This is a genomic window from Aminiphilus circumscriptus DSM 16581 (genome assembly GCF_000526375.1).
Classification (GTDB): Bacteria; Synergistota; Synergistia; order Synergistales; family Aminiphilaceae; genus Aminiphilus; species Aminiphilus circumscriptus.
In genome coordinates this window covers 862,317-919,987 of sequence record NZ_JAFY01000007.1, presented here as the reverse complement: position 1 = coordinate 919,987, position 57,671 = coordinate 862,317, and the positions used below count along the sequence as shown (strand labels likewise).

General features: G+C 60.5%; 47 protein-coding genes, 1 tRNA gene and 3 pseudogenes (2 of these 51 cut by a window edge). 45 read left to right on the top strand and 6 right to left on the bottom strand.

Going from position 1 to position 57,671, the window contains the following annotated elements; all coding sequences use genetic code 11:
• The 9 genes from xseA to mutL form a co-directional block, all read left to right on the top strand.
• On the top strand, positions 1-1,094 hold the 3' portion of the coding sequence (gene xseA / locus K349_RS0115240) for an exodeoxyribonuclease VII large subunit (RefSeq protein ID WP_034265817.1). The gene continues 145 nt to the left of window position 1, outside the view; only the last 1,094 of its 1,239 coding nucleotides appear in the window; its start codon lies off the left edge, out of view; the stop codon is at positions 1,092-1,094.
• 4 nt (positions 1,095-1,098) lie between these two features.
• Positions 1,099-2,115: an S-methyl-5-thioribose-1-phosphate isomerase gene (gene mtnA, locus K349_RS0115235; RefSeq protein WP_029166609.1), complete on the top strand. Its 1,017-nt coding sequence runs from the start codon at positions 1,099-1,101 to the stop codon at positions 2,113-2,115.
• Positions 2,116-2,620: 505 nt separating this feature from the next.
• Positions 2,621-3,436 carry a fibronectin type III domain-containing protein gene (locus tag K349_RS0115225; protein WP_029166608.1) on the top strand — a complete coding sequence of 272 codons (816 nt, stop codon included), beginning with the start codon at positions 2,621-2,623 and terminating at the stop codon, positions 3,434-3,436.
• 215 nt (positions 3,437-3,651) lie between these two features.
• Positions 3,652-4,899, top strand: coding sequence for an adenosylhomocysteinase (locus tag K349_RS0115215; RefSeq protein ID WP_029166607.1), 1,248 nt, complete (start codon positions 3,652-3,654; stop codon positions 4,897-4,899).
• 302 nt (positions 4,900-5,201) lie between these two features.
• Positions 5,202-6,491, top strand: coding sequence for an amidohydrolase (locus K349_RS0115205; protein WP_029166605.1), 1,290 nt, complete (start codon positions 5,202-5,204; stop codon positions 6,489-6,491).
• Between the two features lie 113 nt (positions 6,492-6,604).
• Positions 6,605-9,250 (top strand): alanine--tRNA ligase, encoded by a 2,646-nt coding sequence (gene alaS / locus K349_RS0115200; RefSeq protein ID WP_029166604.1) that lies wholly within the window; start codon positions 6,605-6,607, stop codon positions 9,248-9,250.
• Positions 9,247-9,675: a Holliday junction resolvase RuvX gene (gene ruvX, locus K349_RS0115195; RefSeq protein WP_029166603.1), complete on the top strand. Its 429-nt coding sequence runs from the start codon at positions 9,247-9,249 to the stop codon at positions 9,673-9,675. The genes alaS and ruvX overlap by 4 nt, the downstream gene beginning before the upstream one ends.
• Positions 9,672-12,479: a DNA mismatch repair protein MutS gene (gene mutS, locus K349_RS0115190; protein ID WP_029166602.1), complete on the top strand. Its 2,808-nt coding sequence runs from the start codon at positions 9,672-9,674 to the stop codon at positions 12,477-12,479. The genes ruvX and mutS overlap by 4 nt, the downstream gene beginning before the upstream one ends.
• Positions 12,476-14,383, top strand: coding sequence for a DNA mismatch repair endonuclease MutL (mutL, locus tag K349_RS0115185; RefSeq protein ID WP_029166601.1), 1,908 nt, complete (start codon positions 12,476-12,478; stop codon positions 14,381-14,383). Before mutS ends, mutL begins: the two co-directional genes overlap by 4 nt.
• 299 nt (positions 14,384-14,682) lie before the next feature.
• Here mutL and K349_RS0115175 read toward each other — a convergent pair whose 3' ends face one another.
• From K349_RS0115175 to K349_RS18280, 3 genes are read right to left on the bottom strand one after another with little or no spacing between them, the layout of a single operon-like run.
• Positions 14,683-15,168 carry a chemotaxis protein CheD gene (locus K349_RS0115175; RefSeq protein WP_034265814.1) on the bottom strand — a complete coding sequence of 162 codons (486 nt, stop codon included), beginning with the start codon at positions 15,166-15,168 and terminating at the stop codon, positions 14,683-14,685.
• The gene (locus K349_RS0115170) at positions 15,155-15,796 is read right to left on the bottom strand and encodes a chemotaxis protein CheC (protein ID WP_029166599.1); all 642 of its coding nucleotides are present in this window, start codon (positions 15,794-15,796) and stop codon (positions 15,155-15,157) included. The genes K349_RS0115175 and K349_RS0115170 overlap by 14 nt, the downstream gene beginning before the upstream one ends.
• A gap of 17 nt (positions 15,797-15,813) precedes the next feature.
• Positions 15,814-16,206, bottom strand: coding sequence for a bacteriohemerythrin (locus K349_RS18280; RefSeq protein ID WP_029166598.1), 393 nt, complete (start codon positions 16,204-16,206; stop codon positions 15,814-15,816).
• A 537-nt stretch (positions 16,207-16,743) separates the two neighbouring features.
• On the opposite strand from K349_RS18280, the gene miaA reads away from it, so the two are divergent.
• From miaA to K349_RS0115045, 26 genes and pseudogenes are all read left to right on the top strand, one after another.
• Positions 16,744-17,778, top strand: a complete 1,035-nt coding sequence (gene miaA, locus K349_RS0115160; RefSeq protein WP_051464411.1) for a tRNA (adenosine(37)-N6)-dimethylallyltransferase MiaA — start codon at positions 16,744-16,746, stop codon at positions 17,776-17,778.
• Positions 17,775-18,656, top strand: a complete 882-nt coding sequence (gene ispH, locus K349_RS0115155) for a 4-hydroxy-3-methylbut-2-enyl diphosphate reductase (RefSeq protein WP_029166596.1) — start codon at positions 17,775-17,777, stop codon at positions 18,654-18,656. The genes miaA and ispH overlap by 4 nt, the downstream gene beginning before the upstream one ends.
• Entirely contained in the window at positions 18,631-20,187 is a 1,557-nt protein-coding gene (locus K349_RS0115150) for a S1 RNA-binding domain-containing protein (RefSeq protein ID WP_029166595.1), read from the top strand. Before ispH ends, K349_RS0115150 begins: the two co-directional genes overlap by 26 nt.
• Positions 20,188-20,272: 85 nt before the next feature.
• Entirely contained in the window at positions 20,273-20,758 is a 486-nt protein-coding gene (gene def / locus K349_RS0115145; RefSeq protein ID WP_029166594.1) for a peptide deformylase, read from the top strand.
• Between the two features lie 2 nt (positions 20,759-20,760).
• Positions 20,761-21,699 (top strand): methionyl-tRNA formyltransferase, encoded by a 939-nt coding sequence (gene fmt, locus K349_RS0115140; protein WP_029166593.1) that lies wholly within the window; start codon positions 20,761-20,763, stop codon positions 21,697-21,699.
• Positions 21,696-22,466 carry a hypothetical protein gene (locus tag K349_RS0115135; protein ID WP_029166592.1) on the top strand — a complete coding sequence of 257 codons (771 nt, stop codon included), beginning with the start codon at positions 21,696-21,698 and terminating at the stop codon, positions 22,464-22,466. Before fmt ends, K349_RS0115135 begins: the two co-directional genes overlap by 4 nt.
• Positions 22,459-22,683 (top strand): 4Fe-4S dicluster domain-containing protein, encoded by a 225-nt coding sequence (locus K349_RS0115130; protein ID WP_029166591.1) that lies wholly within the window; start codon positions 22,459-22,461, stop codon positions 22,681-22,683. Before K349_RS0115135 ends, K349_RS0115130 begins: the two co-directional genes overlap by 8 nt.
• An 8-nt stretch (positions 22,684-22,691) precedes the next feature.
• Positions 22,692-23,753, top strand: a complete 1,062-nt coding sequence (locus K349_RS0115125) for a 3-methyl-2-oxobutanoate dehydrogenase subunit VorB (protein ID WP_029166590.1) — start codon at positions 22,692-22,694, stop codon at positions 23,751-23,753.
• Positions 23,754-23,769: 16 nt separating this feature from the next.
• Complete coding sequence (locus tag K349_RS0115120) at positions 23,770-24,513, top strand: thiamine pyrophosphate-dependent enzyme (protein WP_029166589.1); 744 nt, start codon at positions 23,770-23,772, stop codon at positions 24,511-24,513.
• Between the two features lie 16 nt (positions 24,514-24,529).
• Complete coding sequence (locus tag K349_RS0115115; protein WP_029166588.1) at positions 24,530-25,090, top strand: 2-oxoacid:acceptor oxidoreductase family protein; 561 nt, start codon at positions 24,530-24,532, stop codon at positions 25,088-25,090.
• A gap of 32 nt (positions 25,091-25,122) precedes the next feature.
• Positions 25,123-25,806, top strand: a complete 684-nt coding sequence (locus K349_RS17435) for an NUDIX hydrolase (RefSeq protein WP_029166587.1) — start codon at positions 25,123-25,125, stop codon at positions 25,804-25,806.
• Positions 25,807-25,924: 118 nt separating this feature from the next.
• Positions 25,925-27,091 carry a tyrosine-type recombinase/integrase gene (locus K349_RS17430; protein ID WP_029166586.1) on the top strand — a complete coding sequence of 389 codons (1,167 nt, stop codon included), beginning with the start codon at positions 25,925-25,927 and terminating at the stop codon, positions 27,089-27,091.
• Between the two features lie 164 nt (positions 27,092-27,255).
• Entirely contained in the window at positions 27,256-28,107 is an 852-nt protein-coding gene (locus tag K349_RS0115100; RefSeq protein WP_029166585.1) for a purine-nucleoside phosphorylase, read from the top strand.
• Positions 28,108-28,116: 9 nt separating this feature from the next.
• Positions 28,117-29,421, top strand: coding sequence for a thymidine phosphorylase (locus K349_RS0115095; protein ID WP_029166584.1), 1,305 nt, complete (start codon positions 28,117-28,119; stop codon positions 29,419-29,421).
• A gap of 60 nt (positions 29,422-29,481) precedes the next feature.
• A complete protein-coding gene (locus K349_RS0115090) occupies positions 29,482-30,024 on the top strand; it encodes a sigma-70 family RNA polymerase sigma factor (protein ID WP_169731365.1) in 543 nt (180 codons plus the stop codon).
• Between the two features lie 73 nt (positions 30,025-30,097).
• A tRNA-Sec gene (locus K349_RS0115085) sits at positions 30,098-30,195 on the top strand.
• A gap of 352 nt (positions 30,196-30,547) precedes the next feature.
• Positions 30,548-32,227, top strand: a complete 1,680-nt coding sequence (locus K349_RS0115080; RefSeq protein WP_029166582.1) for a GspE/PulE family protein — start codon at positions 30,548-30,550, stop codon at positions 32,225-32,227.
• A 39-nt stretch (positions 32,228-32,266) separates the two neighbouring features.
• A pseudogene (locus tag K349_RS0115075) lies at positions 32,267-33,346 on the top strand (type IV pilus twitching motility protein PilT); the annotation flags it as partial.
• A gap of 145 nt (positions 33,347-33,491) precedes the next feature.
• On the top strand, positions 33,492-34,709 hold the full coding sequence (locus K349_RS0115070) for a type II secretion system F family protein (protein WP_245588075.1): 1,218 nt from the start codon (positions 33,492-33,494) through the stop codon (positions 34,707-34,709).
• A 142-nt stretch (positions 34,710-34,851) separates the two neighbouring features.
• The gene (locus K349_RS0115065; protein WP_029166579.1) at positions 34,852-35,322 is read left to right on the top strand and encodes a type II secretion system protein; all 471 of its coding nucleotides are present in this window, start codon (positions 34,852-34,854) and stop codon (positions 35,320-35,322) included.
• Between the two features lie 79 nt (positions 35,323-35,401).
• Positions 35,402-35,503: pseudogene (locus K349_RS20190) on the top strand (prepilin-type N-terminal cleavage/methylation domain-containing protein); the annotation flags it as partial.
• Between the two features lie 6 nt (positions 35,504-35,509).
• Complete coding sequence (locus K349_RS0115060; RefSeq protein ID WP_245588074.1) at positions 35,510-35,821, top strand: hypothetical protein; 312 nt, start codon at positions 35,510-35,512, stop codon at positions 35,819-35,821.
• A pseudogene (locus K349_RS20185) lies at positions 35,818-35,952 on the top strand (prepilin-type N-terminal cleavage/methylation domain-containing protein); the annotation flags it as partial. The gene K349_RS0115060 and the pseudogene K349_RS20185, both read left to right, overlap by 4 nt.
• Positions 35,953-36,201: 249 nt before the next feature.
• The gene (locus K349_RS19800) at positions 36,202-36,747 is read left to right on the top strand and encodes a hypothetical protein (RefSeq protein ID WP_245588073.1); all 546 of its coding nucleotides are present in this window, start codon (positions 36,202-36,204) and stop codon (positions 36,745-36,747) included.
• Between the two features lie 41 nt (positions 36,748-36,788).
• Positions 36,789-37,412, top strand: coding sequence for a hypothetical protein (locus K349_RS0115050; RefSeq protein WP_157367414.1), 624 nt, complete (start codon positions 36,789-36,791; stop codon positions 37,410-37,412).
• Between the two features lie 290 nt (positions 37,413-37,702).
• Entirely contained in the window at positions 37,703-40,993 is a 3,291-nt protein-coding gene (locus tag K349_RS0115045) for a pilus assembly protein (protein WP_034265809.1), read from the top strand.
• Positions 40,994-41,114: 121 nt separating this feature from the next.
• Here K349_RS0115045 and K349_RS0115040 read toward each other — a convergent pair whose 3' ends face one another.
• Positions 41,115-43,079, bottom strand: coding sequence for an ABC-F family ATP-binding cassette domain-containing protein (locus tag K349_RS0115040; RefSeq protein ID WP_029166574.1), 1,965 nt, complete (start codon positions 43,077-43,079; stop codon positions 41,115-41,117).
• A gap of 351 nt (positions 43,080-43,430) precedes the next feature.
• On the opposite strand from K349_RS0115040, the gene K349_RS0115030 reads away from it, so the two are divergent.
• On the top strand, positions 43,431-44,804 hold the full coding sequence (locus tag K349_RS0115030; protein WP_029166573.1) for a uracil-xanthine permease family protein: 1,374 nt from the start codon (positions 43,431-43,433) through the stop codon (positions 44,802-44,804).
• Positions 44,805-44,984: 180 nt separating this feature from the next.
• Here K349_RS0115030 and K349_RS0115025 read toward each other — a convergent pair whose 3' ends face one another.
• Entirely contained in the window at positions 44,985-46,643 is a 1,659-nt protein-coding gene (locus K349_RS0115025) for a DUF342 domain-containing protein (protein ID WP_029166572.1), read from the bottom strand.
• A gap of 282 nt (positions 46,644-46,925) precedes the next feature.
• Between K349_RS0115025 and hflK the strand changes: the two genes are divergently transcribed.
• Positions 46,926-47,951, top strand: a complete 1,026-nt coding sequence (hflK, locus tag K349_RS0115020) for an FtsH protease activity modulator HflK (RefSeq protein WP_029166571.1) — start codon at positions 46,926-46,928, stop codon at positions 47,949-47,951.
• On the top strand, positions 47,948-48,823 hold the full coding sequence (gene hflC, locus K349_RS0115015; protein ID WP_051464408.1) for a protease modulator HflC: 876 nt from the start codon (positions 47,948-47,950) through the stop codon (positions 48,821-48,823). Before hflK ends, hflC begins: the two co-directional genes overlap by 4 nt.
• Before the next feature lie 163 nt (positions 48,824-48,986).
• Here hflC and cysS read toward each other — a convergent pair whose 3' ends face one another.
• Positions 48,987-50,402, bottom strand: coding sequence for a cysteine--tRNA ligase (cysS, locus tag K349_RS0115010; protein WP_029166569.1), 1,416 nt, complete (start codon positions 50,400-50,402; stop codon positions 48,987-48,989).
• A 146-nt stretch (positions 50,403-50,548) separates the two neighbouring features.
• On the opposite strand from cysS, the gene K349_RS0115005 reads away from it, so the two are divergent.
• The 7 genes from K349_RS0115005 to K349_RS0114975 form a co-directional block, all read left to right on the top strand.
• The gene (locus K349_RS0115005) at positions 50,549-52,033 is read left to right on the top strand and encodes an excinuclease ABC subunit UvrC (protein WP_029166568.1); all 1,485 of its coding nucleotides are present in this window, start codon (positions 50,549-50,551) and stop codon (positions 52,031-52,033) included.
• On the top strand, positions 52,002-53,114 hold the full coding sequence (ribD, locus tag K349_RS0115000) for a bifunctional diaminohydroxyphosphoribosylaminopyrimidine deaminase/5-amino-6-(5-phosphoribosylamino)uracil reductase RibD (RefSeq protein WP_051464406.1): 1,113 nt from the start codon (positions 52,002-52,004) through the stop codon (positions 53,112-53,114). Before K349_RS0115005 ends, ribD begins: the two co-directional genes overlap by 32 nt.
• Positions 53,096-53,764, top strand: a complete 669-nt coding sequence (locus K349_RS0114995) for a riboflavin synthase (RefSeq protein ID WP_029166566.1) — start codon at positions 53,096-53,098, stop codon at positions 53,762-53,764. Before ribD ends, K349_RS0114995 begins: the two co-directional genes overlap by 19 nt.
• A 53-nt stretch (positions 53,765-53,817) precedes the next feature.
• Positions 53,818-55,050 carry a bifunctional 3,4-dihydroxy-2-butanone-4-phosphate synthase/GTP cyclohydrolase II gene (locus K349_RS0114990; protein ID WP_034266348.1) on the top strand — a complete coding sequence of 411 codons (1,233 nt, stop codon included), beginning with the start codon at positions 53,818-53,820 and terminating at the stop codon, positions 55,048-55,050.
• A gap of 41 nt (positions 55,051-55,091) precedes the next feature.
• Positions 55,092-55,571, top strand: coding sequence for a 6,7-dimethyl-8-ribityllumazine synthase (gene ribH / locus K349_RS0114985; protein ID WP_029166564.1), 480 nt, complete (start codon positions 55,092-55,094; stop codon positions 55,569-55,571).
• A gap of 3 nt (positions 55,572-55,574) precedes the next feature.
• A complete protein-coding gene (gene serS / locus K349_RS0114980) occupies positions 55,575-56,849 on the top strand; it encodes a serine--tRNA ligase (protein WP_029166563.1) in 1,275 nt (424 codons plus the stop codon).
• Between the two features lie 274 nt (positions 56,850-57,123).
• Positions 57,124-57,671: the start of a WecB/TagA/CpsF family glycosyltransferase gene (locus K349_RS0114975; RefSeq protein ID WP_029166562.1), read on the top strand. 1,192 nt of this gene lie beyond the right edge of the window; only the first 548 of its 1,740 coding nucleotides appear in the window; its start codon is at positions 57,124-57,126; its stop codon lies off the right edge, out of view.

Below are 57,671 nucleotides of genomic sequence, written 5' to 3'. Positions count from 1 at the left end.
ATTTCACCGTGGGCGACGCGGGAAGCCGCCTCGCTGCGGTGCTCTTCCGGGGCGACGCCGTGCATGTGCCCCAGTGGCCTCAGGTGGGGGACGACGTCCTCGTGGAGGGGCGCATCGGCGTTTACGCCGCACGCGGCACCTATCAGCTCTATGCCCGCCGCCTCGTCCCCGCGGGCTCGGGCGCCCAGGCCCGGGCCAAGGCGGAGCTGCAGGAACGCCTTGCTCGGGAAGGCCTCTTCGATCCGCGCCATAAACGTCCTCTGCCGCCCTGGCCGATGCGGGTGGCCCTGGTGACATCCCCCACGGGGGCGGCGGTCCGGGACGTTCTCAAGGTCTCTCGGAAGCGTTTTCCCGCCTGCGCCATTCTGGTTGTTCCCGCGGTCGTCCAGGGGTTCGAGGCTCCGGAGAGCGTCGCTCGTGCCCTCGGCATCGCCGGAAGCTCCTTCGGCGTGGAGGCGGTACTCCTCGTCCGTGGAGGCGGCTCGCGGGACGATCTCGCCGCCTTCGACGACGAGCGGATCATCCGGGCCCTCCGTTCCTGTCCCGTTCCCGTGGTGACCGGCGTGGGACACGAGGTGGACCAATCCCTGGCGGATCTTGCGGCGGATGCGGCTTGCCCGACCCCCTCGGCGGCGGCGGAGCGGGTGTTTCCCGACAGACACGCCCTGCTCGCTCAGCTCGCGCTCCAGCGGCGCCACCTGTACCGCAGCGCGGAACGCCGGATCGGGAGCCGGGAGCAGCATCTGGCCCAGCTCCGGCACCGCATGACCGTGGCGATTTTCCGAGGGCCTCTCGCGGAGGCGGAGACTCGGATCGCCCGGACCTTCCAGGAGCTTTATGGGCGGATATCCCAGGGAATCATGCGTGCCGAGGCCCGCCTTGGCGGGCTTGCTGCCGCGCTGGATGTCCTTTCCCCCCTGAGCGTGCTGTCCCGGGGCTTCATCTCCTGCGAGGACGAAGGCGGGCATCCCGTCGTCTCCGGCGCAGCGCTGCGCCGGGGGGATGGAGTGCGCCTCTGTTTCGCCGACGGAAAAATCGGCGCGGAGGTCACGGAGGAAATGACACTCCACGCGCCCGAACCGGGGAAGGAGTGAGGACATGTTACCCGAGACGCTGCAATGGAGAGACGATGCCCTGGTCCTCCTCGACCAACGGGTGCTTCCTGGAGACGTGCGCTATCTCGTCTGCCGCGACGTGGAGACCGTGGCTGTCGCCATCGAGACGCTCGCCGTGCGGGGCGCGCCCGCCATCGGCATCGCCGCGGCCTACGGTATGGTTCTCGCCGCCCGTGTGGGAGGACGGAATGCCCTCGCCAGCGCGGAGGAACGCCTTGCCAGGACTCGCCCCACCGCAGTGAACCTCTTCTGGGCGCTGGAGCGCATGCTCGCAAAGAGCCGCTCCGTGGGCGACGCGACTCTCGCGGAAGGCCTGCTCGACGAGGCAGTGCGGATCCACGAGGAGGACGTCGCCATGAATCGCGCCATGGGGGCGAACGGAGCGACCCTGCTTCCGCAGCGGTGCGCCGTTCTCACCCATTGCAACGCCGGTGCTCTGGCGACGGGAGGATACGGCACGGCCCTAGGGGTTGTCCGCGCTGCCATCCGGATGGGAAAGGACGTGCGGGTCTACGCGGATGAAACCCGCCCGGTGCTCCAGGGTGCGCGCCTCACCGCCTGGGAACTCCGGGAGGAGGCCATCCCCGTGACGCTCATCTGTGACGGCATGGCGGGAGCGCTTATGGCCTCGGGGCGGGTGGACGCAGTGATCGTGGGAGCGGACCGCATCGCTGCCAACGGCGATGTGGCGAACAAGATCGGAACCTACGGCGTGGCTGTCCTGGCCCGTCACCACGGCATTCCCTTTTACGTTGCGGCTCCGACGAGCACCTTCGACCCATCTCTGCCGCACGGTGCGGCCATCCCCATCGAGGAGCGAAACGGCGAGGAAGTTCGTTCCTTCGGTGGCGTGCGCACAGCCCCCGAGGGCATTCCCGTGTGGAACCCAGCCTTCGACGTCACCCCAGGGGCGCTTATCACGGCCATCATCAGCGAGGAGTCCGTGACGTTTCCTCCCTATCGTTTCGGGGCGGCGGAAAAGGACGTAGGAAAGCTCTGATTAAGAAGGAATCGCCCTCTTTCGATCGCAGCATCGAGTTTTTCCGAGGCGGGCGCGGCATTGTTCAGAGGTTACGTAGAGCGGAGAATATCTTCTCCATGCCCTCTCCCAAGGAGCCCGATGGTGTAATGCGCCAAGGCGGAACCGACGCACGGGTTTGCTCTTGAGGAATATGTCGTTTTTTCTGCATCCATCGACGTGTTCTCTGTGGAAGGCGCGGCGAGTTGGAGGAAGTGCGTGTCCTTTGCAGACGTTGCCGGAGACGGAGGAGCGGCGTTGTTTTCGAGTTCTTCGGGGATGGAAGGGGGTTGCTTTTTCCGCGGTGAGACATGGAGAATGCGTGTCGTTTTTGGTTTCTCCCGGAGGCGGAGGAGAGATGCCACTCCGTTTCCGAAGCGCCCGCACGCGGTAGCGGAGCTGCAACGGAAGAGATGCGTCGTCCAGTCCCTCGAGAACACCGCACAGGCTGAGCACGTCACAGTACACAGATAAGGAGATGGAACCGGTGAGAACAGCACGGAATGTCCTTTGCGTTTTTTTCTTCGCACTCCTTTGTACTTTCGGCGTCTGGGCCGTTGCCACGGCGGCGGAGATCACCTTCACGCCGGTGAGCCCCACGAACAACCAGACGGATTTTCCCGTCACGGGAAGTCTTCGTTGGTCCATCGCCGTCACAAGCGGCGATGAGGAGATCCCCTCGGATGCATTCACCTACGAAGTCTTCCTGGGGGCCACGAGTCAGACGATGACGCGCCGGGCGGGTCCCGGATATACGGCCACGCTCTACACTCCAGGGGATCTTCAGGTGGGGAGAACCTACTACTGGTATGTCCGGGCGACAAACGGCGAGGTGACGGCCACCTCCGACGTGTGGGCCTTTACGACCGTCGCCGAGGGCTATCCCAGCGCACCCCATTCTCCCGACCCCGCCGACGGCGCCACGGAGGTGGCGGGGGACATCTCGCTCCGCTGGAGCCCTAGCGAGGGAGCGGGGAGCGAGGGCGTCACCTACACGGTGTACTTCGGAACCACCTCGCAGAACATGACCGTTCCCTCGGACGGAGCGGAGATCACCGTTCCGCATCTCACGCCGCCCCAGCCGCTGAAGGGGAAAACTCTCTACTTCTGGCGGGTGGAGGCGACGAACGAGCGGGGGAACACCACTTCTTCGGTGGTTTGGTCCTTCCGGACGATGGAGATCGACGAGTCCCTGAGCAGCGGAGGATGCGTTCTGGGCGGCGCGTCTCCCTGGACGATCCTGCCGCTTCTGGCGGGACTTTCTCTGGCCGCCCGTTTCCGGAGGCGCCGTGGCGGGAACTGACGAATTTCGTCGGAAGGCGCCCGCCGGAGCGGAAACGCATGTTGCGTCTCCGTCTCGCTTTTCCTTTTTTGAAGAGACCTCCGCTGCTGGAGTCATCTGTGGAATCTACGACGTCCGAAAGCGGTGGCGGAACGCTTGAAGGACCTGCTGAAGCTCTTGTAACACTTTTGTGAAGCCGTTGCGAAAGCCATGAACGCATTCAAGGAGGAAACGCCATGACGACAAGCCGTATCGCCGATCCTTCCCTCGCTCCCTCCGGGGCGAACAAGATCCGCTGGGCCTGGCAATACATGCCGGTCCTTTCGCTGCTAGCGAAGAAATACCGGGACGAGAAACCCCTTGTGGGATGTCGCCTCGTTGCCTGTCTCCACCTGGAGGCCAAGACGGCCTGCCTGCTCCGGACCCTGAAGGAGCTGGGTGCGGAGGTGGTCGCTGCGGGAAGCAATCCTCTCTCCACCCAGGACGACGTGTGCGCTGCCCTGGTGGAGGAGGGTGTGCACGTGTTCAGCAGGCGGGGCATGACTTCCGAGGAGTATTTCGATTCCCTTCGGGATGCGTTGCGCGGCGGCGCGGACGTGCTCATCGACGACGGGTGCGACCTGGTCGCCATGGTTCACGAGGAGTTTCCCGAGCTGATCCCCCGTATCCGGGGCGGCTGCGAGGAGACCACCACGGGGGTGAAGCGCCTGCGCGCTCTGGATCGGGAGGGACGTCTCCAGTTTCCCATGATCGCCGTGAACGACGCCTACAGCAAATATCTTTTCGACAACCGGTACGGAACGGGGCAGTCCGTTCTCGACGCGCTGCTGCGTACCACGAATCTGCTCATTGCGGGCCGTACCGTGGTTGTTGCGGGGTACGGTTGGTGCGGCAAGGGTGTCGCCACGAGAGCCCGGGGGATGGGCGCCACGGTGGTGGTGGTGGAAGTGGATCCCCACCGTGCTCTGGAGGCCCTCATGGATGGACATCACGTTGCTCCCATGATGGAGGCGGCTCGCCTGGGGGATGTCTTCGTCACCGTCACGGGGAACACCCGGGTGATTCGGGGTGAGCACATGGCGGTCATGAAGGACGGCGCGATTCTGGCCAACGCGGGGCACTTCGATGTGGAGATCTCCATTCCCGATCTGGAGGGACTGTCGGAGAGGTGGGAGAGCTTTCGCCCCAACGTGCGGACCTATGTGCTCAAGGATGGACGGCACCTCCACCTGCTCGGCGAGGGACGGCTGGTGAATCTCGCCGCCGGCGATGGCCACCCCGTGGAGATCATGGATCTCAGCTTCGCCGTGCAGCTCCTGTCTGCGCTCTATATCTGGACCACCCGACTCGCCCCGGGGGTGAGCAATGTGCCGGAGGAGCTGGATCTGCAGGTGGGCCGGCTCAAGCTGGAGAGCCTTGGCATTGCTCTGGACGAGCTGACGGAGGAGCAGCGACTCTACCTCGACAGCTGGAAGGAAGACTAGGCGGCGCGCGTTCGGGCTTTCTGCGCCCGAACGCGCGCCCGCACCGCGACCGGAAGGAGCGGTTCCGAGGGAAGGTCACCTTGCGTCGGAAGCGATGCCAGAGGCGGGAACTCCCGGAGCGCTTCGGGAATGAGTCGTGTGCATTCTCTTTCGAGAAGAGGCGGGAGAGCGTTTGCGAAGGGTGTTGCCGGTGCCGTGCCGCAAGAGGCCGCGATGCTCTCGAAGAAAGCGGGCATTCCCTGGGAAATTTCCCCAGGGCCTGAGGAGGCCCGGAAGCCGGAGAGGAAAGGTGGTCGTTCGTCATGGGTCTGTTGCTGCGTCACGTGGTTGTTCTCGATGGTGAAAGCGAGAGAGCCCGTTTCGCCGACGTGGCCGTCGAGGGCGGCCGTATCGCGGCGGTCCTTCCTGCGGGGAAGGGGACAGGAGAGAACGTGGTGGAATGCTACGGAAAGACCGCGATCATCCCCGGCCTGGTGAATGCCCATACCCACGCGGTGATGGTGCTCCTGCGCGGCCTTGGCGAGGAAAAGCCCCTTATGGACTGGCTGCAGAAATCCATCTGGCCCGTGGAGGCCAGGCTCCGTCGGGAGCACTTTGCCTGGGGGACGAAACAGGCGCTTCTCGAAATGGTTTCCGGAGGTGTCACTTGCTTCGGAGACATGTACTTCGAGATGGAACAGACCGCCCAGGCGGCCCTCGATGCGGGAGTCCGAGCGGGGCTCTGCCGGGGCATCATCTCCGCCGGGGAGGAAGGCATCGGAGATCGCCTGGAGAACGCCTGTGATCTCGTCCGGAACTGGCACGGCAGGGAAGGGCTCATCTCCGTTCAGCTCGGCCCCCACGCGCCTTACACGCTCTCTCCGGAACAGCTCCGGGTCGTCACCGACGCCGCCCGGGAACTCGGGGTGGGCGTGCACATCCACTGGCTTGAAACGGAATGGGAAAAGGGATACATTCTTGAGCAACTGAAACGGGATCCCGTGGACTTGCTGGAGGAGACGGGCATCCTCGACGCTCCCTTCGCGGTCCTCGCCCACGGCGTGTGGTTCGACCCCGAGGCGCTTCCCCGCATCGCCCGGAACAATCTCACGGTGGTGCACAACCCTTCGAGCAACCTCAAGTTGGGCAGCGGCATCGCCCCCGTTCCGGAGATGCTCCGGGCGGGCGTCCACGTGGCCCTCGGGACGGACGGCGCGGCGAGCAACAACCGTCTCGACGTGTGGGGAGAGATGCGCATGACGGCGCTCCTCCACAAGGGATGTCGGCGAGACTGCACGGCCATTCCCGCCCGGGACGTGCTCCGCATGGCCACCCTTGAAGGAGCCCGGGCCCTCGGCTTCAGCGACGTGGGACTCATCCGGGAGGGGTGGCAGGCGGATCTGGTGCTGGTGGATCTGGACGCACCCCACTACGTGGGATGGAACGAGGGCAACCTCGTCCAGTATCTCGTCTACGCGGGAAGCGCCATGGATGTGACGGGCACCATGGTGGCGGGGAAATGGGTCTACCAGAACGGCTGTTTCCCCACCCTGGACGCGGAGGAAATCCTCGCGGCCTCGCGGAGCGCCCGGCGGGAACTGCTTGAGATTTAAGGCGGCAAGGGGCTCTTCGCGGAAGAAGGGGTCGTGGAGGACACCGCGACAAAACGGCGAGGAGAGGTAACGGAAGACACAACGACAGAACTTTCGGAAGAGGTGACAAAACCATGCAGTGGAGAAAGGGACGAGACTTGCGCGAACTGTTCCTCGCCTATTTCGAGGAGAAGAATTCCGTGCGCTACCCGAGCTTTTCCCTCATTCCCGAGGATCCGACGATCCTCTTCACCATCGCGGGAATGGTTCCGTTCAAGCCCTTTTTCCTGGGCATACGACGACCGGAGGTGCTCCGGGCCACCACGAGCCAGAAATGCATCCGTACCAACGACATCGACAATGTGGGGCGCACGGCGCGGCACCACACCTTCTTCGAGATGCTCGGCAACTTCAGCTTTGGAGACTACTTCAAGAAGGAGATCATCCCCTGGTCGTGGGAGTTTCTCACCGAGCGGGTCGGGCTCGATCCGAACCGCCTTTACGCCACGATCTACCTGGACGATGACGAGGCCTTCCATTTCTGGCATACCTCGGTGGGACTCTCCAAGGACCGGATCGTCCGCCTCGGCGAGGATGACAACTTTTGGGCCGTGGGTCCCGTGGGTCCCTGTGGTCCCTGCTCGGAAATCATCTACGACCAGGGACCGGAGTTCTCCTGCGGTAGGCCGGATTGCGCCGTGGGATGCAGCTGTGACCGCTATCTGGAGATCTGGAACCTCGTCTTCATGCAGTTCAACCGGAACGAGGCGGGAGAGCTGATCCCCCTGCCGAAGCAGAACATTGACACGGGAATGGGGCTGGAGCGCCTCTCCTCGGTGGTGCAGCGGGTGAAGAGCGATTTCGAGACCGACCTGTTCAAACCCCTCATCGACAAGGCCTGCGCCATCTCGGGAACGTCCTACGGCGCCACTCCCCGGGGCGATCTTGCCGTGCGGGTCATCTCCGACCATGTGCGCGCCCTCGCCTTCATGATCGCCGACGGCATCCTTCCCGCCAACGAGGGACGGGGGTACGTGCTCCGGCGTCTTCTCCGGCGGGCGGTGCGCTTCGGACGTCTCCTCGGCGTAGATCGACCCTTCCTGCTTGATCTGCTGCCCACGGTGATGGAACTCATGGCCGATCCCTACGGGGAGCTTTTGGCGAACCGGGCCACCATCGAGTCGGTGATCTCCCTGGAGGAACAGAAGTTCGGTCGCACCCTGGAACAGGGAAGTATTCTCCTCGAGACGGAGGTTCGCTCCAGGAAGGCCCGGGGCGAGACGGCCCTGCCGGGCGGAGTGGCCTTCGAGCTGTACGATACCTACGGCTTTCCCTTCGAACTCACCCAGGAGATTTGCTCCGAACAGGGCGTTTCCGTGGACGAGGGGGAGTTCCGGGAAGAAATGCGCAAGCAGAAGGAGCGCGCCCGGGCGGCGAGCAAGCAGCTCGCCTCCACCCTGTCGGGGACGCTCTACACGGAGCTGTCGGAAACGCTCGGCAGCACCGTCTTCGATGGCTATGACCGGACTGAGGCAACCTCGGAGGTGAAGGCTCTCGTCATCGAGGGCGCCGCCGTGACGAGCGTCGAGGAGGGAGACGTCGTTGAGGTGGTGCTCGCCCGGACACCCTTCTACGGCGAGCGGGGCGGTCAGGTGGGCGACCGGGGTGTGCTGGAAGGCCCCTCGGGGCGGATCGTCGTGGAGGACACGGTGATCGCCGCGGGAACGCTCACGGTCCACAGGGGTCGGGTTGTCTCCGGGACCGTCTCCGTAGGGGACTCCGTGACGGCGCGGATCGACGTGGAGCGCCGCACCGCGATCCGGCGTCATCACACGGCGACTCACCTGCTCCACGAGGCTCTGATTCGCGTGCTCGGTGAACATGTCCGCCAGGCGGGTTCTCTCGTCTCGCCGGAGCTGCTCCGCTTCGACTTCACCCACTTCGCTCCGGTAACTCTACGGGAACTCGAACGGGTGGAGCGGATCGTGAACGCCCAGATCCTGGAGAACGAGGATCTCCGGGTGGCTCACACCACCCTGGACGAGGCGAAAAAACAGGGCGCCAAGGCGCTCTTCGACGAGAAGTACGGCGAGGAGGTGCGGGTGATCTCTATTCCCGGCTTCTCCACGGAACTCTGCGGTGGTGTCCACGTGGATGCCACAGGGGATATCGGCTTCTTCAAGATTCTGCGCGAGGAGGGTATCGGTGCTGGAGTGCGCCGCATCACCGCCGTGGCGGGAATGCCCGCAGTGGAGCAGGCCCTCGACACGGCCCGCGTGGTGTCCGAGCTGGAGCTGCGTCTCGGCGGCGATCCGGACCAGTTCGTCGCGAAGGTGGAGGCTCTTCAGGACGAGGTGAAGCACCTCCAGAAAGCCCTGGCGGAGGAGCGTCTCCGAGTGCATCTCGCTCGGGTGGAGAGTCTGGTGGCCGCCAGAAGGGACGTGGCGGGGATCTCCGTCGTAACGGGACTCTTCCGGAATGTGGACGATCAGTTGCTCCGCTCCGTGGGTGACCGGATCAAGGCCGCGCTCTCCCCGGTGCTCGTGGTCTTCGCGGGCGTGACGGAGGAAAAGGTCCTTTTCGTGGCCATGGCGGATGACGCGGCGGTGCAGAAGGGCGTCCACGCGGGGAACGTGGTGCGGGACATCTCCCGGATCGCCGGCGGTGGTGGCGGCGGGCGCGCACAAACCGCCCAGGCGGGCGGCAAGGATCCCGCCAAGGCGGAAGAGGCGTTGGCGGCAGTCCAGGCTGTGGTGGAAAAGCTCGTCTCCGGAAAATGAAACGCATTCTCGCACTCGATGTCGGGACCGTCCGTATCGGAGTTGCCGTGAGCGACCCCCTGGGCAGCTTTGCCCAGGGGATCGCCGTCTTCGCCGCGGGGGGGGACTGGCTCACCGAACTCGACAAGACCGTGGCGGCCTATGGGGTGCAGGTCATCGTCCTGGGGCTTCCTGTGCGCACCACCGGCGAGGAAGGTCCCGAGGCGAAGCGGATTCACACTCTGGCAAAGAAGCTGCGCCGCCGCTATCCCGACTTGGAGATCGCCACCTGGGACGAGCGCTTCACCACTGTGACGGCCTCTCAGGTGCTGCTGGAGGCGGACGTCTCCCGGGAGAAGCGGAAGGGGCATGTGGACAAGATCGCCGCGACGGTGCTGCTGCAGGGGTATCTGGACCGGCTCCGGGAGCGCGGGGGTGCCCCATGAGGAACGGAAACGCCGAGGACTGCGACGGGGCGGGGCGTGATACGACACCTGCGGAAGAAGAGGGTTTCGTGACGGTGCGGAACGGAACGGAATGCGGAGAAGGTTCCTCTCTCCTGCGGGAGCTGTCTGCGTTGTCGGACGCTCCGAGCGGGGGGAAGATCCCCGTCCTTCCCCCGGACATCAAGCGCACTCCCATGCTGGAACAGTATCTCTTCTGGAAGGAGCGCTATCCCGGCTGCCTTCTCTTCTTCCGCATGGGGGACTTCTTCGAACTCTTCTTCGACGACGCGAGGACCGCCTCGGCGGTGCTGGACATCACTCTCACCGCCCGGGACCCGGAGAAGAAGATTCCCATGGCGGGCGTTCCCTTCCACGCCGTGGAGAGCTACCTGAGCAAGCTCGTCCGGGAGGGATTCTCCGTTGCGCTCTGTGACCAGGTGACGGAGCCGGATGGGCGTACCCTGGTGGAGCGGAGCGTCGTCCGGGTGGTGACTCCAGGAACTTACGTTCCCGAGGACCCCTCCGGAGAGGGGCGCCTCGCCGCGCTCGCTCCTGCGGGGGACGGGGGCATTGCCCTGGCGCTGCTTGCGCCGGGAACAGGCTCTCTCGAAGCGGGAACGGTGTCGGAGAATGAAGCAGCATCCCTTCTGGCAACCTTCGTTCCCCAGGAGATCCTGCTGCCGAGGGGAACACTGGAGCGTCTTCCCGGGCGCATTCGCGAGCAGATTGCCCGAGTACCCCAGCGCCTTCTGGCGCGGAACCACTTTGACCCCGCCGCGGGAGAGGAGCGCCTCGCCGCCCGTTTTGCCGTGGCGAGCCTCGCCGCCCACGGCGTTCTCCCCGGCGACGCCGCCGCGGGATGCGCCCGGGTAGTCCTGGACTACCTGGAAGAGACCCACTTCAGTGCCGCCCGGCACGTGTGGCGCCTCCGCCCCCTTCACTCGGGACTTTTTCTCCATTTGGACGTCACCACTGTGCGGAACCTCGATCTTGTGGAAGGGGACGGGCTCTCCCTCTTCGCCGTCCTGAATCGCTGCAGTACACCTATGGGAAAGCGCTGTCTCCGGGAGTGGATCCTGCGCCCTTTGCGCTCTGTGGAGGAAATCCGGAAACGGCAGGACGCCGTGGCCTCCTTGACGGAGGACCCGGCGCTCCTCCGGGCCGTCCGGGATGTCCTGGGAGCATGCCGCGACGTGGAGCGCGCCCTTGGGCGGCTGAGCCTCCGGGTGGGTACGCCCCGGGACCTGGCGGCCATCCGGGACACCCTGGCGGCCTTTCCCGGCCTGGTGGCCCTCTGCGCGGCCCGGGAGGTGGGAAAACTCCTGCGGGCCGTTCCGGACCTCGCACCGCTGGCGGAGACACTGAAAACTCTGGCGGACGATCCGCCCCGACTGGTGCACGCCGGAGGCGTCATCCGGGACGGGGCCGATCCGGAGCTGGACGAGTGGCGGTGTGTTGCCCGGGGCGGTGAGGAATGGCTCCGGGACTACGCCGCCCGGGAGCGGGAACTCCGGGGGATCAAGTCCCTGAAAGTGGGGTACAACAAGGTCTTCGGGTATTACATCGAGATCAGCCGGGCGAACCTGGAGAACATTCCCCCCGAGTACAGCCGGAAACAGACCCTCGTGGGGGGCGAGCGGTTCGTCACGGAGGAACTTGCCGTCTTCGAGGAGCGGATGCGCAGTTCCTCCGAGCGGATTGCCGCCCGGGAGAGCGCCCTCTATGAGGAACTGATCCGGGTCACCCTGGAGGCTGGATCGTGTGTGCAGGAGCTGGGGCGTGCTCTGGCGGCCCTGGACGCCACGGCTTCCCTTGCGGACGTGGCCTGGGAGCGGGGGTACGTGCGTCCCCTCGTGACGGAAGGAACGCGCCTTGCCCTGCACGGAGCGCGCCATCCCGTGGTGGAGGTGGCTCTGGGAAATCGCTCCTTCACCCCTAACGACGTGCTCCTCGACGGCGACGGCGTGCGCATTGCCGTGGTCACGGGACCGAACATGGCGGGCAAGTCAACCTACCTCCGCATGGCGGCACTGCTTATCCTCATGGCCCAGATGGGGAGCTTCGTTCCCGCGGAAAGGGCAGAGGTGGGGCTTACGGACCGGATTTTTACCCGCATTGGCGCTCGGGACGAGTTGGACCGGGGGCTCTCCACCTTCATGGTGGAGATGGTGGAGACCGCGGGCATTCTCCACAACGTGACGGACCGGAGCTTCGTCGTCCTGGACGAGATCGGTCGGGGGACCTCCACCTACGACGGCATGAGTATCGCCTGGGCCGTGCTGGAATATCTCCTCACCCCCTGCGGTGCAAGGCCAAAGGTGCTTTTCGCCACTCATTTCCACGAACTCACCGCGCTCGCGGAGCGGCACAGGGAGATCACGAACTGCAGCATGGCCGTGGAGGAGACGGCGGAGGGTGTGACCTTCCTCCATCGGGTAGTGCCCCGCCCGGCGGATCGTTCCTACGGCATCGAGGTGGCCCGTCTCGCGGGCATTCCCGAGACGGTGCTCCGTCGCTCCCGGGAGCTGCTCCGGGAGTTCGAGACCCGTCGGGTCGTTCCCGGCGGTGAGGGCTGGGCCGGAGCGTTTCCGGACGGAGCCGCCTGGCCGGAAGCGTCGCGGGCTGCCCTCGGACAGGGGCGCGGGCGGATGCGTCAGCTCTCGCTCCTGGACGCCGCAAAGGACGCCGTGCTCGAGGAGTTGGCCCTCCTCGATCCGGATTCCATGACGCCCCTCCAGGCCCTGGAGGTGCTCTACCGGCTCCGAGAGAAGAGCCGCTCTGCTCTGGAGGAGGGTGCTCCATGAGGGTCGCGATTCGCAGACTGGAGGCGCTGGTGGCCTCCAGGGTCGCCGCGGGAGAGGTCATCGAACGCCCCGCCTCGGCGGTGAAGGAGCTTCTCGAAAACGCTCTCGATGCAGCGGCGACGCGGATTGCCGTCTTTCTTGAGGAGGGAGGGCGGCGCTCCCTCGTGGTGGAGGACGATGGTCTGGGCATTCCCCGGGAGGAACTTCCTCTCGCGGTGGAGCGCTACGCCACGAGCAAGCTCACCACCGTGGACGACCTGGAGCGCATTGCCACCCTTGGCTACCGGGGAGAAGCTCTGGCCAGTCTGGCTGCGGTGGCGCGGCTGGAGATCCGGAGCCGCGAGCGCGGCCGATCCGGAGAGGGGGGTATTCTCCGTATCGCCGAGGGAAAGATCCTCTTCGAGGGAGAGGTATCCTGCCCCGAGGGAACACGGGTGCAGGTGGAGGATCTTTTCTTCAATCTCCCCGCCCGGCGCAAGTTTCTCAAGAGCGCTGCGGGAGAGGTCCGCCGGGTCGCCACGGTCCTTCGGGAGTACGCCCTCGCCTATCCCGGCGTGTCGTTCCTTCTCTTCTCCGACGGACGGCGCCTCTTCGCCTCCTCCGGAGACGGGCGGCGGGATCTTCTGCTCGGACAGATCTGGGGTCCCTCGCCGCCGCTGCGGATGCGCCGTCTCCGCATGGATTCCTCCGCGGCGGAGCTGTGGTTCCAGCCCCTGCCGGGAGCTTCCCGGGCGGAGGTGATTTCCTTCGTGAACGGGCGCCGCTTTGCCGACAGAGCCGTCCGGGCCGCCCTCGCCCAAGGGGGTGGCGGTAACTGGCTGGTTCTTCTGTCATTACCTCCGGAAGAGGTGGACGTGAACATCCATCCCGCGAAGACGGAGGTGCGCTTCCGCAATGCCGGGCAGGTATTCCGCCTGCTCCGGAGCGCTGCCGAGGGTTTCCGATTCGCTCCGGAGGTTCCCCTCGACGGTGGGGCGGAATGGGTTTCGGGGACGAACGCGGAAAGGGCTTTTCCCAAAAGCTCGACGGCGGATGTGTTCCGAAAGGGACTCCGAAACGAGGATGGTGCGACGCACTCCCCGTGGCGGTGGTACGACGACCCCTATTCCGGCTTTGGCCAGGGAGAAGGTGTGAGACGTTCCGACAGGGAGGTCCCGGAGCGGTTCCGGGTGGCTTCGCCCGTTGCGGGCCATCTCCTTTCCCTTCCGGTGGAGTCCGCCCCGGGTCTTTTCCCGGAGCGGAAGCCGGAGTTGGAAGAACCGGAAGGGCATTGGGCGGAGCAATCCGAATCGAAAAAGCCCAGTTCCCTTCCTCCGGCGGAGGCGGGGCGGTTTTCCCTTCTGGGGCGTATGCGGGCCGGGTACGTGCTGGTGGAGGACCAGGATGGGCTTTTGCTGGTGGACCCCCACGCCGCACAGGAGCGGGTTCACTACGAAAAGATCCGCCGTCTCGCCCGGGCGGGAACCCGGCGGCAGCCCCTGGCCCTGCCGCCCGCGCTGCCGCCGTCGCTGGCGCTGCGGGCTGAGGAGCACCGGGAAGCCCTGGAGGAGCTGGGGTTTGCCTTTCTGCACGACGAGGGAGTGCTACTGCTCGCGGAGGTGCCCTTCTGCCTCGGGGACGAGGGAGTGCCGCCGGTTCCACTGCTTCGGGGGACGCTGGAGGCCCTGGACGCGGCGGAGGAAGACGGAGGGGGGGGAGATCCGTGCTCGCCCCTGTGGCGCGTCTGGGCCACCATGGCCTGCAAACGCTCGGTCACGCTCGGTGATGTCCTGGACGAACGGGAACTCTTCGCCCTGCTCGATGCGCTTTTTGCCTGCGAAGAGCCCGAGACATGTCCCCACGGACGCCCCACCCTGCTGCGCCTCTCCCGTTTCGCTCTGGAGCGCTTTTTCGGAAGGGCGTGATGTTCTCCGGGATCCTGGGGCGGGAACGTTCCTTCCCGGTGATCCGGGAGGTGGGGGCGGAAGCCCCTTCGAGATCCGGAGAGAGGGCTCCCCGTGCGGTGTGTCGCGTGAAACGACACTGGTGTTCGTAGCCGCTGCGCGGCTTTCGAAATGCTTTGGAGTTCGGGAGCACGCCTGACGACGATGCCACTGCACGAAGGGGTTCTGCTGCCATGCTTGGGAGCCGGGAGAAGAGTCCAGCCCGGAGAAGGTGCTCTCCGGCTCCGGCGTGTTCGGGAGTGCGGGACGGATTTCCGGGTTCAGATGATCTTTTTGTTCCTACCGACGGCGCGGATTTCGTAGAGCCCCGTCTCGGAAAAAATCTCCACGGTGCGTCCGAAACTGCCCCCCGTGTCCTCCGCACGAAGAGGAATTCCCAGGTTTTGAAGTGTCCTCTTGCAGGCCTCCACGTTTCTCGACCCAATGCGCACCGAATTCTCCTTGTCGGAGAAGTTGAACATCTGCGCTCCTCCGGCGATCTTCGCCGTGAGGCGTCGCCCGAGCGCTCCGGCCCGGAGCATCATCTCCAGCAACTGGGGGATGCCCGAGTCGGCGAATTTGGCGCGGTTGAACTCTGCCCCTTTTGCCAGATCCATGGAGGGGAGCATGATGTGCACCAGTCCGGCGATTCGCTTTGTCTCGTCGTAGATGGCCACGCCGACGCAGGAGCCGAGGCCGAGGGTGGTCACCGAATCGGGGAAGCGGGCTACGGCAAGTTCCGCGATGCCGACCTTAATCTTTGCCATGGTCCGCGACTCCAAGGGCGATGAAGATCGTCTCGAACGATTCGGGATCGGGGAGGAGGAAGATGCGGCTCGTCCGCTCCTCGCTGGGAGGGGCGTCCTCCGTACCCAGGCCGGCGTCGATCATGATGGCCGTGTCGGAGGTCCGGCCGATCTCCATGAGGCTGAAGCTGAGGATGGCCCCCGCCATGTCTACCGCGAGGGATGGCACGGTGGGGCGCAGCTCCATTCCGAGGAAATCCGAGAGCGCCGTCAGGTAGGAGCCGATGAGGATGTTACCGATCTCCTGGATCACCGAGCAGGCCAGAGGAGAGAACCCCTCCTGTTCCGTTCCCGTGAGGGCGAGAATCAGGTGCCTGGCTTCCTGTTCGTCCGCGGCGAAGAGCACGTTGCCCGACAGGGAGCCCTCGAAGCGGGCAAACACGGCGGCGACGATGTTCTCGGCGCCGCCGGCGTATTCCACGATGTCGTTGAAGGGCAGGGCAAGCACCCGGAGGATGCGCATGTCCACGCGACGGTTCATGAGTTTGGACAGGGCGGTGGCGGCATTTCCCGCGCCGATGTTGCAGATCTCCCGAAGCACGTCCGTCCGGAACGCGTCGCGTTGGCCCGCGTCGGTCTTGTCGTTCATGGCCGTTCCCTCCCGCCTCAGCGGATAAATCGTGCGATCCGCCGATCCTTGACGCTGATGTGCTCCAGCGTCCATCGGACCAGCATGTCCCGCAGCTCGGTGATGCGCTCTGGAGAGAGTGCTCCCTCCACCAGGTTCCGGTGAACCCGGCCGACCTCCTTGATGAACCAGCTGTGCTCATCCCGGTGCGCGTCGAACTCGTCGTAGCAATTGCGGATCATGAGCAGTTCCTCCGCGCCGAAGTGTTGGATGGCGTAGCCGACGAGGTAGTTCACGGTCTCGTCGATCTGGTCCACCTCCTTCCGCTCCACCGCCTCGGAAAAGGCGGCGATGCGCTCGATCAACTTCCGGTGCTGATCGTCGATGATGCCGATGCCGATGGCGAGATCGTCGCTCCATGCGACTCCCATGGTTCATTCCTCCTCTTTGCTTCCCTGCGTTCTCTCTCCGTCGAATTTTCCGCGTTTTCGCCCTGGATTGGTCCGGAACTCCCCGGAACGGCCTATTTGTTCGGATCGCTACGGTGGGGTATCTTCCGGGGAACGGGCTGTCGCACGTCCCTCGCATATCCACGCACGGCCGTGAAAAGACACGATGTGCGACAGGCGAACCGTTTTCCCGGAGAAGGTTGTTTTACCTTTTCAGTTTAGCACAAGTCGGGGCACCGCAGCGGAAAGCCACTGGAGGAAAGGGAGCCTTCGGAGGACGGCGACTCTGTCTCCGAGAAGAGCGCATACGTGCTCCCGGAGCCGTCGTGTGCGTTATGCCCTGTGAAAAGATCGTTCCGGTGTTCGGCATTTCCGAGGGGTGCTTTGCCAGCTTTTCGGAGGAGCGGAGGTATCTGAGAAAGGCGGTCCGGTGGAGGGGTTTCGGATGGTACAATACAGTGTCACCGGGAAGGCTGCGCCTTTGCCGTGCCTCTCGGAATGGAAGCGAGGAGACGCGTCATGACGGAAAAGACGAAAAAAACATTCGGGGATCGCTTCGGCATCGACACGGTGTCGCTGGTGGCGATCATCGGCCCCACCGCAGTGGGCAAGACCGAGTTCAGCTTCCGCCTTGCGGAGGACCTGGGTGCGGAGATTCTCTCCGTGGACTCCCGGCAGGTCTACCGCTACATGGATGTGGGAACCGACAAGGCGTCGCCGGAGATGCGCCGCCGCATCGTGCACCACCTCCTCGACGTGGCGGACCCGGACGAGCCTTATTCTGCGGCGGAGTTCGCCGCGGCGGCGGGGGCGGCGATCTCCCGTCTCCGGGCTCGGGGACGGGTCCCTTTGCTGGTGGGAGGCACGCCCTTCTACTACAGGGCGCTCCTGGACAGCATTCTCACGGAGGATTTGCCCAGGAGCTGGGAAGTGCGGCGGCGCTTGGAGGACGAGGCGGCCCGGATCGGGAGAGAGGCGCTGCACCGGCACCTCGCGGAGCTGGATCCCCCGTCGGCGGCGCGGATCCACCCCAGGGATCTGCGGCGAGTCGTCCGCGCCCTGGAACTCTTCGAGCTGACCGGGCGCCCTGCCACGGAGACCTACCGGAAGGGAGCGCTTTCCGCCGCGCCCTACGCGGTGCTCTACATTGGTCTGCTCCGCTCCCGGGAGGAGCTGTACCGGCGGATCAACGAGCGGGTGCGCAGACAGTTCTCCTCGGGATTTCCGGAGGAGGTGGCGTGGCTCCTCGAACACGGCTTCGACGAGAGCATGCCCGCCCTGCAGGGATTCGGCTACCGGGAACTGGTGGCGTACCACCGGGGGGAGTGCACGTTCGAGGAGGCGATGAACGGAGACGCTGCGGCGACCCGGGCTTTTTCACGAAGACAGATGACGTGGTTCCGCAAATTTTCACCGGTCTTGTGGTATGATGCATCGCATGTTTTGGAGGAATCTTCTTATGCTACAATTCTGGAATCCTGTGGAAGACATCTCGCGGGGCATTCCGGAAAAAACGCCGGAGGAGATCCCGGCGCAGTTCGGGAGGGCGCATGAAGGTTGTCGTTGCAAACCCTACCGGTCTTTGCTTCGGTGTGCGCAGGGCCGTGGAGGAGCTTGAGAACGCGCTGCGGGACGGTGGCCGGGTCTTCGCCTTGGGCAGTCCCATCCATAATCCGCAGGAGATCGCGCGCTTGGAGGCGGTGGGGCTCGTGGTGGTGGAGGATCCCGACACCATCCCCGAGGGGGCGACGGTGTTCATCCGCGCTCACGGCGTGTCTCCCCGGGTCTTCGAGACGGCGCGCAAACGGGCTGGACGGATCGTGGACGGCACCTGCCCCTTCGTGCGCAACGCCCAGGAACGGGCGGAACTGCTCTCCCGGGAGGGATATTTCGTGGTGATCGTCGGAGACGAGGATCACCCCGAGGTGCAGGGCATCCGGGGCTATGTCACAGGCGAGGCGGAAGTGCTGAACGACATGAAAGAATTCTCCCTGCCGCCGCGGCGTGACAAAATCGGCATCGTCTGTCAGACTACACAGAAGGAGACCACCCTGGCGGGTGTTGTGGCCCGGGTGGTGCCCCAGGCGCGGGAGATCAGGGTGTTCAATACCATCTGCGGAGCCACCGTGGCGCGGCAGGATTCGGTGCGTCGCTTGGCAGCGGAAGTGGATGGTATTATCATTATTGGTGGACGAAACAGCGCCAACACGAAAAAGCTCTTCGAGATCGCCCAGGGCGCGGGGGCACCCGTGCTCTGGATCGAACATGCTCAGGAACTCGATCGGGGGTGGTTGTCGGACAAGGCCATCATCGGCGTAGCCGCCGGGGCGAGCACTCCGGACTGGCTCATTCACCAGCTTATATCAATGCTCGCGACAGAAAGGTCGTCAAGGGGGATGGATGGTAATGGTGGAGCACGAGAACAACGTTGAAGGAATGGATCCGGTCATCGAGAGCGGAAGCACCACGATGGAGGACATGCTGGCGGAGTACGAGGCCCAGGAGATCCATCGGGGAAAACTGGTGGACGGCGTCATCGTCGAGGCGAGCGAGGATGGATGGCTCGTCGACGTGGGCTACAAGTGCGAGGGTTTCCTTCCCCGTCGGGAGTGGACCCATCGCGCTCTGGTCGAGGATGTACCCGAGCCCTCCGTGGGAGACACGATTCGCGTTCAGGTGATCAACATCATTCAGAACGAGGAATCCCAGCTTGTGGTGAGCCGCTGGCGCTCGGCCTTCGACGACCGGTGGAACGCCGTCGAAGAGGCTCTGGGCAAGAGCGATGTCGTCACGGTGCGGGGTCTCCGGAAGGTCAAGGGCGGTCTCATCGTGGATTGCTGTGGCATCGAGGGCTTCATCCCCATTTCGCATCTCGCGGAAGAGGGCCGGGGTGTCAACCCCGGACGGTTCGTAGATGAGACCTTCGAGGTGAAACTCCTCGAAAAAGACAGGAAGAAACGTCGCCTGGTTTTCTCCCGGCGTTCCGTGCTGGAGGAGGAGATGAACTACCAGCGGGACGGCTTCTATTCCCAGGTCGAGGAGGGGGCCGTTCTCGAGGGCACGATCAGCAGCATCACGTCCTTCGGCGTCTTCGTGAGCCTCGGTCCTGTGGAGGGGCTTGTGCACATTTCCGAACTCTCCTGGCAGCGCAACGCGAAACCCAAGGAAATCGTCAAGAAGGGCGATTCGGTGAAGGTCAAGGTCATCGGCATCGATCGCGAGAACAACCGGATCTCCCTGAGCATGAAGCAGGTCCAGGCGGACCCCTGGGAGACCGTGGGCGAGCGGTGGGGCAAGGACGTGCTCACCACCGGTGTCGTGACGAACCTCACCGACTTCGGCGCCTTCGTGGAGATAGAGCCCGGCATCGAGGGACTGATTCATATTGGCGACCTGAGCTGGACACGGATCAAGCATCCCAAGGAAGTGCTCCGGAAGGGCGAGACCGTGGACGTGCGTATCCTCGACGTAGACTGCGAGCGCAAGCGGATCAGCCTGGGCTACAAGCAGCTGCACGACCCGTGGAACGGTGTGGGCGAACGCTACGCCGCCGGCCAGGACGTGGAGGTGAAGGTGGTCCGTCTCGCAGAGTTCGGCGCCTTTGTGGAACTGGAGAAAGGTGTGGAAGGACTCATTCACATCTCTCAACTGAGCCGTCAGCGGGTGGAGAAACCCGAGGACGTGCTGCAGGAAGGACAGGAGGTGACCGCCCGCATTCTGGAGGTCAACCCCGCGGAGCGGCGTATCCGCCTCAGCCTGAGCGCGCTGCAGCAGCCTGACGAGTCCCAGGAGCAGCAGCAACAGCAGGCGCAGCCCCGGCGGCATTCCGACGAGGAGCGTTCCGAGAGGCCGCGCCGTCGCCAGGGCGAGGGACGCCAGAAGGAGCCCGTTCTGCCCCAGGAGGATGCCTCCGTCACCATCGGAGACTATCTGGGCGGCATGTTCAACAACGGCGGCCACTAGACCCCGGGTTCGACGAGAGAAAGAACGAGACCGCCTTGCCCTCGGGCCGGGCGGTCCTTTGTCGTGTCAGGCAGGAGGGAACGGTATGGCGGTACTTCCGGTGCGCATCTATCCGGATCCGGCGCTGCGCGCTCCCGCGGAGGAGGTCACGGAGTTTGACGACGCGTTCCGGGTGTTTCTCCGAGACATGTGGGACACCATGGAGGCGAAGGACGGCGTGGGCCTCGCGGCGCCCCAAGTGGGCGTTTCCAGGCGGGTCATCGTGGTGGTCCTCAAGGGGGAACGGCACGTCCTGGTGAACCCCAGGATCCTCGAGGTCGAGGGGGAGCAGGTGGGCGAGGAGGGGTGCCTGAGCTTTCCCGAGATCTTCGAGAAGGTGACGCGTCCTCTTCGGGTGGTAGTGGAGGCCCGGGACGAGAACGGGGACCTCCGTACCATCACGGGGGAGGAGTTTGCCGCCCGGGCACTTTCCCACGAGATCGACCATATCAACGGAAAACTCCTCATCGACCACGTCTCGCCCATGAAGAGGCATCTCATCAAAAGACGCCTGCAGAAACGAAAGGAATGACCATGATACCTCCGGAGGGTCGCTATTGGTTTCTCGGCTCGGGACTCTTTGCCGCGGCCTGCTTTTCCGCTCTCGCGGCGGAGATGCGCTTTACCCGGGTTGTCACCGCCCCGCCCCGACCGGCGGGACGGGGGCTTCGTCTGCGTCCTGTGCCGCTCGACGAGGCGGCGCGGCAGGCCGGCTACGAGCCGGAATACTCGGAGAAACTCTCCAGGGAGGAGCATTTCCTGAAGGCCCTGGAGGAGGAGCGTCCCGACGCGCTGCTCGTGGTGGATTTTGGCCAGCTCATCCTTCCTCCCTTTCTCGATCTTCCCCGCTTCGGTTGCTGCAACATCCATCCCTCCCTGCTCCCCGCCTACCGCGGGGCCGCTCCGATCCAGCGGGCGCTGCTCGACGGTGTCGCCGAGACGGGAGTTTCGGTGTTCCGTCTCGTCCGCGAGATGGATGCCGGGCCGATCCTCGCCCGGGAGAGCCACGCCGTGGCCCCGGAGGACGACGCGGTGGATCTGTTGCGGGTTCTCGCCCTGAAGGGTAGCCAAATGTTGCTCCGTGTCTTACAATTGTTGCAGCAGGGACATACCCTCGAAAAAAGTCAGGATTCGAGGCTCGCCACAATTGCCCCCAAAATCGCCAAAGAAGAGGCCCGGGTGGAGTGGACCACATCCGCCCTCGCCGTGCACAACCGGATTCGGGCGCTCGCACTCGCGCCCGGGGCGTTCACCTGTGTGGGAGGAAAACGCGTGAAGCTCTGGCGCAGCAGGCCTGCGGAGGGAACGGGACACCCCGGCGCACTGCTTCGACTTGCGGAGGGTGGGCCGGTCGTCGCCTGCGGCGACGGCGCGGTGGAGCTTCTGGAGGTACAGCCCGAGGGAAAGCCTCGGTGTCAGGCCCTTGCGTGGATCCGGGGTCTGCGGGAAAGCGGAGGGATTCTGTTCGAATGAGAACGGTCGATGCCCTGAAACGCCATGGTTCCGCCCTGGCGCGGAAACGTCTCATCGGTCTTCATTCCTGGGAACGCAACCTCGCTGTAGGCGGAGCCCTCGGATCGGGCAAGTCCGAGTGGCTCCTGAATCTGGCTCATACGTTTCTCCAGATGGGGGAGGGAGTCCGCATCGCCGATGTGGACATCACCAACCCCTATTTTTGTGTCCGCGAACGGGTGGAGACGCTCCGCGCCGAAGGATTTCAGGTCATCACCTCTCCGGGGGACGCCCGGTGGGGGGATGCACCGGCCCTTTCCCCGGAGGTGCCCCGCTCCATCGGGGGTACCGACAGGCTCTTCCTCGACGTGGGAGGAGACGCCCGGGGCGGCATGGCCCTCACCCAGTTCGCGCCGCTTCTCGAGAAAGAAGGCATCACGTTTCTTCTGGTCGTCAATTCCTTCCGCCCCCAGACGAACACGCTGCAGAAGATCGCCGTTCTCCACGCCGACCTCGAAATGGTAACGGGACTCCGGATCACGGGATTGCTGAGCAATGCCCATTGTCTCGGCGAGACGACCATGGAGGACGTGGCAAAGGGGATCGACCTCGCGAAAGAGGCCTCGGAAACCCTGGGGATTCCTCTGTTGTACGCGGGTGTCGCGGAAGCACTGTGGTACGCGGTTGTCGGATCTTCGGAGGAGGGGGTGACGCTCGCGGGCGTTCCTCTTTGGCCTCTGAAGCGGCGTATTCTTCTGCCATGGGAGAGAGGTGTGGTGGATGCCTAAAGGGCGAATTACGGTGATCGAGGATCGGTGCAAGAGCTGCGGCCTGTGTGTTGCGGCCTGTCCGAAGAGCGTTCTGCGCATTTCCGACAGGATCAACGACAAGGGATATCGGCCCGCGGAGCAGTTCGCCGAAGGGTGCATCGCCTGTCGCATGTGCGCGCTCACGTGCCCCGATGTGGCGATCGAAGTCTTCCGGATCGACGAGGATGCGAGGTGAACGCGACGATGAGCGAACGTGTCCTGATGAAGGGAAATGAGGCCCTGGCGGAGGCGGCGATTCGTGCTGGGTGCAGGTATTTCTTCGGCTATCCCATCACCCCCCAGAACGAGATTCCCGAGTACATGTCCAGGCGGCTTCCCGAGGTCGGTGGGGTGTATCTCCAGGCGGAGAGCGAAGTGGCGGCGATCAATATGATCTTCGGCGGCGCCGGAACGGGAGAACGGGTGATGACCTCCTCGTCGAGTCCGGGGATTTCTCTCATGTCCGAGGGAATCAGCTACATCGCCGGAGCGGAGCTGCCTTGCGTGCTCATGAACATCGTCCGGGGCGGCCCTGGGCTCGGGAGCATCCTTCCCGCCCAGTCGGACTACTTCCAGGCCACCCGCGGTGGCGGTCACGGCGACTACCGGCTCCTCGTCCTCGCCCCCAGCACCCTCCAGGAGGGGGTGGATCTCACCATGCTCGCCTTCGACCTGGCGGAAAAGTATAAAAACCCCGTGATGATCCTGGGCGACGGCTTCATGGGGCAGATGATGGAAGCGGTGGAGTTCCGCACCCCCGAACCCATGGAGCTTCCCGACAAGAGGGATTGGGCCGTGGGTTACATGGAGCGGCGCGGAACCCGGGCGTTGGTGAAGAGCCTCTACCTCGATCCGGAGGAGCTGGAGCGGCACAACATGAAGCTCCAGGCCAAGTACCGCGAGATGGAGAAGAACGAGGTACGTTACGAGAGCTACAGGACGGACGACGCGGAGATCGTGCTCGCCGCCTACGGTACCACGGCACGCATCGCCCGGTCCGCCATCAACGAACTCCGCAAGGAGGGGCTCCGAGTGGGAATGATCCGCCCCATTTCGGTCTATCCCTTCCCCTACGCGCCCTTCGAGAATCTCCCCCGGAGCGTGAAGGACGTGCTGGTGGTGGAGATGAGCTGCGGTCAGATGATCGACGACGTCAGGATCGGCGTCGGCAGGACCGTTCCCGTGCATTTCTGCGGACGCGTGGGCGGCATCGCGCCCTCGGTGGACGAGATCGAGGCCCGGATCCGCGAGATCACGGGCAAGTAGGCCGGGAGGGGACGTCATGAAAGAGACCAAGATTTTCGAGCGCCCGAAATCCATGTCGGATGTGCCAACCCACTACTGCCCGGGGTGTACTCACGGCATCGCCCACAGACTGGTGGCGGAGGTCATCGACGAACTCGGCATTCAGAAGAAAACCTTCGGAGTCGCTCCCGTGGGGTGCTCTGTGTTCCTCTACAACTACATCGATACCGACATGTACGAGGCCGCCCATGGCAGGGCTCCGGCGGTGGCCTCGGCGGTGAAGCGCATCCGTCCCGACATGGTGGGGTTCACCTATCAGGGGGACGGCGACCTGGCCTCCATCGGCATGGCGGAGATCGTCCACGCCGCCAACCGGGGAGAGCTCATCACGGTGATCTTCATCAACAATGCCATCTACGGCATGACAGGAGGGCAAATGGCCCCCACCACGCTTTTGCAGCAGAAGGCCACCACCTGCCCTCTGGGACGCGACCCCGGCGTGAACGGCTACCCCATGCGCGTGGCGGAATTGCTCGCCACCCTCGCGGCCCCAGCCTACATCACCCGGGTCTCCGTGGCCAAGCCTAAGTACGTGGGCAAGGCTGCGGCGGCGGTGAAGCGGGCCTTTCAGACCCAGATCGACCGGAAGGGCTTTTCCTTCGTGGAGATGCTCTCCACCTGTCCCACCAACTGGGGCATGCGCCCCGCCGACGCAGCGAACTGGGTGGAAGAGAAGATGATCCCCTACTATCCCCTCGGGGACATCAAGGTACCGGAGTAAGGAGGCGATCCGCATCATGGCAGAATTCTTCAGGAGCCTTCTCGCCGCCGGGTTCGGCGGGCAGGGAGTGCTCACGCTGGGGCAGCTCGTGGCCTACACGGCCATGTACGAAGGACGCCACGTCACGTGGATCCCTTCCTACGGGCCGGAGATGCGCGGCGGCACCGCCAACTGCAGTGTCATGGTGAGCGACGAGGAGATCGCCTCTCCCGTGGTGAGCAGGGCGGACTACGTGGTCATCATGAACCAGCCCTCCCTCGCGAAGTTCGAACCAACGGTGAAACCGGGAGGCATTCTTCTGTACAATGAGGACCTGGTGTCCTACAGGAACCCCCGGACGGACATCACCGTCGTCGCCGTTCCGGCCAACTCCTTGGCCATGGAGCTTGGGAGCGAGAAGGTCGCCAACGTGGTCGTCCTGGGCGCACTGGTGGAGGCTGGGGATATCGTGGGAGCCGACGCGTGTCTCGCAACCATCAAGGACAAGCTCGGCAAGAAGAAGGCTCAGATGATGGAGATGAACATCACCGCCTTCGAGAAGGGCCGGGAGATCGCGCGAAAGGGTGTTTCCCGCTGACGGAAGAGGGCGAAAAGACACAAGGAGGCACCATGGGTATCGTGGAGGAGTTCGCAAGGAGATCCCGGGAGCAGGACGCGGCGACGCTGATGGAAGGTCGGAACGGAAGGGACGACGGAAAGGCACGGATCGTCGTGGGAAACAGCGTCGATCCTGCCCTCGTCGAGACCAAGCTCTCGGGGATCACGCTCTACCGCGGGCGGATATTGAACCTGCGCGTCGACGGCGTGCGGCTTCCGAGCGGCAAGCGGACGAACCGCGAGGTGGTGGAGCATGCCCCCGCGGTGGGCATTCTCGCCGAGAACGACCAGGGGGAGATACTACTCGTCGAGCAGTATCGCTATCCCGTGGGTGAGGTGCTCCTGGAGGTGCCCGCTGGGATCATGGAGCCTGACGAGCTGCCTCTGGAGACAGCGCGGAGGGAGCTGCAGGAGGAGATCGGTTTCGACGCGGAGCATTTTGACGAGATGTGCCGTTTCTACACCGCTCCGGGATTCAGCGACGAAGTGCTCATTCTCTTTCACGCCACGGGTCTCTTCCCCTCAGCTCTGGCGCCCGACTTCGACGAGACGATCCGGGTCGTTCCCGTGTCCGTCCGGGAGCTTCCCGACCTGCTCTGCCAGGGGCGGATCAAGGATGGCAAGACCCTTGTTGCGCTGTGCCGCTTCCTCTGTCGGAAGATGACATGTCAGACGGAGGCGGGAACGGAGTGCTGAATCGTTTCGCGCCGGGGAACCCGCGGCATGCCGTAGGGCTCCCCGGCACTTTTTTCGGGCCGGCGGTACTTCGCCGCGAGGGAGGGCGGATTGCCGGGCTGCGGGGGGTGAAGGAGATATGGACGAAGAGGCCGGGCGCTTGCGGGATGCTCCGGACGGAGCGGAGGCGTCGGACGGGCAGAACGGGTCTGGCGAGCCTCTGCGGCGCGGGAGTCTTCGGGGCGGTCGCCTCTCCCGGAAGCGGCCGATGGAGGGGAATCCGCTCCGGGAGGGGCACCTGCGAAGCGGTACGGCGGGCACAGGTGCAGTGCATGCCGGAGCCGGAGGGCCGGACGAATCGGGCGCAGGGTGCGGGCCTGACGACGCGGCGGAGGACGAAACGCTTCCGGGAGGCGGGAAGGACACCGCGGAGGAGCAGTGCGCCGCTTTTCTCGACTTTCTCCTGTTGGAGCGCGGCGCGAGCGAGAACACCGTCCTCGCCTACGGAAGGGACCTCCGGGACTGGACCGCCTTCTGCCGGAAAAGGCATGTCGCCTCCTTTCCTCCCGAGCCGGAAGGCCTCGGGGCCTATCTCAAGGCCCTGACCTTCCAGGGTAAGAGCAAGGCCACCATACAGCGGCGGGCTGCGGCGATCCGGTCGTGCATGCGCTTTCTCGTCCTGGAGGGGTGGTTTCCCGGCGGTGACGCCGCGATTCCCCTGCCGGACAAAGGGCGCAAACTTCCTCAGATCCTGAGCGAGGGGGAAGTTGAGCGACTGCTCGCCTCCTGCGCGGGTGCGGCTCCTCTGGACCTGCGCGACCGGGCGATCCTGGAGACCGCCTACGGCTGCGGCCTCCGGGCGTCGGAGCTGGTGACGCTGCGGCTGCGGGATCTGGACTTCTCCGGAGGGCGGCTTCGGGCCATCGGCAAGGGGGACAAGGAACGGACAGTGCCCCTGCTCGGAGAAGTGCGGGAGATGCTGCGGCGCTACATACATCAGGGGCGCCCCGCTCTCGACGCGGCGGCCCGGGAGGAGGTCTTTCTGAGCCGCACCGGTGGCCCCCTGGGCAGGGAGGACGTGTGGCGTATCATTCGCCGACGAGGCAAGGGGGCTGGAATCGCCGCATCTCGACTCCATCCCCACGTGTTGCGTCATTCCTTCGGAACGCACCTGCTGCGCCGGGGGATGGACCTGCGGACCCTTCAGGAACTCCTCGGACACTCTTCCATCACCACCACGGAGCGGTATACTCATTTCGACGCGGAGCTGCGGGACGTGTACGACTCCTGCCATCCCAGGGCGTAGCGGGCGCAGTTCCCCGGCCACCCCGAAAAGGGCGGGTGTTCGGATGCCCCCGAGGGTGCGACCGGCGACACGCATCCTGTATGCCGATATTTTCGCGGCGCCTCGGGCTGTCAGCTGATTTCCGACGGCGACGACGGCAGACGTTCTTCGAGGAGGTTCTCTTTATGTCCAAGGAACGGAGTGCGGAATACAGACAGCATGTGGAAGAGGCGACGGTCTTTGTCTCCCGCAGTGTGGGCTTTGTTCCTCGGGCTGCGGTGGTGCTGGGCTCGGGGCTCGGCAGTGTGGCCGAGGCCATCGAGAATCCCGTGGTGATCCCCTACGGAGAGATTCCCCACTGGCCGCTCTCCACCGCGCCGGGGCACAAAGGGCGCCTCGTGGCGGGGTACCTGAAGGGCGTGCCCGTGGTGGCCATGCAGGGGCGGCTGCACTACTACGAAGGCTATTCCATGCGGGAGATCACCTTTCCCGTGCGGGTCTTCGGCGGCTGGGGCACGGAGGTCTTCTTCGCCACCAACGCCTCGGGGGGCGTTCACTACGGCCTCCTTCCCGGCGATCTGGTGCTCGTGGTGGACCACATCAACCTCATGGGAGCAAACCCCCTCTTCGGTCCCAACGAGGACGACTGGGGCCCCCGTTTTCCCGACATGACCCTCGCCTACGACAAAAAGCTCATGGCTCTGGCGGAAGAGGTGGCTCTACGGGAGTCGGTGAACCTGAAGCGGGGCGTCTACATCGCCTTTGCCGGGCCGTCCTTCGAGACCTCCGCGGAGATCCGCATGGCCCGGGTGTTGGGGGCGGATCTGGTGGGCATGTCCACCGTGCCGGAGATCATCGTGGCGCGGCACATGGGCATGCGCATCCTCGCCGTCTCCTGCGTGGCCAACTACGCGGCGGGCATGACCGAATCGCCCCTCACGCACCAGGAAGTGCTGGATGAGATGGGACGCGCCGCGGACAGGCTCACGCGCCTTGTTGTGGGCATCGTTGCGTCCCTCGGAGAAGAAGGGAGGTAGACGCGCCTCATGAATCCCCTGGCCTTTATCGAAACGAAGCGCGACGGAGGGTGCCATACGTCGGAGGAACTACGGCAGTTCGTCCTCGCCTTCCAGAAGGGAGAGTTCCGGGACTACCAGGTCGCCGCGTGGCTCATGGCGGTGTACTTTCGGGGACTTGCGCCGGAGGAGCTGCGGGTCTTCACCCAGGCCCTCGCCGAGTCGGGGCACATGGTGCGCCTGCCGGAGGAGCTGCACGCCGTGGACAAGCACAGCACAGGCGGCGTGGGAGACAAGGGCACCCTCGTGGTGGTGCCCCTCGTCGCGGCCTGCGGTGTTCCCGTGTCAAAGCTGAGTGGTCGGGGACTGGACTTCACCGGGGGTACTCTGGACAAGCTCGAATCCATTCCGGGCTTCCGGTCGGGGTTCTCCCTAGAGGAATTTCGGGAGCTGATCCGCACCGTGGGATGTGCCGTGGTGGGACACTCCCCCCAGATCACTCCCGCGGAGGGACTCTTCTACGCGCTGCGGGACGTGACGGGTACCGTTCCCTCCCTACCCCTCATCGCCAGCAGCATTGTGAGCAAGAAACTCGCCGGAGGCGCCTCGGGCTTCGTCTTCGACGTGAAATGCGGCAGCGGGGCCTTCATGCGCACCCGTGAGGATGCTCGAAGCCTGGCCCGGCTGCTCGTGGACCTCTCCCGCGATTTGGGACGCAGGGCCAAGGCGCTCGTGACCGACATGGACGTGCCCCTGGGGCGGTGGATCGGCAACGCTGCGGAGGTGCTCGAAGCGGTGCACACTCTACAGGGCCGGGGGCCGAAGGACACGGAGGAACTCTCTCTCGCTCTCGCGGGGGCCATGCTCGTCCTCGCCGGGGCTGCGTCCTCCCGCGAAGAGGGGATCCGCAGAGCGGAGAAGGTGCTCCGCAGTGGCGAGGGGCTTGAAATGTTCCGCCGCTTCGTCGCCGCCCAGGGCGGCACTCCGAGAGTGGCGGACGATCCCGAAGGCGTGCTTGCCCTGGCGCCGTTGCGGTGGGATCTCGTCGCCCCCGAAACGGGGTGGCTCGACCGGATCGATGCCCGGAAGGTGGGCGTTGCGATGCGACTCCTTGGGGGCGGGCGGCTGCACAAGGACGATGCCATCCGTCCCGGTGTCGCCGCGGAGGTGCTGGTGCGCCCCGGAGGGGCCGTGGAGACGGGTTCCCCGGTGCTGCGGCTCCACTACGACGACGAGGCCCGGCTGGCCGAGGCGAAGGACGCCCTCCGGGACGCTCTCGTCATCGTGGAGGAGCAACCGCCCCGTCGCTCGGTGGTGCTGGAGGCCGTGGACTGAGCGGAGCGGCAGCGGAGAAGGACGACGGCTTTTCATCCGGACATGAGGGTGGTGGAGACGATGGGGCGGACACCGACCGAAGATCGGCGGGACGCAGCGGACCTGGAGAGCGTGCTCGTGGCGTTTCTTCCTTTTGTCCGCAAACAGGCGGGCATTCTTTCCGGCAACGATTCCCATCTCAAGGACGATCTCATCCAAGAGGGGCTCTTCGCGCTCTGTCGCAGCGCCGGAGCTTTCGATCCCGACCGGGGTTCCTACGCCTCCTTCGCCTGTTCCTGTGCGCGGAATGCCATGATCTCTTACCTGCGGAGGACCTTGTCCTCACGGGAGGACCTGGTGGACGAGACGGTCAGCCTGGAGGATCTCGAAATCGGGGAGGATCTCCTTGGAATCGCCGAGGACCGGGAGTTTCTGGAATATCTGCTGGACCGGCTCACCCCCGTGGAGATCGCTGCCGTGGACGCTCTCTGGGCCTGCGGCAGCGTGGGCCGCGCCGTGGGAACCCTTGGCTGGCCCTACAAGAGGGTGGAGAACGCCCTGGCCCGGGTACGGAACAAGGCCCGGCGCCTTGTGGCGGAGCGCGACCCCTCGAAAACGGAATAACTCACATCAGAATATCGCATAGCTCCAGTGCTGGACAGGACAAACCGGCACCGTTACAATGACGGAGCGACGCGGAGGCGAGTGGTGGCTGGTGCTGTCCCTGGGCTTCAAACCCAGTGTGGGGTGCTGAGCGGCGCCCCGGGTGGGTTCGATTCCCACACGCCTCCGCCAAAATACTCTCGATACTTGCAATTGCTTGCTTCGAAAAGAGCCGAAAACCGTTCGCTACACTCAGGAAACGTTTTTCCCTTTTTGCTCCACTGTCTACTCCGCCAAGGGGGAAAACGACGAAGCGAGGTGTAGTGGAGTGGTTTTCGGCTTTTCTGTCTCCTTTGACCTGGGGAAGCCCTGAATAAAGACCTTTCGCTTTCCCTTGACTCGGGTCGCATCAGGCTCTGCGAGGCGCCCTGCGGGGCTGACGTAGCCTTATTCAGAGACTCCTTATATCTGACAATATCTCTGCAATGCCCCCAAGGGGTCTTTTTTCTGTACAATAAGGGGAGTGAAAATAAAGGAGGCAAACATGGCCATGGAGAAAGTCCGACTTGGGGATCTTCTTGTCAAGGCGGGTGCCATTTCGGAATCCCAATTGCAAAGAGCGTTGGAGGAACAACGGCTGACACACAGTCGCCTTGGAGAAGTTCTCATCAAGAACGGATGGGTGACGGAGCGCCATCTTGCAGGGGCTCTGGCGCAACAGTTGAAAAAACCCCTGGTTTCGCTTGCTCGCTTCAAACCCATGCCGGAAGCGCTCCGCTTGGTTCCCGAGCAGATAGCCCGTCGCCTCGAAGTTTTTCCCATGTCGGTTTCCGGTTCCGATCTCCTTACGGTTGCCATCAGTGACCCCTTGAACGTCTTCGCCCTGGATGAACTGCGCATGCTCACGGGAATGGAAGTGGAGATAAACCTCGCGACGCCGACGGAGATCCGCCGTGCCTTGGATACGGCGTACATAGTTCAGGAGACCTTCACCGATGCGGGTATCGAGGTCATGGCTTCGCAGGGGATTGTCGAAACGGAACTCACCACCCGGATGGATGGAGTCGGGGCGGAGGAAGCGCCTGTTGTCAAGCTGGTGAACAACATGCTGGAACAGGCCGTGAGAGAAGGCGCCTCGGATCTGCATCTCGAACCGCATGAACGGTCGAGCCGAGTGCGCTTTCGCGTGGACGGTGCCCTCTTCGATGCGCTCGAATATCCCAGGGGATTGCATCCGGCAGTGGTGTCCCGGGTCAAGATCATGGCGAATATGGACATCGCCGAAAAAAGGCGCCCCCAGGACGGACGGATCATCATCAAGGTACTGGAACATCGGATCGACCTTCGTGTTTCCTCCCTCCCCACCGTCTACGGAGAAAAGATTGTCATCCGCGTTCTCGACCAGAGCAATACCATGGTCGGTCTGGACCGTATCGGTTTCGAATGCGACGACAAGGAACTCATCGAAGAACTGCTGAACGTTCCCCACGGTATTCTCCTCGTGACGGGCCCTACGGGGAGCGGAAAGAGCACGACCCTCTACTCGATGCTGGAGCGTCTGAACAAACCGGAGGTGAATATTGTCACCATTGAGGACCCTGTGGAGTACACCATCTCGGGTATCAATCAAGTACATGTGAACGAGAAGACGGGGCTTTCCTTTGCGGAATGTCTTCGTGCCATTCTGCGGCAGGACCCCGACAAGATCATGGTGGGAGAGATCCGGGATCTCGTAACCGCCCAGATGGCCATACGGGCCGCACTGACAGGACACATGGTTCTCTCGACGCTGCACACGAACGATGCACCCAGCAGTATTGTGCGCTTGGTGGATATGGGTATCGCGCCGTTTCTCGTGGCATCTTCTCTCATTGCGGCGATCGCGCAGCGTCTCGTCCGTAAGCTATGCCCGGAGTGCAAAGAACGCTATGCACTTTCGGAATCCCTTGCGGCAAGCCTCGGCCTGGTCGCGGATGTTCCTGTGTGGCGGGCCGTGGGATGCCCTTCCTGCCGGGGAACGGGATACAGGGGGCGAACGGCGATTTTCGAAATTATGGTCATGGATGACACAATGAAGAGGAGCGTCGTTTCGGGAGAGTCGGCGGTGGCTCTGCGCAAAAAAGCACTGGAAGGAGGCATGCGGACTCTTCGGGAGCAGGGACTGCGGAAAGCTCTTCAGGGAGAAACGAGCCTGGAGGAGGTTCTCCAGGTTTCCATGGCGTGATCGCTTCCGGGGAATGAGGACGAGAAGAAGGGACGACAGCGCATGCAATCTTCCATCGCAACACTTCTGTCTGAAATGGCCCGTAAGAACGCCAGCGACCTCCACCTCGGTGTCGGTTTTCCTCCCGCCTTTCGCCTCGATGGCCAACTTCATTTTGCGGCTCATGTTTCTCCCCTCACTGTGGAGGATATTTGGCGTTTCGCTGGGGAATTGCTTTCGCGAGTGCAGATCGATCACCTTAAAAAAACGAAGGAGTTGGATTTCAGTTTTTCCTTTGACGCACCGGCGGAACCTGTTCGGTTTCGAGGAAATTGCTACTTTGAGAAGGGAAACGTCACGATAGCCTTGCGCCTCATCACGAGCAGTATCCGCAGCCTCAAGCAGTTGCAGCTTCCGGAGTGCCTGGATGGCATAACAAGGCGACTCCGCGGACTTTTTCTCGTTACCGGTCCCACAGGAAGTGGAAAGAGTACGACCCTTGCCGCGATGGTACAGCAGATTAATATGACTCGTCGCTGTCACATCGTGACTATTGAGGATCCGGTTGAATATCTTTTCGTGTCCGAACGGGCCATGGTCCATCAAAGAGAAGTGGGCACCGATACGGAAAGTTTCGGAGAGGCTCTCCGTCGCGCTTTGCGGCAGGATCCCGATGTGATTCTCATCGGAGAACTGCGTGACCTGGAAACGATGGCCGCAGCCGTTACCGCCGCCGAGACAGGACATCTTGTCCTTGCCACTCTCCATACTCCCGATGCCGCCCAGACCGTGGATCGGATCATTGATGTTTTCCCTCCCCATCAACAGCAACAGGTTCGTTTACAAGTGAGTAACGTCCTTGTGGGAGTCTGTTCGCAGCAGCTCATTGCCTTACCGGGTGGCGGTCGTATGGCTGCCACGGAGATTCTTCTCGCAAATCCTGCCGTTCGGAACTGCATTCGCGAAGGCAAGACAGGACAGCTCAAAAGTATTCTCCAGACGAGTGCGGCTTTGGGAATGCACAGTATGGACCAGGATCTCGCTCGCCTTGTCCGAGAGGGAAAACTCCACCTCGAACAGGCGATGTCGCACGCATATGAACCCAAAGACCTCGAACGTCTTGTATTCGATGCTATATAAAGAAATGTTAGGAAAAATGAAACTCAAGACCTATTGTAACCCTTAAACTCTTCGACTAGAATCAGAGTAAATAATAAATTGGAAATACCGCTATGGCGATGAAGGAGGCAGTGTCATTCTCTACAGTTATCGAGCCCGCTCGGAAATGGGAGAGGTTGTTGAAGGGACTCGTCAGGCATTGGATGAGGCGAATCTTGTGGCGTGGCTAAGATCACAGGGCTTGCTCCCCATTTCCGTATCGAAAACCGTCGGTGGCGAGACTGTTTCCACGGAGAAGGGAAGCCTGTCAAAGACTCTCCTTGCTTGGAAATCCAGGCTTGCGTTGGTTACTACCGTGGCTACGAAGGACAAGGCTATTTTCGTTCGTCAGCTTGCCACTATGGTAGGATCCGGAATGACTCTCTCTGCTTCGCTGGATATTCTCAAGGATCAGACATCGAACAGACGCCTTGCTGTCTCCATAGGTCAGGTAAAAAAACTGCTTGACGGAGGATGGTCGCTTTCGGCGGCAATGAAGACTCGCAAAGAATTTTCTCCGCTCATGGTGGCTATGGTTCAAGCGGGGGAGGAGGGGGGGCTTCTCGACACGACGTTGAGCCGCCTCGCACTGTTTCTCGAAAAACAGGAGGCTCTTCGTCGAAAGGTCACCTCGGCTGTCACTTATCCGTCAGTCGTGCTTTTCTTTGCCGTTCTTGTTCTCTACGTACTTGTGACGTTTATTGTTCCCAAGTTCGAGGTGGTTTTTTCTCAGATGGGAGGAGAATTGCCCGCTCTGACTCATGTTGTGTTTACTTTGTCCAGTTTGATGAAACAAAAATGGTATATGTGTGCAGGTGCCGTCTTTCTTTTGTTCTTTTTGGGGTTTCTTCTCAATCGATTTCCGAAAACACGTCCCTACGTGGACAGATTGAAGCTGCGTCTTCCCATCACTGGAGATATTCTCCAGAAAGCAATTATGGCTCGTTCGATGAGGACTCTCGCGTCGCTGGTGCAGGCGGGGGTTCCTATTCTTTCCGGTTTGACGATGACCGCCGAGGTCGCCGACAACACCCGTGTCGCCTCGGCCTTCCTCAATATTCGCGAGGCTGCACGGAAAGGCGCACCTCTTGGTGAAACTGCAAAAAAAGAGAAGATTTTTCCGCTCATGGTGGCGCACATGATTACCGTCGGTGAGCAGACCGGGCACTTGGAGGAAATGCTGAACAAAATCGCGGACTGGTTTGAAATGGAATTGGACGAGAAGGTGTCGAAACTCACCTCGGTTCTGGAGCCGGTACTCATCCTTTTTGTAGGTGGTATCGTCGCCATTGTGGCACTGTCTATTTTTCTTCCTATCATCGGTGCAATTCAAACGATGCTTTAGCAGGTGCAAGAAGGAGGCGGTGGAGAAAAGGAGAAGAGATTCTTTTATTAACTATTCTAAAGGGTATTTTGGGGACGGAGATGCGTAATCAGGTATTTTTAGAAAATAAAACCATCAAGACATTGTTGGAGGCAGAGCGAAAATGGGGAAAAATAGAATAAAATCCGAACGACTCAGGAAAGCTCCTGGTTTCACTCTGGTTGAATTGCTCATTGTTATTGTCATTATCGGTGTTCTTGCGGGAAGTATGATGCTTCTCATGGGCGGTGGTGCCGCAAAAGCGAAGGCAACACAGATCATTTCCGACTTGCGGACCATGAAAGCCGGTGCCATGATGCTTTGGAGCGATGGGAAAGCGGCGACATTGGACAATTTGAAGACCTATTTGGATAAGGAATTGGTGAATACGAAATATGGCATCGTCAGTGATGACAGCAACGGGATATTCGTTTGTGTTGCTGTGACCGAGAGCGATGTGCAGGGGAAACTCGGAGAAATTGTTAAAAATGAAGGGCTTCAGATTTGGGGAGCGAACAGTTGCGCGGTTGTGAGCGGAGACACCTATTACGACCGCGCTTCCCAAAAAGGCTGGGCGGTTCAAAAAGCGAGATAATGTCGGCAAACCGATGGCAGATTGCATGATGAAATGAGAGTGCGATCGAAAAGTGCAAAAGAGATCTTCTTCCTCGACAATGCTTTTTTATGACGCTTTCCGAGTTGAGGCGAAGCGTGCCTGTCGAGGATTCTCTCTTGTCGAAACGCTTCTTGCCGTGCTTCTTCTGGCGGTGGGGTTGTTTGCTATGGCTGCAATACCTGTGATGACGACGAAGCTTACGGTACAGAGTCTCCATCGTGGACAGGCATTACTCCTGGCCTTGATGAAACTGGAAGAACTCGAGGGGGCCACGTCCGTCTCTTCCGTCACGGAGCAGGCGGACCGGACAAATCCGCGGTACGCTCTTTCCTGGAATAAAATCGAGGGTTTGGGAGGCGCGGCGGACGTGCTTCGTGTCATCGTTTTCTGGGACGATGTGCGAGGTGTCCGCCGGGAATTGATGGTGGAGAGAGCGGTGAGTTCGTTCGCCGCGGAGACGGCCAGGGATGACAAATGAAGCGTATCGCGAGAGGAAGGCGCGACGTTTTCCGGATAATTCGTCTCGGACAGGAGAGCACGAAACAGAAGCGAGGCTTCACCCTTGTGGAGGTTCTCGTCTCTCTTCTCGTTGGTGGTATTGCTGTGTCAACCGCGCTTTTCGCCCTCTATGCCTTTTTCAGCACTGTCGAACACAATACGGAGTATGCCGAAGCTCAGCAAAATGCCGAAATGGCTCTTGCATTCCTTGAACCGTACGTTTTGCTTGCAGGTTTGGGCATGCCCAACAGTGACGATCCGGGGAAGGAAAACCGTTTTTCCACGTGTTGGCCTTCAAGAAGCGGGAGCAGCGCAAGCTTGCCTCCCTGGAGGCGCTCGCCGTATTTTTGGACGAGCGCCGTGAGTTGTGTCGGCGAGGGAAACAGTGAATTGCGCCTTGTGTCTGCCGTGCCGAGAAAATGCGCCGCACTGGAAGGACGCATTCTGGACGCGGAAGGAGATATTCTCCGGGTTTCGGAAGTGCCTCCGGAAGTCCTGGAACGGTGGATCGTCTTCCCTTCCTCCTCAATTCCTTTCTTCGTACAAGCTGTGGGAGCGGACTCTTTGACTCTTCGAGCGGTGCGAAACGCGCCGGTGAATCTCTATGACCAGCTTCACGAAGTCAAAGCGTTGCGTTTTTTCGTTCAAGGCGAGCAACTGTATACGGATGATTTTTCCTCAGTGCAACCCAGAATCAAGGGTATCGTGGGTTTTCACGCGGAGTTCGCGGATTCTCTTCTCACGGTCACGGTTCTTTCGCGTGCGTCGAAGCGACATTCCGCGCCGGTGCAGCACCATATTTTCGGCTGGGATGAACAGAACGAAGGATGGCGCCCTGTCAGAGCGAACTTGGACCTGCACTATCGTTATGTGGCGGTCACGAGAAGCTGGAGGATCCGAAATTGAGGCCCTTTCCGACAAAACTTTCCTGTCATTCCTTCCGAGGCATGTCCCGTGGATTCGGTCTGGTAACGGTTCTCATTGTGCTCCTTCTCGGAGGTGCGCTGGTGGGAGCGGCGTTGTACGTCGCTGAAAACACTGCACTGACGGGACGCATGGCAGCAGAGTACGGAGAAATGTTCAACGCTGCCCAATATGGTCTGGAGGTCGGGAAAAACTGGATTGCTACCAGGATCAAGGACGCGAGGCTCCATGGACGTCCGCTTCCGAGGTGGAGCGCCTCCGACGATGTCCTTGTTTGGGAGGCTTCCGGCGGACATCGAGAGAAATTGCTCGCGTTCTATTCCTACGATGTTGCCGGTGTTTTTCCGACGAAGCCGGTGTTCAGCGAGGACATTGTTTTCGAGAGTGGTTATGTTCCTCGCCTGGAAGGTGTCTTTTCACTCCACGTGGCGGTTTTCGACGTTCGCTATGAAGTCCGGTCCGATTTTTCCTACGACCCTCTCGTACCGGTTCGTCTGACCATTCGGACGAATAAGGAAAGCGTTCGCAAAAAGCAATCCTATAGCGAGGAGGACCGAGAAATCGGTGCCTATGTGGTGCGCAGTACGCTTTTCAAGGACGGCGTGAAACGAAAGGTGCTGGAGCAGGCGTTTATCGAGGCCAGATGAGGATGTGATGCCGCATGTTTTCGAGACGAAATTCCCTTGGCCACTGGCATGAGAGCCCGTATGAAAAGAAACTGCCGTTTTCGTGCCGGAAAGGGACAGTTTCGGTTCTTCGCCTTTCGCTCCTCCTTTTTCTTCTCTTCCAGTCAGGTTTTGCTGGTGCTCAAGTCGGCGATGGGGATCGGCTTCCTTCGGTTTCTTTCCCGAAATCCTCCTTTGATTTAGGGGCGGAATTCGAGCTGTTTTCTTCAGACCCACCGAACATTCTCCTCTTTCTCGACACGAGCGGGCGCATGCTCTGGACAAGCGAAGGAAATCCTCCGGGAAAATATCCGTACGACCCTTATCTCGACCTGGATCTTGACCATTGCACCTATGGCGATGGATCCCGTCCCTGGCGCTACGACGGCAGAGATCAGGAAAGATGGGGAAGGGATCTCGACTCGGAGAACAATCTCACGCCCGAAATCGCTCTGGACGAAACGCGACGCGAAGCTTTCCTCGAGGAGAATTACCACCCGAATCTGCTTTGGAAAAACAACGGCAACACGCCTCCGTCGGGATATCCGTCACATTTCTCCGATGCAGATCTTGCCCCCAACGACAGTCGCATGTACAAGGCGAAGATGATTCTTACGAGAATCCTTTCCGATCCGAGTCTGGTTCGGGAGACGAACATCGCTTTCGCCACCTACAAACAGCAGCGCATTACGGCCTGGGCGGATTTTTACCTGAGACCCCCGTACCGTTTGGGGAGCTGGATCACCAATCCGTATTCGACGGTACGCAACGACAGCGAATATGTGCGGTGGGGGGTTTTGCACACGGATCAGCGAAGTGACAACGAAGCCTACCGGCGGGCCATGCTTCGCAGTGAGTTTCTTCCGGTGGGAAAGAACGACGACCCATCGGTGAAATTGGCGCCTCTTCTCACCCTCATTGACGGCATCGAAAACACCGGCGACGACGAAATCAAAGCGGACGGTGCCTGTCCACTGGCCGGTTCCATCGCTGGAAGCGCCTATACCGCAAGAGACTCGGACTCGAACAATCTTCCCACTGGCACCATCGAACAATTTTTCAAGCGCAAGGCTGCCATTGCCTCGAGGTGTCAGGCGAACTGGCTCGTTCTTTTTGTCTACGGGCAGGATACATCCAGAAACGGTGATCCGGTGGTCGCCGTGGAAGCACTCTCTCGCGACACGGCGGTTTTGGGAACACGTGTCATGGAAAAGGGTGTGCGCACCATGGTGGTGGGGTTTCTTGATCCCGAGGCACAGCCCGAACTTGCAGCCACCCTCGATGCCATGGCGAAGAAAGGGAACCCGGAAGCTTCCAACGCGCATGCGTATTTAAGCGACAACGTGTCGGAACTTCTCAAGGCATTCAGAATCGTCTTTCGCTCCATCAAGGACGTGAGCGGTGCCAATTCGGCTCCTGTGGTCCGCCCTCCTCTCAAAGGAGAGAGAGAGGGGCACTATTTTATCGCTGCGTACACGACGAAACAGAACGACCAATGGGAGGGGCATCTCTATCGACACGCCATCAGCATCGATGTTTCGGGTAAGGTCCTGATCGGTGAAGTGCCGCTCTGGGATGCGGGGGAACGCCTTGATCGCCAGAAAGGCGATACGAGAAGGGTGTACACGGTGGACTGGGATTTCTCTCAGAGCAGTGCGGCGGGGGGTGCTCTTTCGGGGAGCAACATGGTTGCCTTCGACACGGGCAATGCGTCGGTTCTTCGGGACGAAATGGGGCTTTCTACCGCGAGGGCACGGCAGCTCACTTCCTGGGTTCGTGGCACCGACGTGTGGAATCCTGACGCCGGAGGTGTCGAGCGCTGGAAGCTGGCGGACATGTTCGGATCGGACATCGTTGTGGTCGGTCCTCCCCGAGGAACCTACCCGGATCGCCACTACAAAACGTTCGCCGTCACCCACAGAAACAGGAAATCTCAGGTGTACGTACAATCCAACGGAGGTCTGCTGCACGCCTTCGATTTCGAGACTGGTGATGAAGCATGGGCTTTTATCCCCCCGAATGTGCTCCGCTTCAATCGCCTCGTCGGCCTTGTCAGTGACGATCTTTCCGGTTGGCCTTCCGGTACGGGGACAAACCGTTCCATTTCCCGTTTTTTACTCGATGGTCCTCTCGTCGTGGAGGACATGAAGATCGGCGGGGAATACCGGACGGTTCTTTTGGGTTCGCTCGGCAGGGGGGGATATGGAGTTTACGCGTTGGATGTCACGGAGGCGGACACGCCGAGGTTTCTCTGGGCCACGGAATACAACGGATACGCGTCGAGAACTCCTCCTTTTCCGGCTGCGGCGGTGAACAAAGCCACGCACTACATGTCCCTTTGGCGAGGAAAGGACGCTTTGTCGGGAGAGGCAGGAAGTGACTACCGGCGTATCGACCTCGACCGGATCGCAGGAAGAAATTCGCCTCCCGTAGATCTTTCGCTCACGCCGGAGGAGGCGGGTTTCGATTATCGCGATCTCCGGTTTCCCGTGGGAGCCCCTGTCCTTGGAAGCGTCCGCTGTGACAGTTCTTGGAACAATCGCGATGCGGGGATCTGTTGGATCGGTCTTCTTGCCAGCGGTGCGGCTTCCGCTTCCGAGGTCTCTGGCGCCTCCGGCGCAGTGTACGTGATGGACATGACGGACGGACGTATTGTAGGTGTTCCCATGAGGACCGAGGGGATGGCTTATGCCCCTCCCTCGGCCTATACGTTTCGCAACGACAACGTGCTCGAAGGGTTTTTCCTTGGCACAAGCGAAGGGGTGATCCATCGGGGTGTTTTCGACGGTTCGTTGCCCAGGGCGACGTCCTTGGAAAAGGTTTTCGTGCTGGAATTACCGGGGAAGGATGGCGTGCTCCGCCGGGTGGGTGTCCCTTTCGCTTTGGAAGTGACGTTGCGGAACGACGAAGACATCTGGCTCTTCGGAGGAACTCGTGACGTTCCCGCCGCTTCGGGAACCCTCGACAACGACGGACAGTGTTTTTTCGCCGTCAATACGGGAGGCGCCTCCTCCTTCCCGATCCGAACCGCCGAACTGGCAGCATTGGACCCGGACGCGACCGCATTTTCCTCGAACAATGCGGGATGGTACATCCCGCTGTATCGTTCGGCAACAACGGAAGAGTACGTGACGGACATGCCGAAGATCGCCGGAGGGGTTCTTTTTGTCTCTACCTTTACTCCTGATCCGAACGTTTCCGCCGCGAATTGCAGTGTCACGGGGTCATCCCGAATTTTCATCGTGGATGCCTTTTCCGGCAAGGGGCTTTGGAATGCCGCCGGAAAAAAATCTCTCCGTCTCGACGGCGTCAAAGTGACGGGTGTTCAGGTGGCTTCCACGCAGACGGCGGAGGGAGAGAAACATCAAGTGTATCTTGGTGTGACGAACCTCGAGAAAAAGCCTTTTTCCGATCCAGCTTTACAGGGACTGAATCTTCAAGAAAATCCTGGAGTTTTGGTCTTCGATGTCCCTGAGGAGGCACGGAAAGTGATGGATGCAAACCGACGTTATGTGCCGGGAGTTCCTGTGATTCAGTATTGGCGGGATGTTTTCAATCGTTGACCTTCGGTAGCGTGGATATCTGCTCTGGGCAGCTGCGATGTCGTGACGTTCTCTCGAAAAATGGTGGCTGGTCATGTTCCGCTCGCTTCCCTTTGAAAAACCCCAGGAGTGGAGGGAACTCTCACTCCTGGAGGGCTTCTATTTGTAAAAACAATTCTTCCCATCGGGGCATCAGTTGCTCGAGTTCTTTCTCCAGGGACGCTCTTCGGATAAGCAGGGTTTGCACTTCCGTGGAATTTTCCAAAACATCCGGTTCGCAAAGGCGGCAGTCGATGTGGCGTTTTTCTTTTTCCACCTCGTCAAGGTGTTTTTCCACGGGGGCGAGAAGCTCCTGAAGAGCGCGCCGTTTTCGGTAGAGTTCGTTGCGACGCTCCGCAGCACCCCTGCGTCCGTCGCGGTCCTTCGACGTCGAAGAAGCAATTCCGCTTTCTTTCCCCGAAGAAAAGGAAGAATTTTGTCCTTCCGAAGCTCCTTCCGACATGATTCGAGTGCGCTTGTCGATGAAATAGGAGTAATTCCCACGATATTCCAATAACGTACCATCTCGAATTTCAAAGACTCGCGTGGCAAGGGCGTCGAGGAAGTGGCGGTCATGGGAGACGATGAGCAGTGTCCCTCCGTATTGCAGAAGCGCTTTTTGGAAAAGCTCTTTTGTTGCCATGTCCAGGTGGTTGGTAGGCTCGTCGAGAATGAGCAGGTTCGTGTCGAGCAGGAGTAGTTTGAGCAGGGCGAGGCGCGATTTTTCGCCTCCCGAGAGGACGTGTATCGGCTTGTGGATGTCGTCTCCGGAGAAAAGGAACGCTCCGAGAAGGTTTCTTTTCGCCTTTTCGTCCGTTCGGGTTCCCAAACCCTGTATTTCCTGCCAGACTGTCTTGTTGTAGTCGAGATTTTCCGCGCTTTCCTGCGAGAAGAATCCCATTTGTACCCGCAGCCCCAAATGTAATTTTCCTTCTTCGGGGGTCTCCCGCCCGCCGAGAATACGGCAGAGGGTGGATTTCCCCGAGCCATTGACCCCGACAAGGGCGATGCGCTCGCCCCGCTCCACTTCGAAGTCAAGGTTGCGAAATATCCAGAGATTCCCATAACGTTTCCCGATTTTCTCCGCTGAGAGGACTACCCGCCCGCTTCGTTCACTTTCGGGGAAAACGATGGAAATTCTCTGGGCCTCTTCTTCCATTTCGATTTCCTGATAGCGTTCAAGCATCTTGATCCTGCTCTGGACCTGGGAGGCTTTGCTCGCCTTGTAACGGAATCGCTCTACGAAATCACGAATATGCTTGATTTCCGCCTTTTGGAGTTCCATCTCCTTACGAAGCGCTTCCAGGCGGCGCTCACGCTCAAGAAGGTATGCACTATAGTTGCCTTTGTACACCGTGATCCTTCCATTCCGCAATTCCGCGATCTGCGAGGTCATTTTGTCGAGAAATCGTCGGTCGTGAGAAATGGCGATAAGCGTTCCCCTGAAGTCTTTCAGATAACCTTCGAGCCATTCCATGCTTTCTGTATCGAGATGGTTCGTCGGTTCATCGAGGAGAAGAACGTCCGGGGCGGCCAGGAGAAGTGCGGCGAGGAGGAGACGCATTTTCCATCCTCCCGAGAAGGTTCCGCAAAGAGTGCCGAGGGCATCGTCCCGAAAACCCAATCCTTTGAGTACTTTCCCCGCCAGGGAGGGAAAGACGTACCCATTGCGAAGAGTGAATTCCTTGACGGCATGGTCGTGTCGCTCCAGGAGAATTCGCCTCTCCTCCTCGGCATCGGCGGGGAGATGAGAGATGTGATCTTCGAGCGTGGAGAGATGTTTCTCTATCTGGGTGATGCCCGCACGCTCCTTCAGAAAATCGAGTACGCTCCCTTCTCCCAGCTCGACCATGTCTTGTGGAAGATACCCCAGGGAGAGTCCCTTGGTGATCTCCACAGTTCCGTCATCAGGCGAGACGAGACCGAGTATGCAGCGAAGAAGTGTGGTTTTTCCGGCTCCGTTGTCGCCGACAAGACCGAAGCGGCTTCCCGAGGGAATCGCCCAATTGAGTCCCGCGAAGACGCGGTGCTCGCGAAAGGACAGAGAAAGAGTGGAGATGCGGATCATGGGATGCCTCCATTCTGTCGAATGCGTCGAATCAGGGGAAAGACCGATTAAGAATTTCTGTCCGGAAGTCCTTTCTTCGCCTTTTTTCGAGGACAGTCCGTATTGTAGTTGGGAAGGCGTTTTTTTACCATGCCCGGGAAACGATCCATGTCGACGGAATCGAGTTTATGCTACACTCCCTTTGCGGTTTGTTCGAGAGGTTTGACCGGGAACATCGGCGAAAAGAAGTGTTCGGCATGCCGCCGGGGGGGAGGTTCTACATCCACAGAGGAAACAGCACATGGTGATGACATGATTGGCTTGTTTTGCCCGACAGGGGAAAGAAAAGCTCACGAGGAGGTATCAGTGCCAATGGTACGCAAACAAGTCGTTTACGGACTTCTCGACAAACCACCCTTTCAGATCCTGATCCTTGCGGGAGCGCAACATGTTTTGACCCTCTTTGGGGCTACCACGCTCGTTCCTCTCATTTTCGGGCCTGCGATGGGGATGGATACGGTACAGATCGGTTTCTTTATTTCCTGCGTCTATTTCGCCATGGGGATCGCCACGCTCGTTCAGACGCACCCCAAGCTGGGAACAGGTCTCCCCATCGTTCAGGGTTCCAGCTTTAGCTTCATTCCTCCCGTCATGACCATTGTTGGGATCTACAAGGCTATGGGACCCGAGGTGATCATGCAGTATCTGGGAGGGGCTCTCATCGTCGGAGGTGTGGTCCTCTCTATCATCGGCTACAGTGGTCTCGTCGGAATTATCCGGAAGGTCATCACTCCGGTGGTCATCGGCCCTACCATCATGGCCATAGGCTTTTCCCTGTACGATGTGGCGGTGAAGTTCAACGCGGCGAATTACTGGCCGGTATCTCTCCTGGTCGTGGCAGGAGTTTTCTTCTTCGGTCTCATGAGCAGGAACAAGTATTTCAATATTTTTTCCGTCCTTTCCTCCATTGTCCTTGCCTACCTGGTCTGTTTCATTGGAAGCTCCACTGGGTTTTTCCCCGAGGGACATCCGGCGCATGTGACCATGGCGAGTGTCGCTGCCGCGCCCTGGTTCAAATTCACTGGGTTTCTGCCCTGGGGTGCGCCGAAGTTCAGCGTTGTTGCCATCGGTGCCATCGTGGCGGGGTTTTTCGCGGTCATGATTGAATCCATAGGTGACTATCATTCCTGTTCCTACGCATCAGGACTCGAGGATCCCACGCCGGAGATGATCAGTCGCGGTATCGGCGCGGAGGGAATGAACTGTGCCCTTGCAGGAGCCTTGGGTGCTGTGGGAACGACCTCCTACACGGAAAACATCGGACTCATCAGTCTCACCGGGGTGGCATCCCGATGGGTGGTGCGGACCGGTGCTGTCCTTCTCATTCTCATGAGCATGGTCGGCAAACTGGGAGCCCTCATCGCCACAGTTCCAAACCCCGTCATTGGCGGTGCCTACATCGCTCTTTTCGGTACCATCGGTGCTCTGGGGATACAGGTGCTCATGCGCGCCGATATGGGCAGCCAGAGAAACGTGCTCATCGTCGGATTCGCTTTTCTCATGGCGCTCGGTCTTCCGGGCTGGGTAATGGAGAAACAGGAACTGTTCTTCAGTTTCGGCATTGCGGGACAGGTGCTTTGGGCGATCATGAAGACGCCCATGGCGGTTGCGGGAATCTGCGCAGCCTTCTGGGATTCCATCGTTCCGGGCACGCCGGAGGAACGCGGTATTGGCACTCGGCTGTAATTCGTCTGCGAAAACTCTTTTCTCCGGCTACCCGTAAAAGTGAATAAAAGTGAATTAAGGAAGCTTTTCTCCATGTATTCCGGAGAAGAGCTTCCTTGAGTAGGGTAGAGGGTTTTTTGTCGCGTAGTCTCCGCTTTTTCAAATTGCGCTGGGCCGGTTTTCGCTGGAGGGATCCCGTCTTCAGGCGGATTGTTCCTGAACGGCGAGTCCCTGGAAAGTGGGGTGGTAAAACAAGTGAAGTCCTCCCCATGCTTTGTCGATGCGAGCCGCCATGCCTTTGATCGTTACCTCCACGCCGGGACTTGCGGTGCCACTTACCGAGAGGGATGCGTCCCCGCGAAGATGGAGGAGGAGGTCGTGAAGTTCCAGCAATCTTGCCTGAGTATCTCCGAGGACGTCGAGGAGTCTCCGGTACATGTCGAAGGGGAGTTCAGGCTGTGTCTGTTGCGTGGTTTCCAGGGAATTGCGGATCGTTTCGCTCATGCGTAGAAGCTTCCTCTGGAGACAGCGTATCCTGTGGGGAAGGAGGTCGTACTCGGAAAAGAGAGCGCTCCTGGACACACCGAGAAGATCGATTCTGGTGTCTCCCCTAGAGAGCACACGAATGTTGTTGGCGTTGACGTGTGCCTTTGCGGTTACCGAGGAAGCTGCGATCAGTCCTTTCTTGCCGGCGACCTTGACACCGTTCCGAGCGGTCACGATGGATCTGGAAATGTACTCGTTGACGACCACGGTTCGACCCTCGAGAATGGCCTCATCCACATATCCGGCGCGGATCTCTTCTGCCGCACGGATATATCCGCCGCCTTTCCCGAGGATGCCCCAGAGGATGGAAACGCTTCCTTCCAGACTGGAGACATCGGCTCTGCCGACGCTGCCCCGGATTTCCACGTTACCCCGCGCTTCGACCACGGCTCCGTCCCGAACGTGTCCCTCCACAAGGAGATGTGCATCGATGGTTATGGATTGGCCTGGTTGCACATCCTCGGTAACGATGTGCAGCGGTTCGATGGAGAGGACACCGCCTTTCCAGAGAAGGCACCCGTCTCGGGTCGCCACAAGTTCCCTGCCGCGGAAGGCGAGTCCCTTGCCCACATAACCGATGGCTTTTCTTCCCGGGCGCGGCAGGACGAGCTCGCCGCGAACAGTTTTTCCGGCGGTTCCGGGAGTGGGGTCGAGAAGAGTCGCCACACGTTCGTTCTCTCGGACAGGGACGATGGAGTAAAGAAGGTAGTTTTCGATTTTTCCACGGTCTCCGGGAACAGCTTTCCCATCCGGGCGAGGGATTTCCAGAGCGAGAGCCCCATCTTTGCCCGCAATCGGAGGTGTGCCGAAGGCGATGGGGAGATGTTGCACGGAAAGGCCGGAGCAGCTTGTCTTCAGGGCTTCCCGCACTGCGGAAAGTCGGAGCCCGTGTACAATGCCCCGTTCGGCGCAGAGAACGAGAACCTGTTGCAGGTTGGACCATCCTGCCGGCAGAGAGAGCGAGCAGAGCATTCCGTCGGGAGAAATGTCGAGTGTTGCGGGGGGCATGTGCTTTTTTGGCGCCGTCTGTCGTTCTTGCGCCTGTGAGGTGTGCTCCGGAGTTTGCGTCTGGCTCGGCAACGACGCACCCTCTTCTTGGCGAGAGGCAAAGGTGCCGATACGCACAGGGTAGATCATTTCGTTTTTCAGAGCGAGGAGAAGCGCCTTCACGTTCACCTCGCAGGAGGGCAGGTGCTCGCGAAGGGTCTCGAGGATCTTCTTCGAAGAAGGACTTCCTTTGCGCAGGAGAAACACTCCGTTGTCCTTCGAAAGAAGGGAAAACTCTTTTTCCTGCAGGATCGTCTCAAAGGTCATCCCGTTCCCCCCTTTGGTTGACACCCCCGCCGTGCGATGTGCAAGGATGCGTCACTTCCGTGTGCTTTTCCGGGTGGGAAGTGTTCTCTTCCGCATCATACTGCAAAATGGTTCATTCTGAGAATACTCTGGAGCCGTCTATTCTATAAAGTGAGGCACTTTCCCCTAACGGTTTCGGCTGTTGCATGTCCAAGGGAAAACGGAATGCCGTATAATGGACTCGACGTGGTCGCGCCGTTTCTGTCGTGTTGCGCGAGCCTCCGTCGAGAAAGGGGTGTTGTTATGTCCGAGTGGGAATTTTACGAACCGTCCCGGGAAGAGCCGTCGGGGCCGAAGCACCGCATTCCCCGCATGTTCCAGTCCGGCAAGATGGTCACGCTGCTCCTTTTCGTTCTTCTGGCCGGAGTTGCTGCCTACAGCTCGTACTACATCGTTCCCGCAGGTACCAGAGGAGTCGTTTTTCGTCTGGGAAAGGTTCATACGGTGGCGGACCAGGGACTGCACTTCAAGGTCCCCTTTTTGGATTCGGTGATACAGGTCAACACTGAACGGATACGCCGCTACGAGTTCGGCTACCGCACGGTGAACGTGGGACCGCCTGCGCAGTATCGGGATGTTCCCGCCGAATCGAAAATGCTCACCAGCGACAACAAGATCGTCGAGATCGACTGGGTGCTTCAGTTCCAGATCTCCGATCCGGCTGTCTTCGTCGTGCACGTTCCTTCCGGAGAGGACCGGTGGGAAAAGCTTGTCCGGGATCTCGGGGAGTCGAGCCTGCGGAAGATTGTCGCCTCCAGGGATCTAGACACGGTGCTCACCGTCGGCAAAGAGGAGATCCAGACAGAGACTCGGGTGGCTTTCCAGAAACTCCTGGAGGAGCTGGAAACGGGCATTCGCATCGTCGCCGTACAGCTTCAGGACGTCACGCCTCCTGTTGCGGTACAGGCATCCTTCAGTGAGGTTAACAGCGCCAGGGCGGAGAAGGAGCGCCTCCAACTGGAGGCGGAGCAGTTTGCCAATGAACTCATTCCCCAGGCCCAGGGAGAGGCGCAACGCCTTCTGAACGAGTCGGAGGGGTACAAATTCCGTCGGGTTCAGGTCGCCCAAGGAGAGGCGGCGCGCATCGAAGCGCTTCGGGAGGCTTACATGCGGAATCCGAATCTTCTCCTCCAGTCTCTGTGGATCGAGAACATGCGGGAACTCTGGCCCAAGCTCAAAACCGTCATCGTGGAGGACTTCGGAAACGGTGTCATGCTCTTTCCGCTGGACAAGCTTCTCGACACCGGAAGGGGAGGGGAAGGGCGATGAACGTGCAGGGTTTGGGTCAGGCAGTGCGAAATGCGGTTCTCCTGGTACTTCTCGTTGCCCTGGTCGCGGTCGGGATCGGTTCTTTCTACGTGATCCGGGCGGACCAGCAGGCGGTGGTCCTCCGGTTCGGCAAGGTCGTCCGGTCGGTGAGGGACCCGGGACTCTATCTGAAGATGCCCTTTGCCGACGTGGTGGAACGGTTCACCAAGCGTCTTATCGAGTATGACGCGGACCCCGTCGCAGTGGTCACGTCCGACAAGAAAAACCTTGTCTTCGACAGTATTGCGGTGTTCCGCATCGCAGATCCCGATGCGTTCTATCGACGTATTCGCACCGTGGAAGGAGCGCAGCAACGCCTGGACGATTCGGTCTACGCCGCAGTGCGTATCGTCGCAGGCAAATCCACTTTTGACGAACTGATCTTCTCCCGAAGGGGAGATTCTCTCGTCGAGGCCACCAGAATCACCAACGACCAGACCTCCGCCTATGGCGTGGAGGTGCTCAAAGTGGCTTTCAAAAGAGTTTTTCTTCCTCAGGAGAACGAGGAAGCGGTGTATCGCAGCATGATTGCCGAACGAAGCCGTATTGCGGCCCAACTTCGTGCGGAGGGGCGGTCGATAGCGGCGCGCCTGCGCTCCAAAGCGCAGCGTGACTATACGGAGATCCTTGCGGCGGCGCAGAAACAGGCCGAGGAAACCAGAGGGCAGGGAGATGCGGAGGCCCAGCGCATCATCGCCGACGCGGCGGGGCAGAACCCGGACCTGTACCTTTTTCTCCGCACTCTGGAGTTCTACAAGGAAAATCTTCCTGAAACGCCGGTGTTCCTGAAGCCTGGGGAGGGAATACTTCGGTATCTCAAGGGTGCCGAGTAGGGGGCGCTGCGGAATCTGTAGGCAAGGATGACTCAAGAAGGGATACGCATCGTGTGCGTATCCCTTCTTTGACTTGTCCGCTGGAGGGCGCCAGCGGTGCCACCCTCTTCCATGACTGGTTCCAGAGCGTACCGTTTCTGCTCTCTCTAGGGGAAATCCGTCGTTACAATTTACGTTTCCACCTCGTGCCTTCAGATGTATCTTCGAGGATAATGCCCTTCGTTTCCAGTTCAGCCCGGATTGCGTCTGCGCGGGAGAAATCCTTCCGTTTTCGTGCGGCCCTGCGCTCCGCCACGAGAGCGTCGATTGCCGCGTCGTCCTCCGAAGGGCGCTCCATGTCGTCAATCCCCAGAACACCCATGATGCTTTCCACGAGGCGGAAGAAGCGCTCCGCTTCGGCAAGACCTTCCACGTCAGCGGCAGTGCGCTCCTTCAGGTGGGTGTTCACCGCTTTTACGACGGAGAAGACCACTCCCAATGCACCGGCGGTGTTGAAATCATCGTCCAATTCTTTCCGGAATTGCTCTTCCGCGACGCGTACCGTTTCGCGCAACGTTTCATCGGGATTCGTTCCGCGCTCTCCAGCGGTAACGTTCTCCATGAGATCTCGCCAGCAATTCCGAAGTCGTTCCACTCCCGCCGTGGCCTGAACGAGGGCATCCTCGGAAAAGCTGATGGGAGAGCGATAGTGGGCGCTCAGCATGAAAAGACGGATGGCCAGGGGATGAAAGCGCTTTCTCGCCTCGCGGGCGGTGAGAAAGTTTCCCAGAGACTTAGACATCTTCTCCTGGTCGATAAGAAGATAGCCATTGTGAATCCAGAAACGGACGAAGGGTTTTCCCGTTGCCGCCTCTGCCTGGGCGATTTCGTTCTCGTGGTGGGGAAAGACGAGGTCGCTTCCTCCGGAGTGAATGTCCGCGGTCTCTCCCAGATACTTGATGGCCATAGCGCTGCATTCGATGTGCCACCCCGGGCGTCCGGGTCCCCAGGGACTGTCCCAGGCTGGTTCTTCCGGTTTTTGGGCTTTCCACAGGGCGAAGTCCAGCGGGTGTTTCTTTCTCGGATCGATCTCTACCCGCGCTCCCGAGAGCAGTTCATCCAGATCCTGTCGGAGCAGTTTCCCGTAGGCGGGGAAACTTTGCACGTCGAAATAGACGTCTCCATCCATGACATATCCATGTCCCTTTTCAAGGATGTCCTCAATAAGGCGAATGATTTCCGCCACATGTTCCGTGGCGAGGGGGTGCACTGTGGCCGGGCGGATTCCTAGCGCCGCCGCGTCCTCCCGATAAGCCTCGATGAAGCGTTTCGCCAACTCGGGAACGGAGATGCCCAGTTCTCTGGCCCGGGTGATCATCTTGTCGTCGATATCCGTGAAGTTCTGCACGAACGTGACGTCATATCCGCAGTGCTCCAGGTAACGCCGGAGCACGTCGAAGACGATGAAGGGGCGGGCGTTTCCGATGTGAAAATAGTCATAGACGGTTGGGCCGCAGGCGTAGAAACCGACCTTGCCTGGATGAAGCGGAACGAAAGGTTCTTTTGTCCGGGTGAGATCGTTGTACAATGTCAATGCCATGACAGGCACCTCCTCGATTGCTCTTCATGTTATCCTATACCGTCACAAGGGAAAGGAAAAGCCTGTCGAAGCAAACCACGCTGCTTGACAGGTGAAACGCGACAGCGACATTTCGAAAATTTCCCCGGAAGAATGGAGCAAGCGGCATGGAAAGGGAGAAACTGCTCGAACGAATAAGGACATTTCCGGATCGTCCCGGAGTCTATCTCATGCACGACGCAGCGGGAAATGTTCTTTATGTGGGAAAGGCCAAGTCTTTGCGGAAGCGAGTGGCTTCCTATTTCCGGCGCACGGGATATGCCTCGCCCCGATTGCGCAAACTTGTGGATTCGGTATCCGACATTTCCACGATCCGTACAGAATCCGAGGCGGAGGCGCTCATCACCGAGGCGAAGCTCATCAAAAAGTATCAACCCTTTTTCAACGTGGAACTGAAAATGGGCGAGCGCTATCCCTACGTCAAGATAACCAGGGAACGTTTTCCGCGAATTGTGATCACCAGGCACCGGGAGGAGGATGGTGGAACCTACCTTGGCCCTTTTACCAGGGTAACGGAAATCCGCCGTCTCTTGCGCTTGGTGGAGCGCTATTTCCCTCTCCGGAGCTGCTCCCGCAATCTGGACGAGGGGCCATACGAGACACGTCCCTGCATGAGGCATGCTTTGGGACGTTGTCTCGCTCCCTGCGCGGGGCGTTGCTCCGAAAGTGAATACGGAGAGCGGATTGCGGACATTCTGCTTTTGTTGAAAGGAAACACCTCGCATCTCGTGGAGCGTCTCCGTTCCCGCATGGAGCGGGCGTCCCAGACTCTTGCTTTTGAAGAAGCGGCTCGTTATCGTGACACGATTCGTGCTCTTTGGATCTATCGAGGGCAGCGGAACAACGCGTCGGAACAGGGAGACCTCGACTGGTCGACCTGGAGCGTTCTCCGGAGAGTACAGGAGGTGTTGCACCTCGACACGATTCCGTGGAGAATCGACGGCTTCGACATCTCGCATTTCTCCGGAAAGGAGACCGTGGGTGTCGTGGTGGTCTTCGAGCAGGGAGTTCCCAATCCTTCGCTCTATCGGCGATTTTCCGTGAAGAGCGTGGAAGGGATCGACGATTTCCGTTCCATCGAGGAAGTGGTGGGACGGAGATACGGACGGGTTCTGGAGGGACAGGAGCCTATGCCGCAGCTCATTCTCATCGACGGAGGACCGCAGCAATTGGTGTTTGCGAAACAGGCTCTCGAAGCGCATCATGTGGAGGATGTTCCGCTGGTCGCGTTGGCGAAGAGGGAGGAAGAACTCTATCTTCCCGGGGAAATGTCGCCGTTGCGTCTCGAGCGGAACGATCCAGCACTGCTGCTGCTGCAGAGAGTTCGGGATGAGGCGCACCGTTTTGCCGTGACGTCTCACAGGGGAAAACGGAACATCCGCTTGCGCCGGTCTGCTCTGGAAGAGATCCCGGGATTGGGCAAAAAACGGGCCGCCGCTCTGCTCGCCGTCTTCGGCAGTGTGCGCAGACTGAGCACCGCCGACGAGGAGGCCCTTGGCAGTGTGCCGGGGATCGGTCCCGCTCTGGCGAGAAAAATACGGAACGCGTTGAGGGAGATGGATGATGGGAATGGCGTCCCAGGTGATGCTTGACCAGTACTACATGCGTATGGCGCTTTCTCTGGCTGCGCGCGGTACGGGATGCGTCTCCCCGAATCCGCGGGTGGGATGCGTCCTTGTCCGGGATGGACACGTGGTCGGCAAGGGGTTTCACCAATGTTGCGGCGGTCCCCATGCGGAGGTGGAGGCACTGGCGAGAGCCGGAGAATCAGCCCAGAACTCCACTGCCTATGTCACACTCGAGCCCTGTTCCCACTACGGAAAGACTCCTCCCTGTGCGCCTCGTCTCGTTGAGGCGGGCATTACGAGGGTCGTGATCGGCACGGACGATCCGAACCCCGAAGTGAACGGGAAAGGAATCGCCCTTCTCAAAGAAGCGGGAGTCGAAGTTGTTCGTGGAGTGCTCGAGACGGAGTGTCGGTGGATGAACAGAGGATTTTTCCGAGTCATGACCCTTGGAAGGCCCTGGATTACCGTGAAGGCCGCGGCATCTTTGGATGGAGCCATCGCCTTGGTGAACGGAGAGAGTCGATGGATTACCTGTGCCGCGTCGAGGCGAGCCGGGCACTTGCTCCGGTCGGAACACGACGCGATACTGACGGGAAAGGGGACGGTTCTCGCGGATGATCCGGAGCTTTCCGTTCGCGCCGTTCCCGGTTTTTCACCCCGGGTTGTCGTCCTCGACAGTTTCCTTGAAATTCCTCCTCATGCCAAGGTGTTGCGACGTCCCGGCACGATCCTTGCCTGCACGGAAAAAGCTCCGGTGTCCAGGGAGAGGGTTCTGTGCGATGGAGGAGCGGAGGTCCTGCGTCTTCCTGCGATCAATGGCCGAGTGGATCTCGTGTCTCTCTTTTTCGAGCTGGCCCGAAGGGGGATTCTTTCCGTTCTTGTCGAGGCAGGCGGAGAGGTGGTCGCCTCCTGTTTTCGCCAAAAACTCGCGGACCATGTCTCGCTTTTTCTCGCTCCCCGGATCATGGGAGTTGGAAAACGTTTCTCCGGTTCCCTGCATTTTACAACCATGGAAGGACTCTTCTCCCTGGAAGCTGTTACAATACGCACCGTGGGCAATGATTACTGGCTGGAGGGGAGACCTGCATGTTCACCGGTCTTGTAGAAACCGTGGGAACCATTGCGGAGGTCCGTTCGTTCGGAGAGGTGACGCGCCTCGTGATCGAATCGCGGAGACTGGCACCGGCCCTCGTCTTTGGTCAGTCCGTCTGCGTTTCCGGAGCGTGTCTCAGCGTAGTGGATGTTCGGGAAACTCTTTTCGAGGCGGAAATGATGCCGGAAACCAGGGATCGTACGACGCTGGGGCAGCGCCGCAAAGGGGACCGCGTAAACCTGGAGCGGGCCCTGACGATGGGAGCGAGACTCGACGGTCATTTCGTCTCGGGGCATGTTGACGGTATGGGGGATGTGCTTCGCCTCTCCGGGGAGGGCAGGACGAAACTCCTGGAGATTTCTGTGGAGGAGGCATTGCTCCGTGAGATCGTTCCCAAGGGGTCCATCGCCGTGGATGGTGTGAGCCTTACCGTGATCGACGTGTTGCCGAAGTCTTTCAGCGTCGGTCTCATTCCGACGACATTGGGAGAAACGACCTTGGCAGCCCTCCGCTCCGGAGACTGGGTGAACCTTGAGACGGACATGCTGGGAAAGTATGTCCGGCGGACCCTGGAGGGCTTTCTCACCGGAAATGGTGAGGAGAAACGGAGACAGACAGAAGGAATCACCTGGGACAGATTGCGCGAGTATGGATGGACGTGAACGCCAAGACTCGCATTGCAAAGGGAACGCGATGTAGAGGAAGGGAGAGCGTCGTGGAGGAAATCCGGTTTTGCGAAGTGGAAGAGGCGCTTGAGGACATCAGAAACGGAAAGATGGTCATCGTCGTGGACGACGAGGACAGGGAGAACGAAGGTGATCTTGTCGCCGCAGCGGAGAAGGTGACTCCGGAGATTATCAATTTCATGGTGACCTTCGGAAAGGGGCTCGTCTGTGTTCCCTTATCGGAAGAACGCGTGGAGGCACTTCAGTTGCAGATGATGGTCGAGGAGAATTCCGACCTTCACGGAACGGCCTTCACCGTTTCCGTCGATGCCCACGAGGGGACTACGACGGGAATCTCCGCGTTCGAGCGTGCGCTGACGGTGCGCCTTCTGGCGGATCCCTCGTCGGGTTCGAAGGACTTCCGAAAGCCTGGTCATGTGTTTCCCCTCAAGGCACGCAAAGGAGGTGTCCTGAAACGGGCGGGGCACACTGAGGCTGCGGTCGATCTGGCCCGTCTCGCGGGACTCCGGCCTGCCGGGGCAATCTGCGAAATCATGAACGAAGATGGCTCCATGGCGAGGCTCGGCGATCTCCAGGAATTTGCCCGGAGGCATGCATTGAAGATCCTCACCATCAAACAGCTCATTCGTTACCGTCATCTCCGGGATAAGCTCGTGGAACGCCTTTCCACGATACGGCTCCCCACTTCCTACGGGACCTTTGTCGCCCACGCCTACAGATCTCTTTTGGAAGATTCCCTGGATCGCCCTCACTTGGCTCTTGTAAAGGGGGATGTCCGGAACAAGGACGATGTTCTCGTTCGGGTCCATTCGGAATGCCTCACGGGAGACGTTTTCGGCTCCTTGCGTTGTGATTGCGGTTCTCAACTCCATACGGCCATGACGCTCATCGAAAAGGAGGGGCAGGGTGTCCTCCTCTATATGCGTCAGGAGGGGCGGGGCATCGGCCTTCTGCCGAAACTCAAGGCCTACGAGTTGCAGGAGCAGGGACTGGACACGGTGGAGGCGAACGTTGCCCTCGGTTTCGACCCGGATCTGCGCGATTACGGCATTGGAGCGCAGATTCTGGCCGATCTGGGGTTGCGGAAGATCCGCCTCATCACGAACAATCCCAGAAAAATCGTCGGTCTCGAAGGATACGGTCTCGAGGTGACGGAACGAGTCGCCCTGGAAGTGGAGCCGAATCCGTACAACGAGTACTACCTGGAGACGAAACGTGAGAAGATGGGGCACATCCTTCATTTGCGGGATGTGGTGAAATGAAGTGCCCCGGTGAGGGGTGAACGAGGATTGGAGGAATGACCATGCAGACGTTTCAGGGAAAGCTGGTGGGAGCGGGACAACGTTTTGCTCTCGTGGTGTCGCGGTTCAACGAACTGATCACGTCCCGCCTCCTCGAGGGCGCGAAGGACGCGCTCCTTCGCCATGGGATACGTCATCAGGACATGGATGTCTTCTGGGCTCCCGGAGCCTGGGAGATTCCCCTTGTCGTCAAGGAAATTGCTCTGTCCGGGAAATATGACGCGGTGATCGCCCTCGGCGCGGTCATTCGAGGGGATACGCCTCATTTCGACTATGTCGCGGCGGAGGTTTCCAAAGGACTGGCACACATTGCACTCGATCAGCGGACCCCTGTTTCCTTCGGTGTACTGACCTGTGACAACCTCGACCAGGCTCTCGCCAGAGCAGGCAGTAAGGCGGGAAACAAGGGAGTCGAGGCCGCCCTGGCGGCTCTGGAGATGACGGACCTGCTGCGGGAAATTCGACACACCAAGGGGGAATGACCCATGCTCGACATACGGTGGATACGGGAAAACGAGGCACTCGTACGAACCATGCTCGAAAATCGACATTACGAGTACCCCTTGGAGCAGCTTCTCGACCTCGATGACCGGCGACGGAAGATACTGGTGGACGTAGAACGTATCAAAGCCACCCGTAACGAGGGATCGAAAAAGGTGGGAGAGGCGAAGCGCCGCGGAGAGAACCCAGCGTCTCTCATGGAAGAGATGCGCCGCCTGGGCGAGGAGGTCAAAGAGCTTGAGATCCAGCTCGATGCCTCCGAGACGGAGATAGAGCAACTTCTGTTGCGCATTCCGAACGTTCCCCACGAGTCCGTTCCTGTAGGTGCCTCGGAAGAGGACAACAGTGTCGTTCGTGTCTGGGGAGAACCGAAGGTGTTCGATTTTTCGCCGAAGCCGCACTGGGAGCTAGGCGAAGCCCTGAAAATCCTTGATTTCGAGAGAGGGGTGAAACTCGCGGAGAGTCGCTTTACCCTCATGCGGGGTATGGGGGCTCGTCTTGAGAGGGCGCTCATCAACTTCATGCTCGATCTTCACGTGCAACGGCACGGTTACACGGAGTTCGTACCGCCCTTCATGGTGAATAGTTCAACCATGCAGGGGACGGGGCAGCTCCCAAAATTCGCGGAGGATCTCTATAAGATTCACGAAGAAGACCTCTGGTTGATCCCCACGGCGGAGGTGCCTCTCACCAACATTCATGCTGGGGAGATCCTTTCCGAGGACGACCTTCCGCTCAGCTATACCGCCTACACCCCCTGTTTTCGCAGGGAGGCAGGGGCCTATGGAAAAGATGTCCGGGGATTTCTCCGGCAGCACCAGTTCGACAAGGTGGAGTTGGTGAAGATCTGTCATCCCGACCACAGTTACGAAGCGCTGGAGCAACTTACGGAGAATGCGGAGCAGGTCCTCCGGTTGCTGGAAATTCCCTACCGCGTCGTGTGTCTTTGCACGGGCGATATGGGATTCGGGGCGACGAAAACCTACGACTTGGAAGTGTGGCTTCCCTCACAGAACAAATATCGGGAGATCAGTTCCTGCAGCAACTGTGGAGATTTTCAAGCCCGGCGCATGAACGCGAAATTCCGCCCGAGAGAGGGTGGGAAACTTCGTTTCGTACATACCCTCAACGGGTCGGGTGTCGCCGTGGGACGAGGTCTCATCGCTATCTTGGAGAACAACCAGTGCGAGGACGGTTCCATCACGATACCCCACGCACTCGTCCCCTATCTTGGAGGTGTGATGGAACTTCGGCCCTGATCGTCTTCGCTGCGGTGGAGTTTTTCATCCGAAGAGAGCGGGTGGAAACGTTTCGATGGGCAGGCGAGTGTCGGGGAGAAAATTCTCGACATGGCGAATATTGGTGTGCTCCTTGCTTGGAAAGACGGGCTTTTTCGACCTCCGATATGTATGGTAAAATTATCTGACTTATGAAGTGGTCTTTTCTGTGCGGACCACTTAAAAAATGTGGTGTTATGTTCAGACGGAATGCCGAAGTACAGCCCGTGCGAAAAACCGCAGGAGGAAGCTTTCAATGGAGACGATGGCCTCGCCGGTATTCGCTTTCTCGATACTGCTGATTATCATGAGCGCCTTTTTTCTAGCCCAGCGCTTTCTGCGGGTCTTTCTCGACCGTGACCAGTATGACTATCTTCGGGATGTCATGCTCATCTGCGGATGGATTCTCGTCGCGCTCTGGAGTGGGAGTTCCGGAGCGCGACATGTCGTTCTTGCGGGGGCTGCGGCGGCATTGCTGGGACTGTATCAACGGTTTTCCGGAAAAGATGTCCGTCCGTTTTTCTTTCTTCTCGGGGCCGTTTTGGCTCTGATTGGTCCCCAGATCAGCTTCATCGCGCTTCCCGACGGCAGGTACCATTATCTTTCCTTCCTGGGTTCCATTGCTGCTACAGCCTTCTGGGTTGGCCTTTTCCCGCTGCTCATGCAGGAACTCGACCATATTTCCGGCCTGACAGGGTATCTCCTGGCTCTGGCCTGGAGCATCATGTGCGGTGTCACCCTTTTCTCCGGGCAATTCCTTGAGGAATCCCTCTTCATGTGCACGGGGGGACTTGCGTTGCTTGC

Excerpts from the sequence above, each read along its gene's own strand:
- ribD (WP_051464406.1), top strand. The coding sequence starts at position 52,002 with ATGATGGGAATGGCGTCCCAGGTGATGCTTGACCAGTACTACATGCGT.
- K349_RS18280 (WP_029166598.1), bottom strand. The coding sequence starts at position 16,206 with ATGGGAGTCGCATGGAGCGACGATCTCGCCATCGGCATCGGCATCATC.
- K349_RS17435 (WP_029166587.1), top strand. The coding sequence starts at position 25,123 with ATGGGTATCGTGGAGGAGTTCGCAAGGAGATCCCGGGAGCAGGACGCG.
- K349_RS0115120 (WP_029166589.1), top strand. The coding sequence starts at position 23,770 with ATGAAAGAGACCAAGATTTTCGAGCGCCCGAAATCCATGTCGGATGTG.
- K349_RS0115040 (WP_029166574.1), bottom strand. The coding sequence starts at position 43,079 with ATGATCCGCATCTCCACTCTTTCTCTGTCCTTTCGCGAGCACCGCGTC.
- K349_RS0115080 (WP_029166582.1), top strand. The coding sequence starts at position 30,548 with ATGGCCATGGAGAAAGTCCGACTTGGGGATCTTCTTGTCAAGGCGGGT.
- mutL (WP_029166601.1), top strand. The coding sequence starts at position 12,476 with ATGAGGGTCGCGATTCGCAGACTGGAGGCGCTGGTGGCCTCCAGGGTC.
- K349_RS0114995 (WP_029166566.1), top strand. The coding sequence starts at position 53,096 with ATGTTCACCGGTCTTGTAGAAACCGTGGGAACCATTGCGGAGGTCCGT.
- K349_RS17430 (WP_029166586.1), top strand. The coding sequence starts at position 25,925 with ATGGACGAAGAGGCCGGGCGCTTGCGGGATGCTCCGGACGGAGCGGAG.
- K349_RS0115005 (WP_029166568.1), top strand. The coding sequence starts at position 50,549 with ATGGAAAGGGAGAAACTGCTCGAACGAATAAGGACATTTCCGGATCGT.
- ribH (WP_029166564.1), top strand. The coding sequence starts at position 55,092 with ATGCAGACGTTTCAGGGAAAGCTGGTGGGAGCGGGACAACGTTTTGCT.
- cysS (WP_029166569.1), bottom strand. The coding sequence starts at position 50,402 with ATGGCATTGACATTGTACAACGATCTCACCCGGACAAAAGAACCTTTC.
- fmt (WP_029166593.1), top strand. The coding sequence starts at position 20,761 with ATGATACCTCCGGAGGGTCGCTATTGGTTTCTCGGCTCGGGACTCTTT.
- K349_RS0115095 (WP_029166584.1), top strand. The coding sequence starts at position 28,117 with ATGAATCCCCTGGCCTTTATCGAAACGAAGCGCGACGGAGGGTGCCAT.
- K349_RS0115060 (WP_245588074.1), top strand. The coding sequence starts at position 35,510 with ATGGCTGCAATACCTGTGATGACGACGAAGCTTACGGTACAGAGTCTC.
- hflK (WP_029166571.1), top strand. The coding sequence starts at position 46,926 with ATGTCCGAGTGGGAATTTTACGAACCGTCCCGGGAAGAGCCGTCGGGG.
- def (WP_029166594.1), top strand. The coding sequence starts at position 20,273 with ATGGCGGTACTTCCGGTGCGCATCTATCCGGATCCGGCGCTGCGCGCT.
- ruvX (WP_029166603.1), top strand. The coding sequence starts at position 9,247 with ATGAAACGCATTCTCGCACTCGATGTCGGGACCGTCCGTATCGGAGTT.
- K349_RS0115215 (WP_029166607.1), top strand. The coding sequence starts at position 3,652 with ATGACGACAAGCCGTATCGCCGATCCTTCCCTCGCTCCCTCCGGGGCG.
- K349_RS0115100 (WP_029166585.1), top strand. The coding sequence starts at position 27,256 with ATGTCCAAGGAACGGAGTGCGGAATACAGACAGCATGTGGAAGAGGCG.
- K349_RS0115205 (WP_029166605.1), top strand. The coding sequence starts at position 5,202 with ATGGGTCTGTTGCTGCGTCACGTGGTTGTTCTCGATGGTGAAAGCGAG.
- miaA (WP_051464411.1), top strand. The coding sequence starts at position 16,744 with ATGACGGAAAAGACGAAAAAAACATTCGGGGATCGCTTCGGCATCGAC.
- mutS (WP_029166602.1), top strand. The coding sequence starts at position 9,672 with ATGAGGAACGGAAACGCCGAGGACTGCGACGGGGCGGGGCGTGATACG.
- alaS (WP_029166604.1), top strand. The coding sequence starts at position 6,605 with ATGCAGTGGAGAAAGGGACGAGACTTGCGCGAACTGTTCCTCGCCTAT.
- K349_RS0115115 (WP_029166588.1), top strand. The coding sequence starts at position 24,530 with ATGGCAGAATTCTTCAGGAGCCTTCTCGCCGCCGGGTTCGGCGGGCAG.
- K349_RS0115150 (WP_029166595.1), top strand. The coding sequence starts at position 18,631 with ATGGTGGAGCACGAGAACAACGTTGAAGGAATGGATCCGGTCATCGAG.
- ispH (WP_029166596.1), top strand. The coding sequence starts at position 17,775 with ATGAAGGTTGTCGTTGCAAACCCTACCGGTCTTTGCTTCGGTGTGCGC.
- K349_RS0115175 (WP_034265814.1), bottom strand. The coding sequence starts at position 15,168 with ATGGCAAAGATTAAGGTCGGCATCGCGGAACTTGCCGTAGCCCGCTTC.
- K349_RS0115045 (WP_034265809.1), top strand. The coding sequence starts at position 37,703 with ATGCTCTGGACAAGCGAAGGAAATCCTCCGGGAAAATATCCGTACGAC.
- K349_RS0115170 (WP_029166599.1), bottom strand. The coding sequence starts at position 15,796 with ATGAACGACAAGACCGACGCGGGCCAACGCGACGCGTTCCGGACGGAC.
- K349_RS0115125 (WP_029166590.1), top strand. The coding sequence starts at position 22,692 with ATGAGCGAACGTGTCCTGATGAAGGGAAATGAGGCCCTGGCGGAGGCG.
- K349_RS0115030 (WP_029166573.1), top strand. The coding sequence starts at position 43,431 with ATGGTACGCAAACAAGTCGTTTACGGACTTCTCGACAAACCACCCTTT.
- K349_RS0115135 (WP_029166592.1), top strand. The coding sequence starts at position 21,696 with ATGAGAACGGTCGATGCCCTGAAACGCCATGGTTCCGCCCTGGCGCGG.
- K349_RS0115090 (WP_169731365.1), top strand. The coding sequence starts at position 29,482 with ATGGGGCGGACACCGACCGAAGATCGGCGGGACGCAGCGGACCTGGAG.
- serS (WP_029166563.1), top strand. The coding sequence starts at position 55,575 with ATGCTCGACATACGGTGGATACGGGAAAACGAGGCACTCGTACGAACC.
- K349_RS0115130 (WP_029166591.1), top strand. The coding sequence starts at position 22,459 with ATGCCTAAAGGGCGAATTACGGTGATCGAGGATCGGTGCAAGAGCTGC.
- K349_RS0115065 (WP_029166579.1), top strand. The coding sequence starts at position 34,852 with ATGGGGAAAAATAGAATAAAATCCGAACGACTCAGGAAAGCTCCTGGT.
- mtnA (WP_029166609.1), top strand. The coding sequence starts at position 1,099 with ATGTTACCCGAGACGCTGCAATGGAGAGACGATGCCCTGGTCCTCCTC.
- K349_RS0115050 (WP_157367414.1), top strand. The coding sequence starts at position 36,789 with ATGTCCCGTGGATTCGGTCTGGTAACGGTTCTCATTGTGCTCCTTCTC.
- hflC (WP_051464408.1), top strand. The coding sequence starts at position 47,948 with ATGAACGTGCAGGGTTTGGGTCAGGCAGTGCGAAATGCGGTTCTCCTG.
- K349_RS0115025 (WP_029166572.1), bottom strand. The coding sequence starts at position 46,643 with ATGACCTTTGAGACGATCCTGCAGGAAAAAGAGTTTTCCCTTCTTTCG.
- K349_RS0115070 (WP_245588075.1), top strand. The coding sequence starts at position 33,492 with ATGGGAGAGGTTGTTGAAGGGACTCGTCAGGCATTGGATGAGGCGAAT.